This window comes from Micromonospora luteifusca (assembly GCF_016907275.1).
Lineage (GTDB): Bacteria > Actinomycetota > Actinomycetes > Mycobacteriales > Micromonosporaceae > Micromonospora > Micromonospora luteifusca.
The window spans coordinates 1,037,465-1,095,135 of record NZ_JAFBBP010000001.1; the positions used below are offsets into that span (position 1 = coordinate 1,037,465).

At 70.0% G+C, this 57,671-nt stretch carries 43 protein-coding genes (1 of these 43 cut by a window edge); 20 read left to right on the plus strand and 23 right to left on the minus strand.

What is annotated here, in order from left to right:
• Window positions 1-80 precede the first annotated feature (80 nt).
• On the minus strand, window positions 81-659 hold the full coding sequence (locus tag JOD64_RS04300) for a TetR/AcrR family transcriptional regulator (RefSeq protein ID WP_307813233.1): 579 nt from the start codon (window positions 657-659) through the stop codon (window positions 81-83).
• A gap of 178 nt (window positions 660-837) precedes the next feature.
• Here JOD64_RS04300 and JOD64_RS04305 point away from each other — a divergent pair, with 178 nt between their 5' ends.
• Complete coding sequence (locus JOD64_RS04305) at window positions 838-2,037, plus strand: low temperature requirement protein A (protein ID WP_204941010.1); 1,200 nt, start codon at window positions 838-840, stop codon at window positions 2,035-2,037.
• A 28-nt stretch (window positions 2,038-2,065) separates the two neighbouring features.
• Here the strand turns inward: JOD64_RS04305 and JOD64_RS04310 are convergent, their stop codons facing one another.
• The gene (locus JOD64_RS04310; RefSeq protein WP_204941011.1) at window positions 2,066-3,184 is read right to left on the minus strand and encodes a serine hydrolase domain-containing protein; all 1,119 of its coding nucleotides are present in this window, start codon (window positions 3,182-3,184) and stop codon (window positions 2,066-2,068) included.
• A 189-nt stretch (window positions 3,185-3,373) separates the two neighbouring features.
• On the opposite strand from JOD64_RS04310, the gene JOD64_RS04315 reads away from it, so the two are divergent.
• Complete coding sequence (locus JOD64_RS04315) at window positions 3,374-4,030, plus strand: HAD family hydrolase (RefSeq protein ID WP_443673907.1); 657 nt, start codon at window positions 3,374-3,376, stop codon at window positions 4,028-4,030.
• Between the two features lie 115 nt (window positions 4,031-4,145).
• Here the strand turns inward: JOD64_RS04315 and JOD64_RS04320 are convergent, their stop codons facing one another.
• A complete protein-coding gene (locus JOD64_RS04320) occupies window positions 4,146-6,854 on the minus strand; it encodes an MGH1-like glycoside hydrolase domain-containing protein (RefSeq protein ID WP_204941013.1) in 2,709 nt (902 codons plus the stop codon).
• A 42-nt stretch (window positions 6,855-6,896) separates the two neighbouring features.
• Between JOD64_RS04320 and JOD64_RS04325 the strand changes: the two genes are divergently transcribed.
• From JOD64_RS04325 to JOD64_RS04380, 12 genes are all read left to right on the plus strand, one after another.
• The gene (locus JOD64_RS04325) at window positions 6,897-8,840 is read left to right on the plus strand and encodes an amylo-alpha-1,6-glucosidase (RefSeq protein WP_204941014.1); all 1,944 of its coding nucleotides are present in this window, start codon (window positions 6,897-6,899) and stop codon (window positions 8,838-8,840) included.
• A 138-nt stretch (window positions 8,841-8,978) separates the two neighbouring features.
• On the plus strand, window positions 8,979-10,313 hold the full coding sequence (locus JOD64_RS04330) for a glycosyltransferase family 4 protein (RefSeq protein ID WP_204941015.1): 1,335 nt from the start codon (window positions 8,979-8,981) through the stop codon (window positions 10,311-10,313).
• An 82-nt stretch (window positions 10,314-10,395) separates the two neighbouring features.
• Window positions 10,396-12,129 (plus strand): serine/threonine-protein kinase, encoded by a 1,734-nt coding sequence (locus JOD64_RS04335; RefSeq protein WP_204941016.1) that lies wholly within the window; start codon window positions 10,396-10,398, stop codon window positions 12,127-12,129.
• Window positions 12,130-12,248: 119 nt separating this feature from the next.
• A complete protein-coding gene (locus JOD64_RS04340; RefSeq protein ID WP_204941017.1) occupies window positions 12,249-13,994 on the plus strand; it encodes a serine/threonine-protein kinase in 1,746 nt (581 codons plus the stop codon).
• 102 nt (window positions 13,995-14,096) lie between these two features.
• Window positions 14,097-14,906, plus strand: coding sequence for a metal-dependent hydrolase (locus tag JOD64_RS04345; RefSeq protein ID WP_204941018.1), 810 nt, complete (start codon window positions 14,097-14,099; stop codon window positions 14,904-14,906).
• On the plus strand, window positions 14,903-15,811 hold the full coding sequence (locus tag JOD64_RS04350; protein ID WP_204941019.1) for an amidohydrolase family protein: 909 nt from the start codon (window positions 14,903-14,905) through the stop codon (window positions 15,809-15,811). The genes JOD64_RS04345 and JOD64_RS04350 overlap by 4 nt, the downstream gene beginning before the upstream one ends.
• A 231-nt stretch (window positions 15,812-16,042) precedes the next feature.
• Window positions 16,043-17,092: a LacI family DNA-binding transcriptional regulator gene (locus JOD64_RS04355; protein ID WP_239559973.1), complete on the plus strand. Its 1,050-nt coding sequence runs from the start codon at window positions 16,043-16,045 to the stop codon at window positions 17,090-17,092.
• Between the two features lie 85 nt (window positions 17,093-17,177).
• Window positions 17,178-18,482, plus strand: coding sequence for an ABC transporter substrate-binding protein (locus JOD64_RS04360; RefSeq protein ID WP_204941021.1), 1,305 nt, complete (start codon window positions 17,178-17,180; stop codon window positions 18,480-18,482).
• A gap of 67 nt (window positions 18,483-18,549) precedes the next feature.
• Window positions 18,550-19,518, plus strand: coding sequence for a carbohydrate ABC transporter permease (locus JOD64_RS04365; RefSeq protein ID WP_204941022.1), 969 nt, complete (start codon window positions 18,550-18,552; stop codon window positions 19,516-19,518).
• A 1-nt stretch (window position 19,519) separates the two neighbouring features.
• Window positions 19,520-20,392, plus strand: coding sequence for a carbohydrate ABC transporter permease (locus JOD64_RS04370; protein WP_204941023.1), 873 nt, complete (start codon window positions 19,520-19,522; stop codon window positions 20,390-20,392).
• Window positions 20,389-22,620 carry an alpha-xylosidase gene (yicI, locus tag JOD64_RS04375; RefSeq protein ID WP_204941024.1) on the plus strand — a complete coding sequence of 744 codons (2,232 nt, stop codon included), beginning with the start codon at window positions 20,389-20,391 and terminating at the stop codon, window positions 22,618-22,620. The genes JOD64_RS04370 and yicI overlap by 4 nt, the downstream gene beginning before the upstream one ends.
• Window positions 22,617-24,026, plus strand: a complete 1,410-nt coding sequence (locus JOD64_RS04380) for a GH1 family beta-glucosidase (RefSeq protein WP_204941025.1) — start codon at window positions 22,617-22,619, stop codon at window positions 24,024-24,026. Before yicI ends, JOD64_RS04380 begins: the two co-directional genes overlap by 4 nt.
• Window positions 24,027-24,090: 64 nt before the next feature.
• Here JOD64_RS04380 and JOD64_RS04385 read toward each other — a convergent pair whose 3' ends face one another.
• Both JOD64_RS04385 and JOD64_RS04390 read right to left on the minus strand, forming a co-directional pair.
• A complete protein-coding gene (locus tag JOD64_RS04385) occupies window positions 24,091-24,684 on the minus strand; it encodes a nucleotidyltransferase family protein (protein WP_204945887.1) in 594 nt (197 codons plus the stop codon).
• Window positions 24,685-24,856: 172 nt separating this feature from the next.
• Window positions 24,857-26,566, minus strand: coding sequence for a bifunctional 3'-5' exonuclease/DNA polymerase (locus JOD64_RS04390; protein ID WP_204945888.1), 1,710 nt, complete (start codon window positions 26,564-26,566; stop codon window positions 24,857-24,859).
• 120 nt (window positions 26,567-26,686) lie between these two features.
• Between JOD64_RS04390 and JOD64_RS04395 the strand changes: the two genes are divergently transcribed.
• Together JOD64_RS04395 and JOD64_RS04400 are read left to right on the plus strand one after the other, a co-directional pair.
• Window positions 26,687-28,462: an ABC transporter transmembrane domain-containing protein gene (locus JOD64_RS04395; RefSeq protein WP_239559404.1), complete on the plus strand. Its 1,776-nt coding sequence runs from the start codon at window positions 26,687-26,689 to the stop codon at window positions 28,460-28,462.
• A gap of 50 nt (window positions 28,463-28,512) precedes the next feature.
• A complete protein-coding gene (locus tag JOD64_RS04400) occupies window positions 28,513-30,210 on the plus strand; it encodes an ABC transporter ATP-binding protein (RefSeq protein WP_239559975.1) in 1,698 nt (565 codons plus the stop codon).
• Between the two features lie 4 nt (window positions 30,211-30,214).
• On the opposite strand, the gene JOD64_RS04405 is transcribed toward JOD64_RS04400, so the two are convergent.
• From JOD64_RS04405 to JOD64_RS04425, 5 genes are read right to left on the minus strand one after another with little or no spacing between them, the layout of a single operon-like run.
• Window positions 30,215-31,144: a carbohydrate ABC transporter permease gene (locus JOD64_RS04405; RefSeq protein ID WP_204941027.1), complete on the minus strand. Its 930-nt coding sequence runs from the start codon at window positions 31,142-31,144 to the stop codon at window positions 30,215-30,217.
• A complete protein-coding gene (locus tag JOD64_RS04410) occupies window positions 31,144-32,052 on the minus strand; it encodes a carbohydrate ABC transporter permease (RefSeq protein ID WP_204941028.1) in 909 nt (302 codons plus the stop codon). Before JOD64_RS04410 ends, JOD64_RS04405 begins: the two co-directional genes overlap by 1 nt.
• 16 nt (window positions 32,053-32,068) lie before the next feature.
• Window positions 32,069-33,520, minus strand: coding sequence for an N-acetylglucosamine/diacetylchitobiose ABC transporter substrate-binding protein (ngcE, locus tag JOD64_RS04415; RefSeq protein ID WP_204941029.1), 1,452 nt, complete (start codon window positions 33,518-33,520; stop codon window positions 32,069-32,071).
• Between the two features lie 26 nt (window positions 33,521-33,546).
• Window positions 33,547-34,296: a sugar isomerase domain-containing protein gene (locus JOD64_RS04420; protein ID WP_204941030.1), complete on the minus strand. Its 750-nt coding sequence runs from the start codon at window positions 34,294-34,296 to the stop codon at window positions 33,547-33,549.
• Window positions 34,293-35,255, minus strand: coding sequence for a MurR/RpiR family transcriptional regulator (locus JOD64_RS04425; protein WP_204941031.1), 963 nt, complete (start codon window positions 35,253-35,255; stop codon window positions 34,293-34,295). Before JOD64_RS04425 ends, JOD64_RS04420 begins: the two co-directional genes overlap by 4 nt.
• 206 nt (window positions 35,256-35,461) lie before the next feature.
• Here JOD64_RS04425 and JOD64_RS04430 point away from each other — a divergent pair, with 206 nt between their 5' ends.
• A complete protein-coding gene (locus tag JOD64_RS04430) occupies window positions 35,462-36,451 on the plus strand; it encodes an N-acetylglucosamine kinase (protein WP_204941032.1) in 990 nt (329 codons plus the stop codon).
• Window positions 36,452-37,191: 740 nt separating this feature from the next.
• Here JOD64_RS04430 and JOD64_RS04435 read toward each other — a convergent pair.
• The 7 genes from JOD64_RS04435 to JOD64_RS04465 all read right to left on the minus strand — a co-directional run bounded on the left by JOD64_RS04435 (window position 37,192) and on the right by JOD64_RS04465 (window position 43,618).
• Window positions 37,192-38,166, minus strand: coding sequence for a hypothetical protein (locus tag JOD64_RS04435; protein WP_204941033.1), 975 nt, complete (start codon window positions 38,164-38,166; stop codon window positions 37,192-37,194).
• Window positions 38,163-39,146, minus strand: coding sequence for a hypothetical protein (locus tag JOD64_RS04440; protein ID WP_204941034.1), 984 nt, complete (start codon window positions 39,144-39,146; stop codon window positions 38,163-38,165). Before JOD64_RS04440 ends, JOD64_RS04435 begins: the two co-directional genes overlap by 4 nt.
• A 125-nt stretch (window positions 39,147-39,271) precedes the next feature.
• Window positions 39,272-40,285 carry a UDP-N-acetylmuramate dehydrogenase gene (locus JOD64_RS04445; protein ID WP_307813235.1) on the minus strand — a complete coding sequence of 338 codons (1,014 nt, stop codon included), beginning with the start codon at window positions 40,283-40,285 and terminating at the stop codon, window positions 39,272-39,274.
• A gap of 67 nt (window positions 40,286-40,352) precedes the next feature.
• Window positions 40,353-40,733 (minus strand): hypothetical protein, encoded by a 381-nt coding sequence (locus JOD64_RS04450; protein ID WP_204941035.1) that lies wholly within the window; start codon window positions 40,731-40,733, stop codon window positions 40,353-40,355.
• Window positions 40,734-40,916: 183 nt separating this feature from the next.
• Window positions 40,917-41,714, minus strand: coding sequence for a protein phosphatase 2C domain-containing protein (locus JOD64_RS04455; protein WP_204941036.1), 798 nt, complete (start codon window positions 41,712-41,714; stop codon window positions 40,917-40,919).
• 7 nt (window positions 41,715-41,721) lie between these two features.
• A complete protein-coding gene (locus JOD64_RS04460; RefSeq protein WP_204941037.1) occupies window positions 41,722-43,296 on the minus strand; it encodes a CATRA conflict system CASPASE/TPR repeat-associated protein in 1,575 nt (524 codons plus the stop codon).
• Complete coding sequence (locus JOD64_RS04465) at window positions 43,283-43,618, minus strand: hypothetical protein (RefSeq protein WP_204941038.1); 336 nt, start codon at window positions 43,616-43,618, stop codon at window positions 43,283-43,285. Before JOD64_RS04465 ends, JOD64_RS04460 begins: the two co-directional genes overlap by 14 nt.
• A gap of 115 nt (window positions 43,619-43,733) precedes the next feature.
• On the opposite strand from JOD64_RS04465, the gene JOD64_RS04470 reads away from it, so the two are divergent.
• Window positions 43,734-46,070, plus strand: a complete 2,337-nt coding sequence (locus JOD64_RS04470) for a CHAT domain-containing protein (protein ID WP_204941039.1) — start codon at window positions 43,734-43,736, stop codon at window positions 46,068-46,070.
• Window positions 46,071-46,242: 172 nt separating this feature from the next.
• Here JOD64_RS04470 and JOD64_RS04475 read toward each other — a convergent pair whose 3' ends face one another.
• Entirely contained in the window at window positions 46,243-47,634 is a 1,392-nt protein-coding gene (locus JOD64_RS04475) for a hypothetical protein (protein WP_204941040.1), read from the minus strand.
• Window positions 47,635-47,990: 356 nt separating this feature from the next.
• Window positions 47,991-49,340, minus strand: a complete 1,350-nt coding sequence (murD, locus tag JOD64_RS04480; protein WP_204941041.1) for a UDP-N-acetylmuramoyl-L-alanine--D-glutamate ligase — start codon at window positions 49,338-49,340, stop codon at window positions 47,991-47,993.
• Window positions 49,341-49,388: 48 nt separating this feature from the next.
• On the opposite strand from murD, the gene JOD64_RS04485 reads away from it, so the two are divergent.
• Window positions 49,389-50,738: a MurL-like N-terminal domain-containing gene (locus JOD64_RS04485; protein WP_204941042.1), complete on the plus strand. Its 1,350-nt coding sequence runs from the start codon at window positions 49,389-49,391 to the stop codon at window positions 50,736-50,738.
• Between the two features lie 171 nt (window positions 50,739-50,909).
• Here the strand turns inward: JOD64_RS04485 and JOD64_RS34050 are convergent, their stop codons facing one another.
• The 3 genes from JOD64_RS34050 to JOD64_RS04500 form a co-directional block, all read right to left on the minus strand.
• Entirely contained in the window at window positions 50,910-52,874 is a 1,965-nt protein-coding gene (locus tag JOD64_RS34050; protein WP_204945891.1) for a PucR family transcriptional regulator ligand-binding domain-containing protein, read from the minus strand.
• Window positions 52,875-52,953: 79 nt separating this feature from the next.
• Entirely contained in the window at window positions 52,954-54,405 is a 1,452-nt protein-coding gene (gene argG / locus JOD64_RS04495; protein WP_204941043.1) for an argininosuccinate synthase, read from the minus strand.
• Window positions 54,406-54,452: 47 nt separating this feature from the next.
• Window positions 54,453-55,298 (minus strand): TrmH family RNA methyltransferase, encoded by an 846-nt coding sequence (locus JOD64_RS04500; RefSeq protein WP_239559407.1) that lies wholly within the window; start codon window positions 55,296-55,298, stop codon window positions 54,453-54,455.
• 53 nt (window positions 55,299-55,351) lie between these two features.
• Here JOD64_RS04500 and JOD64_RS04505 point away from each other — a divergent pair, with 53 nt between their 5' ends.
• Window positions 55,352-57,241 carry a thiamine pyrophosphate-requiring protein gene (locus tag JOD64_RS04505; protein ID WP_239559408.1) on the plus strand — a complete coding sequence of 630 codons (1,890 nt, stop codon included), beginning with the start codon at window positions 55,352-55,354 and terminating at the stop codon, window positions 57,239-57,241.
• Window positions 57,242-57,360: 119 nt separating this feature from the next.
• Here JOD64_RS04505 and JOD64_RS04510 read toward each other — a convergent pair whose 3' ends face one another.
• Window positions 57,361-57,671: the end of a transglycosylase domain-containing protein gene (locus JOD64_RS04510; protein ID WP_239559409.1), read on the minus strand. It continues 1,894 nt past the right edge of the window; the window shows 311 of its 2,205 coding nt (coding positions 1,895-2,205); the start codon falls outside the window, past its right edge — the gene reads right to left on this strand; the stop codon is at window positions 57,361-57,363.

The window sequence follows — 57,671 nt, forward strand, 5'->3', positions numbered from 1 at the left end:
TCTCCTTCTCGTGCCCACTCTGGGAAAGGCCGAGGAAACAGGATAGGCGCGAGATGGGCCAGCCATTTCTCGGCGCGATGTCACGGCCAGCGCAGCAACCGTTGTGCGATCAACGCCTCCCGCTCCTCCTGCCCCTCGGGTCGGAGTCGGCCGCCCCGGGTGAGCATCACGACGCCGTGCAGCAGGCTCCAGCCCACCTCGGTGAGGGTGTCCGGGTCCCGGCCCTCGGCCAGCGGGGTCAGGGCCGCACGCAGCTCGGCGAAGACCGCCCGGGGCGCGGCCGGCACCCCATCGACGCCGAGGGCCAGGTCGGGGGTCAGCGCGAGCATCGCGTCATAGACCTCCGGATTCGTGTACGCGAAGTCGAGGTACGCGCTCGCGACCGCCGGCCAGGCACCCTCGGGGTTGCCGGCGGCCTCCGCGTGCGCCTCGGCGAGGTCGGCGGCCAGGTCGGCGAAGGCGCACACGGCGACGGCGGCGATAAGCGCCTCCAGATCGGCGAAGTGCCGATAGATGTCGCCCATGTCGATCTGGGTTCGTTCGGCGAGCCGTCGGGTGGTCACACCCGCCCAGCCCTCCGCCTCGGCCAGCTCTCGCGCGACCGCCACGATGAGGTCACGCCGGTCCTGTTCGGTGGCCTTCTCGGAAGGTCCGGGCACGTCCACGAGCGTAGAGGCGTACACCTGCCGTAGCGGTCGGGTGACGGATTGGTGACTGTTGTGGTGGGCCGGCCCCTTCGCTCCACGTGCCACAGCCGCCCCCTGGCTCGTTAGGCGAGGAGATCACCGCGACGGGAGGGCACGTGGTCGTTCGGCGACACCGGCGCGTGGCGAGCCGATGAGGAACACCCCCGACAGACTGTTGCGCAGCGAAGCCACCCGCCAGCGGGCCACCTTTCTGGAGCTCTTCCTCGACCTGGTCTTCGTCTTCGCCCTCACCCGGATCTCGGCGCGGCTGATCGAAGACTTCACCGACGGCCAGCGCGGCGTGTACGCGGGCCTCGGCCAGGCTCTGCTGCTGTTCCTGGCGCTGTGGGCGGTCTGGTCGGTGACGGTCTGGTCGACGAGTTGGCTGGACCCGGACGCCCCGATCGTCCAGACCGTCATCATCATGACGTTGGTCGGTGCCATGACGATGGCCGTCGCCGTGCCACACGGCTTCGGCGCACGCGCCTCCCTCTTCGCCATCACCCTGGTGACCCTCCAGATCGGCCGAGTGATGTTCTTCTACGTCGCCGGGCACGGCCGGCCGGACCCCCAACAGTCGATCCGGATCCTGTTCTGGTTCGGCCTGAGCGCACCGCTCTGGATCGTCGGCGGGCTGGTCAACGACGGCACGGTTCGCGGGGCACTCTGGACCCTCGCCGTGCTGACCGACTACACCGGGCTGTTCCTTGGCTGGCCGACCCCCCGACTCGGCGCGCGACGGCTCGGCGTCCAGATGATCGCGGCCGAGCACCTGGCCGAGCGCTACCAACAGTTCCTCCTCATCGCTCTCGGCGAGGCGATCTTCGTTATCGGCCTCGCCTTCAGCGGCAGCGAGTTCCACACCGACCAGACTGGTGGGTTCGTCCTGGCGCTGGCGAGCACAGTCCTGCTCTGGCGGATCTACTTCCACGTGGCGGGAGGAATGCTGGGCACCGCCGTCGACCGTTCCCGCAACCCGGCCCGACTCGCTACCGACATGGCGTTCGCCCACATGGTCATGATCGCGGGGATCGTGCTCACCGGCGTCGGCTTCGAGCTGTTCATCGCCGAGCCGCTCGGGCACCTCCCGGCGACCTGGCTCATCCCCATCTTCGGCGGCCCGGTGCTCTTCCTCGCCGGACGATCGGCACTCGAATACCAGGTCTTCGGTCGGGTGTCCCGGTCCCGGCTGGCCGGCCTGCTGGCCTTCGGCCTGCTGATCCCGGCAGCACTGCACCTCCAGCCGCTCACCGCCGGCGCGGTCGCCGCCGTGGTGCTGCTCGGCGTCGCCGGGGCGGACGCGCGACGATCCCGCCACCGGTCGCCGGAGACGCCCACGCCCCCGTACTAGGGTCTGTGTCGAAGCCCATGGCTGAGGGTCAGCCGCAGAGGGCCTTGTTCAGGAACGCGTCGACGGCGTCGTCCGGGTCACCGTCGAAGTCGGGCGTGAGCACGATCGTGACCTGGTGGCGCCGGTCTTCGGTCAGGTAGGACCAGGACTGGTACGCCAGGGCATCGCCGTCGTTGCCGTACACACGAACCCCGCACGAGGTGTCCCGCCACCAGGCCAGCCCGAGTCCGTACCTTCCGCCCTCGACACCCGGCGTCATCATTTCCTTGAGTAGGTGATCCGGCAGGAGGCGCCCACCGAGCAGTGCGGCGAAGAACCGGTTGAGGTCACTCGTCGTGGAGATCATCTCGCCGCCTGCGCCCAGCACCGACGGGTTCATCTCCGTGTAGTCGAGAAGGCTCCGCTCGCTGTCCTGCCCTGTCGGCACGTAGCCGTGCGGATGCGGGCCGGCAATTCGCGAAGATGTTCCCGGTACCGAGGTGTCGCGCAGCCGCAACGGTGTGATGACTCGGCGCTTGATCTCCTCCCCGTACGACTGGCCGGTGACCTCCTCGACGATCTGGCCGAGCAGAAGGTAGGCGGTGTTCGAGTACGCGAAAGCCGAACCCGGAGGTTCGAAGACCGGCGGGTTGGCCACCGCCCGCTGAACGAGCTCGGCCGGGCTCCAGGTCCGCCACCGGTTGTTCAGGAACTCCGGCCCCGGCGGCATCGGCAGGGTACGCACATAGTCGTACAGGCCGCTGGTGTGGTTGAGCAGTTGGCGCAGGGTGATGCGGTGACCGTCCGGAACGGCTCCGGGAAGCCATCGGTCGACCGTGTCGTCCAGCCGCAGCCGCCCCTCGTCGACAAGTTGCAGGACGACGGTGGCGACGAACGTCTTCGTGATGCTGCCTATCCGGAACCGGCCCCCCACCGGGGCCGGCCGTGGCTTGCCCAACTCAGCGACACCGCTGGCGCCTCGCCACACGCCATGCTCGTCACGCACCTCCGCCAACGCACCCACCGCGCCGGCGGCCACGACGTCGTCCAGCCGCTTCTGCAGCCCGCCGCGGTCCGCGTCCTTCGATGCGGCGCTGGCTACGGCCGGCACCCCGATCACCGCCAAAGCCGTGGTCACAGTGACCAACGCCCGATGTACTCGCTTCATCCCGACCCCCTGGGAACAGTTCGTCGAGATCGATCCTGAACCAGTAGGCGCGACGGACATATCCGGGAACCCCCGGAACTACCCCCGACAGCAGATCCGGGCGAACCCCTCGTCGCGCGTCTCCTCGACGAAGCACGAACGTCGATTCCGTCTATGATCCAGCGGCGACGCGACCGACGGGGGCACGCAGTGATCAAGGCGATCTTCTTCGATGTCGGTGGGACGATTCTCGACGAGTCCCGCGAGTTCGCGACCTGGGCGGACTGGCTCGGCGTTCCGCGGCACACGTTCTCGGCGGTCTTCGGTGCGGTGATCGCCCGGGGTCTGGACTATCAGGAGACGTTCCGCGTCTTCCGGCCCGATTTCGATCTCGCGGCCGAGTTGGAGCGCCGAGCGGCTGCCGGCAAGCCCGAGTCGTTCGGCGAAGACGACCTCTACCCCGACGCGCGAGCCTGCCTGACCTCCCTGCGGGATCAGGGTCTGTTCGTGGGCCTGGCTGGCAACCAGCCGGCTCATGCTGAAGCGCTTCTCCGCGCCCTCGACCTCCCCGTGGACGCGGTCGGCACCTCGCACGGTTGGGGCGTGGCGAAGCCGGCATCAGCCTTCTTCGAGCGGGTCGTCCGCGAGGGCGGTGGCGATCCGTCCTCGATCCTCTACGTCGGCGATCGGCCCGACAACGACGTACGCCCGGCCCTGCGGGTCGGTATGAAGACGTGTCTGATCCGGCGCGGTCCGTGGGGGCACATCCTCGACCTCCCGGCCGTGGCCGAGCAGTGCCTGTTCCGCATCGACTCGCTGGACGAACTCCCGAGCCTGGTCGCGAAGCACAACGCGGCAAGCGGCTAGGTGCCCTGACGGCCGTGCCGGTCACATGATCGCGCTCGATCCAGGATCGAGTGGCCTCCCGGCGCCAGGGACACCACTACAACGTGGATCGAGCGCATCATGCAAAGGCCGGGCGTCAGCGGCGCAGGGTGAGGATCAGGTCGGCCACCAGGGCGGTCCAGCCGGTCTGGTGCCAGGCACCCAGGCCGGCCCCGTTGTCGCCGTGGAAGTACTCGGGGAACGCGATCAGGTCCCGCCAGTCCGGATGGGTCTGGAACATCTGAGCGGCACCGTAGATCGGCCGTCGGCCCCAGTCGTCCTGAGTGAAGAGTGAGATCAGCCGAGCGGAGAGGTCGTCGGCGATCTCGTCGAGGGTGTGCTTCACCCCGGAGCGGGTCGGATATTCCACCTGAAGGTCGTCGCCAAAGAACGCCGCGTAGTCCCGCAGCGCACTGATCAGCAGGAAGTTCGTCGGCATCCAGATCGGACCCCGCCAGTTCGAGTTGCCGCCGAACAGGCCGCTGGTCGACTCGGCCGGCTCGTAGCCGACGGAGAACTCCTGCCCGCCGAGGGTGACGGAGAACGGCTTGTCGAGGTGGGCGCGGGACAGTGTCCGCAGGCCGAAGTCGGAGAGGAACTCGTCGGAGTCCAACATCCGGGCGAGCAGTCGGACCACCTGGTCCGGGCCGACCATGGACAGCAGCCGCTGCTGCCGGCCGTCCGGGCCCAGCCGGCGGGTGCCGATCACCTGGGCGTACTCCGGGCGGTTGGTGAGGAACCAGCGCAACCGCGCGCCCAACTCCGGTAGGCGGTGCAGGGTCTTCGCGGTGAGCCGGGTCGTCGCGGCCAACGGCAGCAGACCGACGACGGAACGGACCTTCAGCGGCACCTTCGTGCCGTCGGCGAGGCGCAGCACGTCGTAGAAGAAGGCATCCTCGTCGTCCCACAACCCCTGCTCGTACGCGGCGGCGGCGATGTAGGCGAAGTGCTCGAAGAACTTCGTGGCGGTGTCCACCCAGGTCCGGTCGTGCTCGGCCAGCACGATCGCCATGTCCAGCATGTTCAGCGCGTACATGGCCATCCAGCCGGTGCCGTCGGACTGCTCCAGCACACCGGCCACCGGCAGCGCCGCCGAGCGGTCGAACGGCCCGACGTTGTCCAGCCCGAGGAAACCGCCCTCGAAGACGTTGTTGCCGCCGGTGTCCTTACGGTTGACCCACCAGGTGAAGTTGAGCAGCAACTTGTGCATCACCCGGGCCAGGAACTCGTAGTCCCGGCCGCCGTCGATCTCGAACACCTTCAGCGCCGCCCATGCGTGCACCGGCGGGTTCACGTCGCCGAACGCCCACTCGTACGCCGGGATCTGCCCGTTGGGGTGCAGGTACCACTCGCGCAGCAGGAGCAGTAGCTGCTCCTTGGCGAAGCCGGGGTCGACCCGGGCGATGCTGACGCAGTGGAAGGCCAGGTCCCAGGCCGCGTACCAGGGGTACTCCCAGGGGTCGGGCATGGAGATGACGTCGAAGCTGGTCATGTGCCACCAGGCGCTGTTGCGCCCGTGCCGGCGCCCGGCCGGCGGTGGTGTCGAGCCCGGGTCGCCTTCGAGCCAGCGCTTGACGTCGAAGTGGTAGAACTGCTTGCCCCACATCAACCCGGCGATGGCCTGCCGGGCCACCAGCGCCTCGTCCTGGGAGGCGGCCGGCGGGATCACCCCGGCGAAGAACCGGTTCGCCTCGGCCCGCCGCGCCCAGACCACCGCCTCGAAGCCGTCGCTGAGGTCCGCCGGGGGCGGCGGCGCGGCGGCCGGCGGTGCCGCGGTACGGGTCAGCCGCAGCCGGATCTGGCGCTGCCCACCGGCCGGCACGTCGAGCACGTAGTGCAGGGCGCCCTTGGTGCCCTCCCGCGCCGGGTTGACCGTGGCCGCGCCGTTGACCACGTGGTCGTTGATGCCGTCCTTCGGGTACGGCGAGCGGCCGGGCAGGCCCCAGAGCCGCTCGGCGTTGGTGTCGTTGTCACAGAGCAGCGGCACCGGCCCGCCGTCGCCCTCCAGCAGCAGTTGGCCGAGCACCCGGTGCTCGCCGACGAGCCGGGTGCCCTGGCCGGTCAGCCGGGGGATCCGGTCGCCGCCGGGCAGGCCCCAGGCCCAGGTGTTGCGGAACCACAGGGTGGGCAGCACGTGCAGGGTCTCCGCCCGGTCGGCCCGGTTGGTGACGGTCACCACGATGCAGAGATCGGTGGGGGACGCCTTGGCGTAGTCGACGGTCACCGCCCAGTACCGGTCGTCGTCGAAGATCCCGGTGTCCACCAGCTCGTACTCGGTGTCGTCGCGGCCGCGCAGCGCGTTCACCGCGACGAGTTCGTCGTACGGGAAGGCTGCCTGCGGGTAGTGGTAGCGCCAGCGCATCCAGGAGTGGGTGGGCGTGGAGTCCTCGTACCACCAGTACTCCTTGACGTCCTCCCCGTGGTTGCCGCTGTCTCCCCCGAGCCCGAACATCCGCTCCTTGAGGATCGGGTCCCTGCCGTTCCACAGCGCAAGAGCGAAGGCGAACGTCTGTCGTTCGTCGCAGACGCCGGCCATCCCGTCTTCATTCCACCGGTAGGCTCTGGACCGCGCGTGGTCATGCGGAAAGTAGTCCCAGGCCGTACCGTGCTCGCTGTAGTCCTCCCGTACCGTCCCCCACGCCCGTTCGGACAGATAGGGACCCCATGCGCGCCAGTCCTGCTCCCCCGAGTCGGCCTGGGCGAGCCGGAGCCGCTCAGCGTCGGGTGGCGAGGCGTCGGAGGACGATCGGTCAGTGATCACGTGCACATCTTCGACGCCGCCGCGGTACTTGACCACAGCGGCCATTCTCGTCGTGGCGTGTTACACCCCGCCGCCGGTGGAGGAAAGTTGATTGACATTCACTTCGGCCCGCAGGTCTGCGGCGATCTGACCAGCGCGGCCAGCCGGGAGTGGTTGGTCCCCGACGGTCTCGGCGGATATGCGATGGGCACCGCCGCCGGGCTGCGGACGCGTCGCTACCACGGTCTGCTGGTGGTCCCCGGTGAAACCCCGGCGTCCCGTCAAGTGGGACTGGTCAGTCTGGACCCGGCGGTCACCCTGCCGTCCGGCGCGCGGGTGCGGCTCGGCGCGCACGAGTGGTCCTCGGGCGACGTGGACCCGCGCGGCTTCGAGCTGTTGGAACGCTTCGACCTGGTCGACGGGCTGCCCCGGTGGCGGTGGCGGATCGGCGCGGTGGTGATCGAGCGGGAGTTGGCCATGCTGCCCGGCCGCTCCTGCGTGGCAGTGGTGCACCGGCTGGTCGCCGGCGGGCCCGTCCGACTGGAGTTGTCGGCCGCCTGCACCTGGCGCGACGCGCACGGCGAACGGCGGGCCGACGGCCCGACCCCGCAGGTCGAGTCGGTGGCCGACGGTGCGGTGGTCGAGGGCGCGTACCGGCTGGCCGGCCCGGGCTGGACGCCCGAGGGGCAGTGGTGGCTGGGCGTGCACCACCGGGAGGAGGCCAACCGGGGTCTGCAGCCGGACGAGGACCTCTGGTACGCGGGACGCTTCGCCGGCGAGCTGGAACGCCCCGGCGACACGGTGTCGGTGCGGGCCTGGGCCGGTCAGCTCGACCTGGAACCCGGGCCGGCGGAGGGCATCGTGGCGACGGCCCGGCGACGCAACCGGCAGGTGGTGGCGACGGCGAAGCCCGCCGACGACGTGGAGGCCACCCTGGCGCTGGCCGCCGACGCGTTCGTGGTGCGCACCAACGACACGGCGGCGGACGTGGTCGCCGGCTACCCGTGGTTCGGGGCCTGGTCCCGGGACACGATGATCTCCTACGAGGGGTTGTTCCTCTGCACCGGTCGCGCCGACCTGGGAAGGGCGCTGCTGCGGTCGTACGCGGCGACGCTGTCCGAGGGGATGCTGGCCAACACGGCCGACACCGGTCGGGTGGAGTACAACACCGTCGACGGCACGCTGTGGTTCCTGCACGCGGTGAGCCGGCACGTCACCGTCACCGGTGACACCGACCTCGGCGACGAGTTGCTGCCCGCGCTGCGTGCCGTGATCGACGCCCATGTGGCCGGCACGCGGTACGGGATCGCCGTCGACCCGGCCGACGGGCTGCTCACCCAGGGCGCCCCGGGCACCGCGCTGACCTGGATGGACGCCCGGGTGTACGGCGTGCCGGTCACCCCTCGTACCGGCAAGCCGGTCGAGGTCAACGCGTTGTGGATCAACGGGTTGGCCGGGCTCGCCGAGTTGGCCGAGCTGGCCGGGCAGGACGCGGACGAGCTGTGGCGACGGCACCGGCAGGCAACCGCCTCGTTCCGGGAGCGCTTCCCGGCCCCGACCGGCTGGCTGCACGACGTGCTGGACGCGCCTGCGCCGGCGTACCCGCTGGGTGGGGCCGCCCTGCACGACGACGACGCGCTGCGCCCCAACCAACTGCTGGCCTGGTCGCTGCCGTTCGCACCCCTGGAGCCGGACGAGACGACGCTTCGCCGCATCGCGGGTGGGCTGCTCACCCCGCTCGGGCCGCGCAGCCTCGCCCCGGACGCGCCGGAGTTCGTGGGCCGGCACCGGGGTGGCCCGGCCGACCGGGACGGGGGCTACCACCAGGGCACGGTCTGGCCGTGGCTGCTCGGCCCGTACGTCGATGCCGCCCACAGGGGAAAGATGTCAGTCGATGACGTGTTCGTCGGCATTGAGGCCCATCTGACCGAATATGGGCTAGGATCGGTAAGCGAGACGGCCGACGGTGTCGCGCCGCACGCCGCCACCGGCTGCCCATTCCAGGCGTGGTCGGTAGCGGAGCTGCTGCGGGTACGCCGAAAGGGCCAGTAGCGCTTTACACGACCGCAACGGTGGTGTCGCCGCTGGTTATCTCGATCCCGGCAGGATTGGCCCCGATCCAGACGCGACGGCGACATCGACTTCCGGTGTCGGTCGGCGCGCGCCCGGGGACAACTCAAAGGGGGCCGCATGTCACCCGATGCCCACGTGATCGACATCCACCCCGCCCGACAACTGCGGGTGCTGATGCTCTCCTGGGAGTACCCGCCGGTGCTCGTCGGCGGTCTCGGCCGACACGTGCACGCCCTCTCCGTCGCCCTCGCCGCCGCCGGCCACGAAGTCACCGTCGTCACCCGCCACAGCGACGGCGCACCCCACGAGGAATACGCCGACGGCGTCCGCATCCTGCGCGCCCCCGAAGACCCCGTCACCTTCCCCCTCGCCACCAACTCCCTGCTCGCCTGGACCATGGCCTTCAACCACACCCTCACCCGCACCGCGCTGCGCGCCACCCAGGCCGACACCTACGACGTCATCCACGCCCACGACTGGCTCGTCGCCCACACCGCCATCACCCTGGCCGAGCACCTGGACCTGCCCCTGGTCACCACCATGCACGCCACCGAGGCGGGGCGGCACCAGGGCTGGCTGCCCGAGGAGATGAACCGCACCATCCACGGCGTCGAGCACTGGCTCAGCGGCTCCTCCGTTCGGGTGATCACCTGCTCCGGCTACATGCGCGACCAGGTGACCGCCCTGTTCGACGTACCGGCCGCCCAGGTCGACGTGGTGCCCAACGGGGTCGACGGCCGGGCCTGGCGGGCCCGGCCGCGGGCGGTCGCGTCGGCCCGAGCACGGTTCGCCGGGGACGGCCCGTTGGTCGGGTACGCCGGGCGGCTGGTCTACGAGAAGGGCGTCCAGCACCTGGTGCACGCGGTTCCCCGGCTGCGCGACCGGCACCCCGGGCTCCGCGTGGTGATCGCCGGCGACGGCCCGTACCGCCCCGAGTTGGAGGCCCAGGCCCGACGGCTGGCACTCGGCTCGACCGTTCGGTTCACCGGCTTCCTCGACTCCACCCAACTGCCGGCGATGCTCGGCGCCACCGACGCGACAGTGGTGCCCAGCCTCTACGAGCCGTTCGGCATGGTGGCGCTGGAGGCGGCGGCCGCCGGAGCGCCACTGGCGGTGGCCCGCACCGGCGGCCTCGCCGAGATCGTCGAGCCCGGCGTGACCGGGGTGACGTTCCCGCACAGCGACCCGGACGCCCTCGCCGGCGCGGTCGGTCAACTGCTCGGCGACGAGGTCTTCGCCCGACGGGTGGCCCGCCGGGCCCGCACCATGGTCGGCGAGCAGTACGGGTGGGCCACCATCGCGGCCCGCACCGCCGCCAGTTACACCGCCGCCCGTCGGGAGCACGGCCCGCTGCAGGCCCGGCGCGCCGCCGCCCAACTGGCCGGTGGACGCACCCAGATCGCCATCCCGGAGGGGAATCTGCTGGCCGCCGCCGACCACGCCGCCTGCTGACCGAGTCGGACGACCGATAGGTGACTTCCGATCCGCTGGTTAGGGTGTAGCCCGGACAGCGGCTGAGGAGGAGCGTGCCTAGGTGCTGATCGCCGGTCGGTACCGGCTGCTCGACCTGGTGGGTCGCGGGGGCATGGGTCGGGTGTGGCGGGCCCGCGACGAGATGCTGCACCGCGAGGTCGCGGTGAAGGAGATCGTCCCGCCGAGTTGGCTGGCCGATCCGGAACGGGCCGAGCTGCGCGCACGCACCCTGCGGGAGGCGCGCGCCGCGGCCCGGCTCAACCATCCCGCCGTGGTGCGGCTCTACGACGTCATTCCGGTCGACGGCAGCCCGTGGATCGTGATGGAGTACGTGCCGTCCCGCACCCTGCAGGACCTAGTGGACGCCGAAGGGCCGCTGCAACCGGCCCACGCGGCCCGGATCGGCCTGGCCGTGCTCGACGCGCTACAGGCCGCGCACACCGCCGGGGTGCTGCACCGCGACATCAAACCGCAGAACGTGCTCGTGGCGCACGACGGGCGGGTGATGCTCACCGACTTCGGGCTCGCCACCTTCGACGGCGGCGACGGCGCGACAACCCGGCCCGGCATGGTCCTCGGCTCCCCGCAGTACGTCGCCCCCGAGCGGGCCGCCGAGGGGGTCTCCACGGTGACCGCCGACCTGTGGTCGCTCGGGGCAACCCTGCACGCCGCCGTGGAGGGCCGTTCCCCGTACGCCCGCAGCACCGCGATGGCCACCCTGAGCGCACTGGCCGCCGGGCCACCGGATCCGGCCCCGCACGCTGGGTCGCTCGCGCCGGTGCTCGCCGGGCTGCTGCGCCGCGACCCGCGCGACCGCCTCGATCACGATACGGCCCGCCGGTTGCTCACGACGGCCGCGACCGGCCGCACCGATCCGCCATCGACGACCGACCACCTCGACCCGCCGCCGGCGACCGGCCAGCTTGACCCGGCGGCGGCCGACGGGCCCACTGTGGCCGACGACCTCGCCAATCAGGACATCACCATCCCGCTGCCCGAGCCCGGACAGGCCGCCGACCCGGCCGGACCGGCTCCGGCGCTCCCCCGGCCGGGCGCGCCGCGCTCGGCCCGGCGGGTGGCGCTGGTCGCCGTGGCGCTACTGGTGGCCGCCGCGGCCGGGGTGGGCACCGCGCTGGCCGTCACCGCCGACAGGCCCACCGGCACCGCCGACAATCCCACCGGCACCGCCACCCGGCCCACCGCGCCGCCGCCGTACGGCGGTGGTCAGGATGGCCCCTTCGGTCCCGGCCCCGACCGCCACCGTCCGCCACGGGGCGGGCCCGGAATGCCCCCGCCACCGTTTCCCTGCGTCCGCCCGGACGTCGTCGGTGCGCCGGTGTCGGCTGGCACGCCGCCTCCCAACGAGGAACTCCGCCTACCGTCCGGCTGGGTCTGGCATGCCGACACCGCCGGCTTCCGGGTCACCGTGCCGGCGACCTGGCGATACTCCCGCGACGGCCGGGCGGCCTGCTTCCAGGACCCGGCGACCGGTCGAGCCTTCAGCGTCGCCGAGGGCGGCGCGGCCGATCCCCTGGTCCGGCTGCGGACCGCCCGTGACGCGGCAGCCGGGGCCGGGGCTTTGCCTGGGTACGACGAGATCCTCCTCTCCGCGAGCAACCGCGGGGCGGAATGGGAGTGCCGCTGGAGGGCACCGGACGGACCCTGGCTGCACGCCCGGCAACTCGTCGTCGGGACCGACCGTTGGACGCTGGGCTGGATCACCGACGACGCGGACTGGGCCTCGGCCGACGCCGACTGGGCCAAAGTGCGAGAGAGTTTCCGAGCACCCCACTGACCTGCACCGTATGGCCATGATCCAAGCCACCGTCCGGCGTGGATCGAGGCCGCTCAGTGGATGAGAATGCCGGACTCCGTGGCTATCGTGTAACTCGGGGTGACCGAGGGGGAGCGACCGTGCATCAGTTGCTGATCGCGGGTCGGTACCGGCTGCTCGACCTGGTCGGCACCGGCGGGATGGGCCGGGTGTGGCTTGCCCGTGACGAGATGCTGCACCGCGACGTCGCGGTGAAGGAGGTCGTGCCGCCGTCCTGGCTGGCCGAGGCCGAGCGCGAGGAGTTGCGGCTGCGGACGCTGCGCGAGGCACGCACCGCTGCCCGCCTCAACCACCCCAACGTGGTCCGCATCTACGACGTCGTGCACGACCGGGAAAACCCCTGGATCGTGATGGAGTACGTGCCGTCCCGGTCGGTGCAACAGATCATCAGCGCCGAGGGACCACTGAGCCCGCAACGCACTGCCCGAATCGGGCTGGCGGTGCTCGCCGCTCTGCGGGCCGCGCACAGGGCCGGGGTGTTGCACCGCGATGTGAAACCGCACAACGTGCTGGTGGCCGACGACGGGCGGGTGGTGCTCACCGACTTCGGGCTGGCCACCTTCGACGGCGGCGAAGGTGCGATGACCGGGCCGGGCATGGTCCTCGGCTCCCCGCAGTTCGTCGCGCCCGAACGGGCCCGCGAAGGGGTGTCCGATCCGCGTACCGACTTGTGGTCACTTGGCGCGACGCTCTTCGCGGCGGTCGAGGGCCAGTCACCGTACGCCCGATCGAGCGCGATGGCGACGCTCAGCGCACTGGCAACCGAACCACCGGACCCAATGCTCCGCGCCGGTCCGTTGCGTCCCGCGCTCACCGGCCTGCTAGAGCGCGAGCCCTGGCGGCGGTTGACCGCCATCGAGGTGGAACCGCTGCTGCGACGTGCCGCGGCGGACCACGACCAGACCATCGGTCCAGCCCCGTCCTCGGCAGTGGCCGCAGTCCGCAACGCGAGCCGTGCCGTCATGCCCGACCCGGTCGACCCGGCGTACCCAGTCGACCCGGCGCACCCGATCGACCCGGCAGGTCCGGCGCACCCGATCGACCCGGCAGGTCCGGCGCACCCGATCGACCCGGCGGGCCCGGTCGACCCGGCGCATCCGGTGGGTCCGGCGACGCCGGCCCTACGGCCGGCGAGCCGCTTGCGCAGACGGCGGCAGCGCCTCGTCGCCCTGGTCGCGACGGCCACCGCCCTGCTCGCCGCCATGGGCGTCACCTGGGCACTGGTCGACCGGAACAATGAGCGGACACCACCGTCCGGTGCCGGCGGCGGCGGCGCGCCGACCTCCAGGCCGGCCGCGTTCGCCTGCGCGAAGCCACCACCACCGCCACCGACGTCCACTCCGGTGGCGTCGGTGCCGCGACCGGCCGACGCGCGATACCGGCTGCGTGACGGCTGGACCTGGCACGACGACCCGGCCGGGTTTCGGATCGCCGCACCAGTGGGTTGGACGCGCTGGACCGAAGGAGCGGTGACCTGCTTCCGGGAGCCCGACGGTGCCCGGGTGCTCAGTGTCGAGGCAGGGCCGGCCCGGCCCGACCCGGTGGCGTACTGGCAGGCCGAGGAGGTGCGACTCACCATCGGCGACCCGCTACTGACGAACTATCGCAAGGTGGACATCTCCGCGATGGACATCTTCGAGGGCGGCGCGGTCTGGGAGTGCGGTTGGGAGAACGCCGCCGGCGAACAGGTACACAGTTTTCGGCTGCTCGCCAACACCTCGGCCCGGCGTTCCTACATCGTCTCGTGGTTGACAAAAGAGTTCGACTGGCAGGTCAACGCCGCATACTTGCCGATGATCCGGCAGAGCTTCACCCCTGCCATGTGACGGTGTCCGATGTGGACCGACCGGGTGATGCCCCTGCGGCGCAGACGCTGACTACAGTGGCGTAGTTTTGGCGCTCAAGATCCCTGGGGAGGGTGAGCCGAGATGATGGGACCGCAACACGCGCTGTCTGGCGCGGCGGTGTGGCTGGCTGGCTCCTGGGCACTGGAGCAGTTCGCCGACTACCACCAGTCGCCGCTCGCGTTGGCGGTGGGCACTGCGGTGTGCGCCGGTGGCGCGCTCTTTCCCGACCTCGACATGTCGGGCAAGGTGACCAAGAACCAGGGTGGGGCCACCGTGGCCCGCACCTTCGGGGTCTTCTCGCTCTTTGCCGCCGAGGTGATGGAGAAGGTCTCCCTCGGGGTCTACTACGCCACGAAGCTCAGCAAGGACCCGCGCCGCAACAACGGGCACCGGACGCTGACCCACACGCTGCCGTTCACCCTGCTGGTCGGCTGGGGCACCACCGCGCTCTGCGCCGCGTACGGCAAGTGGGCGGTCATCACCATCCTGTTCTTCATGTTCGGCCTGGCGTTGCGCGGGCTGTTCGACGAGTGGGCCGAGCGGGCCGGGTGGGTGATCATTACTCTCGCGTCGGCTGGGGCGGCCTGGTTCACCTTCGCCAACCTGCCGGGCGGACGCGGCTATCCGCTGATCGGCACCGCGCTGGGCGTGGGCTGCTTCGTGCACATCCTGGGCGACATGATCACCCGAGCTGGCGTGCCGATCCTCTGGCCGATCCCGATCAAACGGCGCATGTGGATGATGATCGGTCTGCCGAACAGCATCGCCCTGCGCGTCGGCAGCAAGGCCGAAGTGGTCGGGATGCGCATCGCACTGACCGTCGTCTCGGCGCTCGCCACCGTCGGCCTGATCGCGCCCTCGGTGCTGAGCCGATTCGACATCGATATATGACCGATCCGGGGCCGGTGATCCCGCCGGCCGCGGACGAACGGGTGCCGGAGTTCTACCGCACCCTGGGGCTACCCGGCCTCGCCGACGTACACGTGCACTTCCTACCGCCGCGACTGCTGCGTCGGGTGTGGGCCTACTTCGACGCCGCCGGGCCGCTGGTCGGCACCGAATGGCCGATCCTCTACCGGTGGAGCGACGCCGACCGGGTCGCACACCTGCGCCGGCTCGGGGTGCGGGCGTTCAGCGCATTGGCGTACGCGCACCGGCCAGGCATGGCGGCGGAACTCAACCGCTGGACACTGGAATTCGCCCACGACACCCCCGGTTGCCTGGCCTCGGCCACGTTCTTCCCCGAGCCGGGCGCCCCCGGGTACGTCGAGGCGGCGCTCGCGGGTGGCGCCAAACTGTTCAAGGTGCACGTGCAGGTCGGAGGCTTCGCCCCGACCGACCCGACGTTGGACCAGGTCTGGGGAATGCTGGCCGATGCGGGCGTGCCGGTGGTGGTGCACGCCGGACACGCACCGGTGGGTACCGCGCACACCGGACCCGGTCCGTTCGCCGCCCTGCTCGCCCGCCACCCCCGACTGCCCGCGGTGGTGGCGCACCTCGGCGCCCCGGACTACCGCGCCTTCCTGGACCTGGCAGAGGCGTACGAGCACGTCCGCCTGGACACCACGATGGCATTCACGCCGTTCTTCGACCAGTTCGTTCCCTTCCCCACCGACGAGTTGCCCCGGCTGCGCGAGTTGGGACTGGCCGGCAAGGTGTTGCTGGGCAGCGACTTCCCGAACATCCCGTACCCGTACGCCGACCAACTGACCGGGTTGGCCCGACTGGACCTGGGCGACGACTGGCTGCGCGCGGTCTGCTGGGACAGCGCCGCCGCCCTGTTCGACCTGCCCTGACCCCCTCCGGCAGACGGCACCACCCCGCCCCGAGGCCCGCCTCCGCCCCGGTCGGGCGGCCGGGGCGGGGGGGACGAGGGCCGCGCGGCGGGCCGGGCATCTTTTCGACATCACCTATTGACGTCGCCGTAACAGGTGGCCTAGCGTCTGTCGAACCGCTTCGTCGAAGCGTTTCGACGATCATGCGGGAGCGATCCCATGCCAGGCCAGAGGAGGTGCGCGGTGGCCACCATGCACGACGTCGCCCGCCTCGCCCGGGTCTCGGTCAGCACCGTTTCGTACGTGCTCACCGGCACCCGGCCAATCTCGCAGGCCACCCGGGACAAGGTGCTCGCCGCGATGGCGGAGCTCGACTACCAGCCCAACGCGATGGCCCGGGGGCTGGCCAGCCGGCGCAGTCGGATCCTCGGCCTGCTGATGCCGATGGACGAGCGCGGCCTCGGCGCCACCGAAACCGCCTTCGTGACCGGTGCCGCCGCGGCGGCCAGCGCCGCTGGTTATCACCTGGTGCTCTCGCCGGTCGGCGGCGGCGACCTCGACGACCTGCGTCGGCTGGCCAGCCAGCGGATGCTCGACGGCGTCGTGCTGATGGAGGTTCAGCTGGCCGACGAACGGGTCACCGTTCTCCAGGAGGCTGGCGTGCCGCTGGTGTTGATCGGCCGCACCGGCGACACCAGCACGCTCTCGTACGTCGACATCGACTTCGACCAGACCGTCCGGGACGCTGTCGCGCACCTCGTCGGTCTCGGGCACCGGAGGATCGTCTACGTCAACCACTCGGCTGCCACCTTGGCCAGCGGTTACGGGCCCGCGCTGCGTACCCGTGATGCCTTTGTCGCGGCGATGACCGGGCACGGTCTCGACCCGGTGATGATCCCGGCCGAGGACAGCGCCGCCGGCGGGCGGGCGGCCCTGGCCGCCGCGTTCGCGCAGGCCCCGGAGCTGACCGCCGTGCTGGCCATGAACGAGACCGCGATCTTCGGCATCCTCGGCGAACTGAGCGGCCGTGGGTTGTCGGTGCCCGACGACGTCTCTGTCGTCTCGATGGTCACCTCGACGCAGGTGGCGGAGCTGGCGACCCCGGCGCTGACCGCGATGACGTCACCCGGTTCGGCCCTCGGTCGGATCGCGATCGAGGCGCTGCTGCGCCACCTGGATGGCCCGGGCGACCACCGTCACCAGCAACTGCTGCCGTGCGCGTTGGAGATCCGGGGATCGACCGCCGCACCACGGCGGCCGGCATTGGTCACCTCTCGCCCATCGTCGATCGACGGGGGCTGACCAGCGACAACGGCCCGCCGCCGCGCGGCAACGCGACGACGGGCCCAGTGCAGTACCGGCTAGATACTCAACGAGGAGGATAGCAATGCAGCGATTCCGCCGGCTCGTCGCCGCGCTCGCCCTGGCGGCGACCGCGACGACCACCGTGGCCGCCTGCGGTGGTGGTGACAACGGGGACGACAGCGGGGCCAAGACCCTGAAGCTCTGGCACTACGAGAGTGAAACCAGCGCCATGGGGGTCGGCTGGAACCGGGCGATCGAGATCTTCAAGACCGAGCACCCGGGCGTCGAGGTGCGCTTCGAGCGCAAGGCGTTCGAGCAGATCCAGCAGAACGCCGGCATGATCATCAACTCGTCCGAAGGCCCGGACATCATGGAGTACAACAAGGGCAACGCGACCGCCGGTCTGCTCTCCTCCCAGGGCCTGCTCTCCGACCTGAGCGCCGAGGCCGACAAGCGCGGCTGGGCCGGCAAGCTCAGCCCCAGCCTGCAGACCACCGCCCGTTACAGCGACAAGGGCGTGATGGGCTCGGGCAAGTGGTTCGGTGTGCCGAACTACGGCGAGTACGTGACGGTCTATTACAACAAGGACCTCTTCGAGCGCAACGGCGTCAAGGTTCCGACCACGATGGCCGACATGACCGCCGCGATGGACACCTTCGTCGGCAAGGGCATCACCCCGCTGGGCATGGCCGGCGCCGAGTACCCGGCCGGCCAGCTCTTCTACCAGCTGGCCCTGTCCAAGGCGGACCGGCAGTTCGTCGACAACTACCAGCTCTACAAGAACCCGGTGGACTTCAAGGCCGACCCGCTGAAGTACGGCGCGGCGACCTTCGCCGACTGGGTGAAGAAGGGCTACGTCGCCAAGGACTCGGCCAGCCTCAAGGCCGAGGACATGGGTACCGCGTTCATCGGCGGCAAGGTTCCGATGATCGTCTCGGGTAGCTGGTGGTACGGCCGGTTCAAGACCGAGATGAAGGCCAACTGGGACACCTTCCTCTTCCCCGGCAACACCCTGCAGGCCGGCTCCTCCGGCAACCTCTGGGTGGTTCCGGAGAACAGCAAGGCCAAGAGCCTGGCGTACGACTTCATCGACATCACCCTGCGTCCGGAGATCCAGGACCTGATCGGCAACAACGGTGGTGTTCCGGTCGCCGCTGACGCGTCGAAGATCAGCGACCCGAAGGACCGCAAGCTGATCGAGGACTTCAACACGGTCAGCAAGTCCGACGGGCTCGCCTTCTACCCGGACTGGCCGGTCCCCGGCTACTACGACGTGCTGGTGGGTGGATTCCAGGGCCTGATCAACGGCTCCAAGTCGCCCGACCAGGTCCTCGACTCGATCGCCAAGCCGTACGCGGATGGCGTCAAGGAGATCACCGGCAAGTGACACGGCGAGCGGCGGGCGCGGCCGGCACGACCGGCGCGTCCGCCCGCCCCGCCGGGAAGGATCTTCCATGGCAGTCTCCGAGACGGTCGCCGCGGTTCAGCCTGCGGCGACTCCGACCCAGCCCAAACCCGGCCGCAAACGTCGCGGCCGCAACGCGGCGTACTGGCTCTACCTGCTCCCCGGAGCGGTGCTCTTCATCCTGGTCATCGGCGCACCGCTGGTCGGCACCCTCTACCTGTCGCTGACCAAGTGGTCCGGCATCGGCGACCCTCGCTGGGTCGGCCTGGACAACTACCAGCAGTTGCTGCACGACGACGTGTTCTGGGCGTCGTTCCGCAACACCGTCTGGATGCTCGTCGCGATGGTGGTGGTGCCCACCCTGCTCGGGCTGCTGCTCGCCGCGGTGCTCTTCGACGTCATCGGCCGCCGGTTCAAGCCCCGCACCGCCGCCGCGCTGCGGGCCGCGTTCTACCTTCCGCAGGTGCTGCCCGTCGTGGTGGCCGGCATCGTCTGGGGCTGGATCCTGCGCCCCGACGGCGCCTTCAACAGCCTGCTCGACGCGGTCGGTCTCGGCGCGCTACGCCACGACTGGCTCGGCGATCCGGACACTGCTCTGCCGGCCGTGATGGCGGTGATGATCTGGGTGCAGATCGGCTACCCGGTGGTCGTCTTCATGGCGGCGTTGCAGCGGGTCGACCCCGAGTTGTACGAGGCGGCCGAGGTCGACGGCGCGAACTGGGTCCACCGGTTCCGGGCGATCACACTCCCGCAGATCCGGCCGGAAACCTTCGTGGTGGCCCTGACCTGCACCATCGCCGCGCTGAAGGTGTTCGGGCCGATCTTCGCCCTGACCCGGGGCGGCCCGGAGAACGCCACCAACGTGCCGAGTTACTTCGCTTACTACACGTTCTTCAAGAAGCTGCAGGTCGGCTACGGCTCCGCGATCTCCACGGTGCTGACCCTGATCATCGTTGTGGTGGCCGTGCTCTTCATCTGGATGCAGGCTCGCAGCGAGCGCCGGGACCGGGGGTTCTGAGATGGCCGTCATCACTCCGGCGCCGGTCCGGGGGCCGGTACGCGATCGGCACCACCGCGGCGTCAGCCGCTGGATCGTGCTCGCCCTGGTCGTCCTCGGCGCGCTGGTCATGCTGGTGCCGTTCGCGTTCATGCTGCTCAACGCGTTCAAGTCGCCCGGCGACTACTCGTCGGCCGGCCCGCTGAGCTGGCCGACGGAGTTCTACACCAAGGGTCTGCGGACGTACTGGACCGAGGTGAACTTCCCGCTCAAGCTCTGGAACTCGACGCTCATCGCCGGCTCCGTGGCCGTGCTCGGCGTGGCCGTGTCGCTGCTCAACGCGTACGCCCTGGGCATCGGCCGGGTCCGCGGCCGGCTCTGGATCGTCGGTCTCTTCCTGCTGGCCAACATGCTGCCGCAGGAGGCGCTGATCTACCCGCTGTACTACGTGGCCAAGGCGATCGGTCTCTACAACACCCAACTCTCGGTGATCATCATCTTCACCGTGATCCAGAGCGCGTTCGGCACCTACCTGCTCGCCTCGGTGATGGGCACGTTCCCGCGCTCGCTGCTCGAGGCCGCGGCGCTGGACGGGGCCGGCAAGTGGACGGTGCTGTGGCGGGTGGTCTTCCCGAACCTGCGGCCCACCCTCGCGGTGCTGCTCATCTTCTTCTTCATCTGGACCTGGAACGAGTTCCTGATCCCGCTGGTCATGCTGATCGACAACCAGACGCAGACCATCCCGGTCGCGTTGGCGTCGCTGCAGGGCGACCGGCTGATGGACGCTCCGACCACCAACGCCGGCGCGCTGATCAGTCTGGTGCCGGCCATCCTCTTCTTCCTCATCTTCCAGCGCACCCTGGCGCGCGGCATCACGGCAGGAGCCGAGAAGTGAAGTTCACCGACGGGTACTGGCAGCTGCGCCCCGGCGTCAGCGTCCTGCGCCCCGGCATCGTGGAATCGGTCGAGCCGGACGATCGCGGCTTCACCGTCTTCGCCCCGACCGGTCAGATCACCGGACGCGGCGACACCCTCAACCGTCCCCTCGTCACCGTCCGGTTCTTCTCCCCCGCCCCCGGCGTCATCGGGGTCACCGTCGCCCACCACACCGGCGGGCTGCCCCGCGAGCCGCACTTCGGGCTGAACACCGACGAGACGCACCCGGTCACCGTCGACGTCACCGGGATCAGCGCGACGCTGACCACCGGTGAGCTGACCGCGCGCGTCGCGCTCGTCGACGGGTGGCGGGTCGACTTCCTGCACGGCGACCGGCTGGTCACCGCGTCCACCGAGCGCAGCATCGGCGTCGTCACCGACGCCGAGGGCCGCCCGCACGTGCACGAGCGGCTCGCGCTGGGTGTCGGTGAGACGGTGTACGGGTTGGGCGAGCGCTTCGGCCCGTTCGTCAAGAACGGGCAGACGGTCGACATCTGGAACGCCGACGGTGGCACCGCCAGCGAGCAGGCGTACAAGAACGTGCCGTTCTACCTCAGCAGCGCCGGCTACGGGGTGTTCGTGGACCACCCGGAGCACGTGTCGTTCGAGGTCGGCTCCGAGGTCGTCACGCAGACCCAGTTCAGCGTCGAGGGGCAGTCGCTCACCTACTACGTCATCGACGGGCCCAACCCGAAGGACGTACTGCGCCGCTACACCGCGCTCACCGGCCGGCCGGCCCGGATCCCCGCCTGGTCGTACGGGTTGTGGCTGTCCACCTCGTTCACCACCTCGTACGACGAGAAGACGGTGACCGAGTTCGTCGACGGGATGGCCGAGCGCGGGCTGCCGCTGTCGGTGTTCCACTTCGACTGTTTCTGGATGCGCCAGTTCCACTGGGTCGACTTCGTCTGGGACCCGGCGACCTTCCCCGACCCGGAGGGAATGCTGCGCCGACTGCACGAGCGTGACCTGAAGGTGTGCGTCTGGATCAACCCGTACATCGCGCAGCGCTCGTACCTGTTCGAGGAGGGCCGCGAGGCCGGCTACCTGGTCCGCAACCCGGACGGGTCGGTCTGGCAGTGGGACAAGTGGCAGGCCGGCATGGCGCTCGTCGACTTCACCAACCCGGATGCGGTCCGCTGGTTCACCGGCAAGCTCAAGGCGCTGCTCGACATGGGCGTCGACTGCTTCAAGACCGACTTCGGTGAGCGCATCCCGACCGACGTGGTGTGGCACGACGGCTCGGACCCGCAGCGGATGCACAACTACTACTCCTACCTCTACAACAAGGCCGTCTTCGAGTTGCTGGAGGCGGAGCGCGGGAAGGGCGAGGCGGTGCTGTTCGCCCGCTCCGCGACCGCCGGTGGGCAGCAGTTCCCGGTGCACTGGGGCGGGGACTGCGAGTCGACGTTCGTCGCGATGGCCGAGTCGCTGCGCGGCGGGTTGTCGTTGGCCGCGTCCGGCTTCGGCTACTGGAGCCACGACATCGGCGGCTTCGAGGGCACCCCCGACTCGGCCGTGTTCAAGCGGTGGGTCGCCTTCGGGTTGCTCTCGTCGCACTCGCGGCTGCACGGTTCCGGCTCGTACCGGGTGCCGTGGGCATTCGACGACGAGGCCGTCGACGTGCTGCGGCACTTCACCCAGCTCAAGCTCCGCCTGATGCCGTACCTCGCGGCCGCCGCGCAGGAGGCACACCGCGACGGTACGCCGGTGATGCGGCCGATGATCCTGGAGTTTCCGGACGACCCGGCCACGGCGTACCTGGACCGGCAGTACATGCTCGGCCCCGACGTGCTGGTCGCTCCGGTGCTCAGCGCCGACGGCGACGTCACCTACTACGTGCCCGCCGGCACCTGGACGCACCTGGTCACCGGCGCGCAGGTCACCGGCCCGGCGTGGGTCAGCGAGAAGCACGGGTTCGACAGCCTGCCGGTGCTGGCCCGGCCCGGCGCGGTCATCCCGTTCGGCTCCCGCAACGACCGACCGGACTACGAGTGGGCCGACGATGTGCGGCTGCGGCTGTACGCACCGACCGAGGGGCAGCGGACCCGGGTACGGGTACCGTCACCCGGGGACGGCCCGGGCGCCGAGTTCGACGTGCGCTACGAGGATGGGACTGCCAGTGCCGAATTGGTCGCTGGCACCTCGACGGGCCACATCTGCGAGATCCAGGGGATTGAACGATGACGCAACACCACTTCCCGGAAGGCTTCGTCTGGGGGTCGGCGACGGCGGCGTACCAGATCGAGGGCGCGGTCACCGAGGATGGGCGAGGACCGTCCATCTGGGACACCTACAGCCACACGCCCGGTCGGACGCTGAACGGCGACACCGGCGACGTGGCGGCAGACCACTACCACCGGTGGGCTGACGACCTCGGGCACATCAGCGACCTCGGGCTCAGCGCGTACCGGTTCTCCATCGCCTGGCCGCGGGTGCAGCCGGGTGGCTCGGGCCGGTTCAACCAGGCGGGCATCGACTTCTACTCGCGGCTGGTGGACGGTCTGTTGGAGCGGGGCGTCCGCCCGGTGGCGACCATGTACCACTGGGACCTGCCGCAGGAGTTGGAGGACGCCGGCGGCTGGGCGGTGCGGGAGACCGCGCTGCGTTTCCAGGAGTACGCGGCGGGCATCGTCGGTGCGCTGGGCGACCGGGTGCACACCTGGACGACGCTCAACGAGCCGTGGTGCTCGGCGTACCTGGGTTACGCCTCCGGTGTGCACGCGCCGGGCCGGACGGAGCCGGCGGCGGCGCTGGCCGCGGTGCACCACCTCAACCTCGCGCACGGGTTGGCCGGCCGCGTGGTCCGGGAGTTGGCCCCGGCGGCCGAGCTGTCGGTGACGCTGAACCTGCACGTCATCCGGGGGGCGTCGGACTCGGCCGAGGACCAGGACGCGGTACGGCGGATCGACGCGTTGGCCAACCGGGCGTTCCTCGGCCCGATGCTCGACGGGGCGTACCCGGCCGACCTGCTGGCCGACACCGCATCCGTCACCGACTGGTCGTTCGTTCGCGAGGGCGACGAGAAGCTGATCGCGGTGCCGCTCGACGTGCTCGGGGTCAACTACTACTCAAGCACCCTGGTCCGGGCCTGGGACGGGGTGTCGGTGCGCTCCGATGCCGACGGGCACGGCGCTTCGGCCTCGACCCCGTGGGTCGCCGCCGACAACGTCGACTTCCTGCCGCAGCCCGGCCCGTACACGGCGATGGGTTGGAACATCGACCCGCCGGCCCTGACCGAGCTGCTGCTGCGCCTGCGGCACGAGTACCCGAACCAGCCGATGATGATCACCGAGAACGGCGCCGCGTTCGACGACGTCGTGTCGGCCGACGGCCAGATCCACGACGACCGGCGGATCGACTACCTGCGCCGGCACATCGGCGCGATGGCCGACGCCCGCGCGCAGGGCGCGGACGTGCGCGGTTACTTCGTCTGGTCGCTGCTGGACAACTTCGAGTGGGGCTACGGCTACGACCGCCGCTTCGGCATCATCCGGGTCGACTACGACACCCAGGTACGCACCTGGAAGGACAGCGCCCACTGGTACCAGCGGCTCGCCGCCACCGGGCAGCTGGACGAGGCACCGGAGTAAAACCACCCACCCCAGCGGCAGCGCCGCCCTGCCTCGCAGCAGGGCGGCGCGGACGCGGGTGGGTTTAGACACCTACACGCTGCGGCGGGACGGTCAGGCCATAGAGCGCCATCAACTCGGGGGTGTCGACCCGGCTGCCGTCGGCTACCGAGTCGCAGGCGATGTCGACGATCTGGTCCTTGTGCGCCAGCAGGTACGGCCGGGCGCCCACGTCGGCGCTGGCCAGCGTGGCGATCCCGGGCCAGTGCCGACGGCCGAAGAGCATCGGGTAGCCGCGCAGCCCGTCGTAGGTGGCACAGACCAGCACGTCCGGATACGGCAACGCGGCCACCCGGCGGACCGCTGCGGCGGTCAGGCCCGGCATGTCGACGGGAACCACCACCACCGCCTCGACTCCCTCGTCGTCCATTGCGGCCAGACCGGCCCGGATCGACGAGCCGACCCCGGTGCCCCACGCCTTGTTGATCACTACGGTGGCCTTGCCCAGGTCGGCGGTTTCCCGGACCTGGTCAGCGGCGGCACCCAGCACGACCACGATCTGCTCGCAGCCCGCCGTGGTCATCGTGTCGATCATCTGGTTGACCAGGGGCTTCTCGCCCTGGTGCAGCAGCGCCTCGGGACCACCGATCCGTCGTCCCCCGCCCGCGGCGATGATCATTCCTGCGATCCGGTTCAGCTGCGCCCCCTCAACCATGGGAGCGACCGCGACCGATCCGCCCCCTCCTACGGACACTGCAACGAGGACGGCCGGCCGAGAGTAGCGGGGCGAAAAGGAGAAATAGCACAACCGTTACACGCCCCGGCACCTCCCGGTACGGACACAATGCCCGTCAGGCGGCGTCGGCGTAGCAGTCGACGATGGACAGGTCCAGCGGGAACCGGACCGGCGTCGCACCGAACAGCAGCGCGGAGGCCCGCTCACCGGAGCGGGTGACAGCCTCGGCGACCGCGGCAGCCTGATCGGCGGGAGCGTGCACGATCACCTCATCGTGCTGGAAGAACACCAGCTCCGCGTCGGTGCCGGCCAACTCCGTACGCAACGTCGCCAGCAACGTGGAGGCCCACTCGGCGGCGGTCGCCTGGATGACGAAGTTACGCGTGAAGCGCCCCCGGGACCGCGCGGCCCGGGCCCGGGGACTGTGCGGGTCGGCCGCCCCGTCCGGATCGGACGGCGCGTCGTCGGGATCACCGAACCCGAGCGAACCGGGTGGACACGTCCGCCCCAGCCACGACCGCACCAACCCGCCCGCCTCACCGGTGCGCGCCGCCGCCTCGACGTAACCGAACGCCGTCGGGTAACTGCGCTTCAGCACGGCCAACGCGGGCACCGCGGCGCCACCGGTCTGCCCGTACATCGCGCCGAGCAGGGCCACCTTGGCCTTGGCCCGGTCACCGCCGAACGAGTCGCGGGCCAGTGCGGCGTAGAGGTCGCCGGCCCCACCCGCCGCCGCCAGTCGGGCGTCACCGGAGACAGCGGCGAGCACCCGGGGCTCCAACTGGCCGGCGTCGGCGACCACCAACCGCCAGCCCGGATCGGCCATCACCGCACGCCGGATCACCTTCGGGATCTGCAGCGCGCCACCACCCCGGGTGGCCCAGCGGCCGGAGACCACCCCGCCCGGCACGTACTCCGGTTGGAACCGGCCACCCTGCACCCACTGCTCGCGCCACGACCAGCTGTGCGCCGTCCAGATCCGGTAGAGCTCCTTGTATTCCAGCACGAGCGGCACCGCCGGATGGTCCACCCCGCGCAGCACCCAGGCCCGGGTGTTGGGTAGCTCCACCCCGACCCGGGCGAACGCCTTCAACAGCTCGGCCGGGGAGTCGGCGTGCAAACGACGTACGCCGAACGCGTCCGCGATCTGGGCTGCCAGGTCGGCCAGTCGGCGGGGCGGCCCACCGACCGGGGACGCCTCACCGAGCAGCTCGGTGAGGATCTCGTCGTGCACGTCGGCGCGCCAGGGCAGCCCGGCGGCGCCCATCTCCACAGCGACCAGCGCGCCGGCCGACTCGGCGGCCACCAGCAACCGGAACCGGCCCGGGTGCTCGGTGGCAGCGATGCGGGCGAGTTGGTCGGCGTACACCTGGGTCAGGGCGTCGATGCCCGGCCCCGGCGGGCCGGGCAGCGTGTCGAAGAGCGCGCCCTGGCCGTGCCCGGGAGGCGCTGCGGCGCGCGGCGGTGGGTCGGGTGGCACCGCCACGCCGGTCAACCGGGCCCAGGCGGCGGCCAGTGACCGGGGCTCGCCCCAGCGGCCGGCGTGCCCGAGCAGCAGCGCCTCGGTCAACTCCACGTCGTGGCACCGGTCGACCCGGACGCCGGCGCGCAGCAGCCCCGGGTAGACGGATGCGGCGGTCGACCAGACCCAGCGTGGGTGCTCGGCGGCCTCCCGCGCGGCGACGGCGGCGACCAGGTCGGCGACGATCTCCGTCGCGCCGGCCGGTCGGCCGGCGGCGTCCAGCGGGCACAGCACTCCCCCACCCCGCTCATCAGCCACCACCGCCACCAGCACGAACGCGATTCTGCCCCTCCCCTCTGACAGGAAGTGAGACGCTCCCCAGGTTTGCCGGGTCGGTGGGCTGTCGGAGCGGACCGGTAGCGTGACGTGGTGCCTCCGCAGATCCCGCATCCCGATCCTGGCACTCCGGACACCCGCGGTCCGATGCGATATCTCTGGTGGTTGATCCGCTGCCAGCCTTGGCGGGTGCTGCGCGGCAGCCTGCTCGGAACGACCTGGATGATCGGGCTGTCGGCACGGCCCTACCTGATCGCCCGTGCGGTCGACGACGGGCTTCGTGCACGTGACGCCCGGGCCCTGGCGCTCTGGGTGGCGGCGATCATCGTCGCCGGAGTGGCCCTGTCATACGTCGGCACCATGCGGCACCGCACGATGACCTTCATCCGGGAAGACGCCAAGGCCCGCACGGCGGAGGTCCTGCTGCGCCAACTGTCCCGGATCGGCGCCGCGCTACCGCGCCGGGTCGCCTCGGGCGAGGTGGCCACCGTCGGCGGTTCCGACATCAACTGGACGGCGGAGGTGCTGACGCTGAGCGGGCCGGGCGTTGGCGCCGTCATCGCATACGGCGTCATCGCCGTGGTGCTCTGGTCGATCTCCCCGCTGCTCGCGCTCTGCGTGCTGATGGGAGTGCCAGTGGTCGGGCTGGTCGTCCTGCCCCTGCTACGCCGCCTCGAACGCGCCGAGTCGGTCTACCGCCAGCAGCAGGGCGAGCTCACCGCCCGATCCGGCGACATCGTGGCCGGGCTGCGCGTGCTCGCCGGGGTGGGCGGCCGGGACCTCTTCGCCCGACGGTACGCGGCCAGATCCCAGGACCTGCGCGCCGAGGGCTACCGGGTGGGCGCGGTCAACAGCTGGATCGACGCGGTGACCGTCGCGGTCCCCGGGTTGTTCCTGGCGGCGGTGGTCTGGCTGACGGCGCGGATGGCGGTGACCGGTGACGTCACGATCGGTGAGTTGGTCGCCGTCTACGGCTACGTGGCGACCCTGATCGTGCCGGTCTGGTTCCTGCTCGAAGGCAGTTACCAACTGATCCGGGGTCGGGTCGCCGCCCGGCGGATCGCCGACCTGCTCAACGTGAGCCCCGACGATGTCGGCGGCCCGGGCCGTCGGTGGCCGAGGGCTGTGCCCGACGCCCGCCGCCCGGGGGCTGTGGCCGCGCCGGCCGGCCCGGCCGACCTGCACGACCCGGTGACCGGGCTGACCGTGCGCGCCGGTCGGCTGACCGGGGTGGCGGCAGACGACCCGGCAGCGGGCGTGGCCCTGGCCGACCGGCTCGGGCGGTACGTCGTCAGCGAGACCACCTGGGGCGGTGTGCCGCTGACCGGGGTCGCCCTGGACGAGGTCCGCTCCCGGATCGTCGTCGCCGACCACGACTCGTACCTCTTCGCCGGGACCCTGCGGGACATTCTGCGACCGCCCGGTGCCGACGCCGGAGGCGACGATGACGCCGACGCCGGAGGCGACGATGACGACCCGATTCGCGCGGCGCTGCGGGTCGCCTCGGCCGAAGACGTCGTCGACGCCCTGCCGGCCGGGCTGGACACCCCGATCGACGCCCGAGCCCGGACACTGTCCGGCGGTCAGCGCCAACGGGTCCGCCTGGCCCGGGCGCTCCGCACCGAGCCGGAGGTGCTGATCCTCATCGACCCGACATCGGCGGTGGACGCGCACACCGAGGCTCGGATCGCCGAGCGGCTGCACGCCGCGCGGGCCGGGCGAACCACCGTGGTGATCGCCACGTCGCCCCTGCTGCTCGGCCGAGCCGACCTGGTCGCGCACCTGAGCGCCGGCCGGATCACCGCCACCGGCAGCCACGTCGGCCTGCTCGACCACGACGCCGACTACCGGCACCTGGTGGCCCGAGGCAGCGAGGATCCGGACATCGAGCAGCCCGCCGACATTGAGGAGGCGTACCGGTGACCCGGCTGCCCGTGGCCGAGCGCCGCACCGTACGCCGGGCGTTGCGGGACATGATCAGCCGGCACCGTCGCGCGGTCGGGATCGTACTGGCGCTGCACAGCGCCGCGGCGGTCGTCGGGCTGGCCCCACCGTGGCTGCTGGGCACCATCGTCGACCGGGTCACCGAGGGCGCGGGCGTGGCCTCGGTGGACCGGCTGGCGCTGGCCATCGCCGGCTGCGTCCTGGTCAGCGCGTTGCTCTCCCGGTACGCCCAGTACGCCGGCCACCGCTTCGGTGAGCGGGCCGTCGCCGAACTGCGCGAGGAGTTCGTCTCCCGGACCCTCGGCCTGCCGGTCTCGGTCGTCGAACGCGCCGGCGCCGGGGACCTGGCCACCCGCAGTTCGGTCGACGTGGCGATGGTGGGCACCACCGTCCGGGACGTGGTGCCCACCATCGTCATCGCCGTGGTGCAGTTGACGTTGCTCTTCGGGGCGGTCTTCCTCCTGCACCCGCTGCTCGGGCTGGCAGCGCTGGCCGGGCTCCCGTCGATCGTGGCGGTCACCCGCTGGTATCTGCGGCGGGCCAGTCCCGCGTACCTCACCGAGGGCGCGGCGTCGGCCGAGTTGACGGAGACACTGACCACCACCGCCGAGGGCGCCCGCACGGTGGAGGCGCTGCGGCTGACCGGCGACCGGATCCGGCATGGCACCAGCCGGATCACCCGGGTGTGGCAGGCCCGACGAGCGACCCTGGCGCTGCGTACGGTGTTCTTCTCGGTCGTCGAGGCCAGTTACCCGCTGCCGGTCGCCCTGGTCCTGCTCGTCGGCGGCTACCTGCTCTCCAGGGACATCGTCTCGCTCGGCGCGGTGGTCGCCGCCGCGCTCTACCTGCAACAGGCGATCGAGCCGATGGACCGGCTGCTGCAGTGGACGGAGCAGGCGCAGCGCGGCTTCGCGTCGTACGCCCGCGTGCTCGGCGTCGGCATGGTCCCGCCGGAGCCGCCCGGCCGGACGGCAACGTCACAGGGAGAGCGACTCGTCGTCCGTGGGGCGCGGTTCTCCTACGCCGGGGGCCCGGACGTGCTGCACGGCATCGACCTGGAGGTGCAGCCCGGTGAGCGACTGGCCGTCGTCGGTCCGTCGGGTGCCGGCAAGTCCACCCTGGCCCGGCTGCTGGCCGGGATCGACGCGCCACGTCAGGGCGTCGTCAGCATCGGCGGTTGCCCGGTCACCGACCTCGACCCCGCCGAGCGACGCCGCCGGATCGCGCTGGTCACTCAGGAACACCATGTCTTCATCGGCTCGGTGCGCGACAACCTTTCCTTCGCCGCGCCCGACGCCTCCGACGAGCAGATGCGCTCCGCACTGATCAGCGTGGGTGCCGACTGGTTCGCGGGGCTGCCCGACGACCTGGACACCCAACTCGGCGACGGGGCCCGGCAGCTCGGCGCGGCCGAGGCACAGCAGCTCGCGCTGGCCCGGCTGGTGCTCGCCGACCCGCACACGCTGATCCTGGACGAGGCGACGGCAGCCCTCGACCCGACCACCGCCCGTCGTACCGAGCGGGCGCTGGCCGCCGTGCTGGTCGGGCGGACCGTCATCGCGATCGCGCACCGGCTCAACACCGCACACGACGCCGACCGGGTCGCGGTGCTGGCGGACGGCCGGATCACCGAGATCGGCAGCCACGACGACCTCGTGGCTGCCGACGGGGCGTACGCGGCACTCTGGCACTCCTGGCACAGTCAGGCCGACGAGCGCCCGAGGTGACCGGCTACTTGACGGCGCCGGAGGTGAGGCCGGCCTGGATCTGGCGTTGGAAGACCGCGTACACGATGATCATCGGAAGGATGGCGATGGTCAGCGCGGCGAACAACCCGGACCAGTCCGCCTCGTAGCCGGCGTTGACCGAGATGTCGGCGATGCCCTGGGTGAGCACCCACTTGTCCTTGGCGTTGGAGAGCAGCACCAACGGAAGCTGGTACTGCGCCCACTGACCGATGATGTTGAAGATCGCCACGCTGATCAGGCCCGGCTTCGCCATCGGCATCATGACCTGGAAGAACAGCCGGGTGTGCCCACAGCCGTCGATCATCCCCGCCTCGGCCACCGACGACGGCAGCGTCTTGAAGAACGCGGCCAGGAAGAACACCGTGAACGGCAACGAGTACGCGCTGTAGACCAGCACCACGCCGGTGTGCGTGTCCAGCAGGCCCAGGTTCTTCACCACGAAGAAGAGCGGCACCAGGGCCAGGAAGACCGGGAAGGCCAAGCCCGAGACGAAGAGGAAGTAGACCGCCCGGTTGCCCCAGAACTTGTACCGGGCCAGCACGTACGCGGCCATCGAGCCGAGCAGCATGGTGAGGAACGTGCTGCACGACACCACAATCACGCTGTTCAGGAAGTACCGGCCGATGTGCGCCTTGGTCCAGGCCCGCCCGAAATTCTCCCAGCGCAGCTCCGCCGGGAGCGTCCACGGGCTGCTGAAGATCTCGCTGGTGTTCTTGAACGCGGCGAGAAAGGTCCAGATGATCGGCACGATCACGATCACCGCCCAGACGGCGAGCGCGACGTGCCCCAGGCCGGCGAAGAGCCGTACCTCCGAGCGGGGGTCCTTGCTCCCCCGCCCACCGGCGGCGTTCGGGTCGCCGGTCTTGGGCGGTAGCGCCGCCGGTGTCGGCGGCAGCGTCGACTGCGGGTTCATCAGTACTCCACGCTTTCCCGCTTGGTGAGCCGCAGCGTCAGCGCCGCGAACGTGAGGGTGAGGAAGAACAGCGCCACGCCCATCGCCGAGGCGTAACCGTACTTCGAGTAGACGAACGCGTTGCGGTAGATCTCCATCGCCAGGACGGTGGTGGCGCCGTCCGGGCCACCACCGTCCACCGAGAGCACCGCGACGATGGCGAACGCGTCGAACGCCGCGATGCCGAGGTACACCCAGGCCACCTGGAGGGTGTCCCACAGCAGCGGCAGGGTGACCCGGAAGAACAGGGTGACTCTGGAGGCGCCGTCCATCTCGGCGGCCTCGTAGATCTCGCCCGGGATGGAGGCCATCCCGGCCGAGAAGAGCACCACGTAGAAGCCGACGGCCTGCCAGACGAGGACCGCGATGATCGACCACAGAGCCAGGTTCGGCTTGACCAGGAAGAGGACCGGCTCCAGGCCGAACTCCATCAGCACGCCGTTGATCAGGCCGGACTCGTTCGGTCGGTACACCATCTGGAACAGCACCGCGATGATGGCCACCGCGAGGACCTGGGGGAAGAAGAACACCACCCGGTAGAACTTCGCCCCCCAGACCCCCTGGCGTTGCCCGCCGCTGCTCTTGCCGCCCACGTTCAGCAGGAAGGCGAAGAACAGGGCGATGGCAACGGTGATCAGCGGCAGGGCAAGCAGCAGTACGCCGTGGTGCTGGACCGCCTTCCAGAAGGCCCCGTCGTCAAGCAGCCTCCGGTAGTTGTCGAACCCCACCCACTGCGGGGCGGACAGCCCTCGCCAGTTGGTCATCGAGATCCAGAACGCCTGCGCGTACGGCCAGATCACGAAAGTCACGTACAGCGCGACCGGGGCGAACAGGAACCCGATCACGAATGGGTACTTGCCGTGCCGCATGATCCCTACGCTCCGATCAGCGCTTGAACTTGGTGACGGAGCTGTCCTTCTTGATCGCGTCGGCGCGCTTCTGGATCCGCTCCACGAAAGCGTCCGCGTTGATCCGGCCGAACATCAGCTCGTTGGTGGCGGTCCGCGCCTCCGTGTCGAGTTCCTTGTACCAGTTGTCGAAGAGCATGTTGAACACGTCCTTGCCGGCCGCCTTCAGCGCAGCCTGCGCGCTGGCGACACCCGGCGGGAACTGGAAGCCCTCGCTGCCGGCCGGCACCACCGTGGCCGCACCGACGGTCTCGGTGAAGCCCCGGGCGCCCGCCTTGGAGAGCATCTGGCGCATGTACTCCATACCGCCACGCGGGTTCTTGCTCTTGGACGAGACGAAGTATCCCTCGCCACCGGCCGCCCGGATAGCGGCCGCCGGCAGCTTGTCCGACGCGGTGAGACCGGGCACCGGCATGAGCTGGTACGTGAAGCCCTCCGGCGTGTCCTTCTTCTGCTCGTTCTCCAGCCAGTCGCCGGACGGGTAGAAGGCGAGCTTGCCCTGGTTCTGCCGCAGCTGCACGTCGGTGTGCTTGAGCCCCTCGAAGCTCTTGTCCGAGTACTTCGCGCCGATCTCGGCCCATGCCTCCGCAGCCTGCTTGACAGCGTCCTGCTTCCAGGCACCGTCCTCCAGGTTGTCGATGTTCTTCAGGACATCGGTGCCGCCGATCTTCGCGGCCTGCGTGAGGATCACGTTCCACTGGTAGTAGGCCGCGTTCGACCCGGCATAGCCGTACGGCGTGATGCCCTTGGCCTTGATCTGCTCGCACAGCGCCTTGAACTGCTCCCAGCTGGTGGGCGCCGTCCAACCGTTGTCCTTGAAGAGCTTGCCGGAGTACCAGATGCCGTAGACCGTCGAGACGTAGTACAGGACGAACGGCTTGCGCCCCCCGTCGGCGGTGTTGAACATGCCCTGCTCGACAACACCCGGGATGACGGTGTCGCGGACCTTCTTGCTCGGGTCGTCGACCGACGGGGCGTCCCACAGCTCGGTGAGGTCCTGCAGCTGGCCGTCGTTGACCAGCGCACCGAAGTCGAGGAACTTCTCGCCCGAGTTGTTGACGAACTCCGGCGGGTTACCGCCGGCGAACCGCGGCTGGAGCACCGTGGAGACCGCCTGGGTCGCCTGGTGCTTGACCTCGGACTTGGGGAACGCCGTCTTGTACAGCGGCTCGTGCACGTCGGTGGCGTACTTCTCGCCGTAACCGCCGTTGAAGATGATCACCTCGATCGCGGCGTCCTCCTTGACGCCCAGCGGGTTCTTCGCGCTCTTGGTGCCGCCGGCAACCTGCTCGGTCTCCTTGTCGCTGCCGCTGGTGGCGCAGGCGCTCAGCAGGCCGATGGCCGGAGTGGCGAGCATGCCCACGGCCGCGGCGCGGCGCAGCACCGTGCGACGGTCGAGTGCGGCCGGCTGTTCGGGGGTAATCGACATCGTCGTCTCTCCTTGTGGAATTCGGGTCAGGCAGTGCGCCGGAGACGCCCGGCGTACCGCGACTCGAGGGCGATGTTGTGCTCGTCCCCGCCGGGGACGTTGGCGGAGAGGTAGATAGGGGGTACCTCCCCGGCCTGGTGGAACCGTCGTACGACCTCCGCGGTCAGCAGCTGCGCCAGCAGCGCCGTCGTGACCGAGGAAACCGCACAGACCGCGCCGCCGCCCTCGAGCGGCAGCAGTGCATCGCCGTACGGCGCGCCATTGTCCAGCACGACGTCGGCGAGGTCGGCGAGCCGATGCCCGGACGGGTGCCGTGGAGCGACCCGTGCGGTGTGCTCGACCGAGGTGACCGCGATCAACGGGTGACCGCGCTCGGTGACCAGCGCCGCCAGCTCGACCACCGAGCCGTTGATGCCGGATTGGGACGCCACCACGAACACGTCGCGCGGCTGAGGTGCCGCGAGCGCGTAGATCTGGTGGGCGATGGAGGGGTCGCGTTCCAGCTTCGGGTCGGCGAGCACGTCACGCGGGGCGTCACCGTGCACGACCAGGTCCCGCACCGAGAGCCGGTTGGTGGGAACCAGCCCGCCGGCCCGGGCAACCAGCTCGGCGGCGAACGCCTCGGAGTGCCCGGCGCCGAACGCCTGGAGCACGCCGCCGTCGCGCAGGCTGTCGGCGATGAGATCAGCGGCCCGGGTGATCCCGTCGGCCTCCGAGTCGAGCAGTCGGTCGAGCAGCGGGCGGACCGCGTCCGCGTACCCCTGAGCGCTGATCATGACAGGACTCCCTTCGCTGCCTTGTGCCCGTCGACGGCCTGCGCGGTACGCCGGAAGGCCGCGTGCGCACGGTCGTGCGTGCGTTGGGCGACGGCGATGTAGAGCAGGTCGAGCACCACCAGTTGGGGGTGCCGGGCGGAGAGCGCGTCCGGTCGGAAGGTCGTCGCCTGGCTGGCCGTGAGCAGCACGATGTCGGCCAGCTCGGCCAACGGCGACCGGGGGAAGCCGGTGAGCGCGAGCGTGGTGGCGCCCCGGCTGCCCGCCTCGGCGAGCATCTCGATCGTCTCCCGGGTCTGCCCGGTGTGCGAGATGCCGAGCGCCACGTCCCCGCTGCGCAGCAACGCGGCGCTGGCCAGCCCCTCGTGCACGTCGTTCCACGCCCACGCGGCCACGCCGATGCGGTGCAGGCTGAACTGCATCTCCTCGCCGACCAGGGCGCTGCCGCTGGCACCGAAGATGTTCACTCTGTTGGCGCCGGCGATCGCCACGGCGGCCCGCTCCACCTCGGTGAGATCGAGGAGGGTGGCGGTGTCGTGCATGGCACGGGTGTCGGCGGCCATGATCTGGTCGAGCACCCGGGCGAGCGGGTCGCTCGGCTGGATCTCGCGTCCGATGTCGATGGTCCAGCCGGCCGAGCGGGCCCGACCGGTCTCGGAGGCGATGCCCAGCCGCAGGTCGGCGTACCCCTCGAAGCCCATCGCCCGGCAGAAGCGGGTGATGGTCGCCGGCGAGGTGCCGCTGCGCTCGGCCAACTCGACGATGGTGGATCGGGCAGCCGCCTCCGGGTCGCTCAGCACGTGCTCGGCGACCCGGCGCAGGGCTCCGGTCAATTCGCCGAGCCCGTTGCGGACGCGGGCCAGGACGCCGTCGGAGGTCGATCCGAGAGCGTTCCGCCGGTCGATCGCGTCGGCGTCGACCACCGCGGTCCCCGCGGCGGTGTCCACCTCGTGATCAACCATGGGTCGCCTCACCTTTCCGAAAAGACTGTTAACTGTTAGTGGTAAAAGTTCTTACTGAACGCCCCTCTGTGTCAAGACTGTGGGCGAAGTTTTCAAACTGTTACCTGGCGCACAGCCCTCCGCGACCGCCGGAACTTGCCCCGCAAGACGTCGCCGACCAGCATGAACAGGCCCGAACGCCGTACCACGCAAGGAGGCCCGTGCCGATGTCCGACACCGTCGTGGTCGGTCTCGATGTCGGCGGCACGTCCACCCGGGCGACCGCCCTGACCCTCACCGGGCAACGCCTCGGCACCGGCCGTGCCGGCGGCGGCAACCCCACCAGTCACGGCGCCGAACGCGCCGCCGCCGAACTGCTGACCGCGCTACGCGAGGCGCTCACCGACCTCGACCCGGCACGCGTCGTCGCCGGCACCATCGGGCTGGCCGGGGCGGGTCGACTGCTCGCCGACCCCGCCGGGCGGGCCGCCTTCGACCGGGCCTGGCACGACGCCGGCCTACGTTGCCCGTACGCGGTACACGGCGACGCCCTGGTCGCCTACGCCTCCGGCAGCGCCGCCCCAGACGGAACCATCCTCATCGCCGGCACCGGGGCGATCACCGCGCAGGTCCACGACCTGCGACTCGACCGGATCGCCGACGGTCACGGCTGGCTCCTCGGCGACACCGGCTCCGGCTTCTGGCTCGGTCGCGAAGCGGTACGCCGACTGCTCGCCGACCTGGACATCGGCCGCACACCCGGCGCGCTGGCCACGGCGGTGCTCACCGAACTGGTCGGCAGCGCCCAGATCGCCGCCCGCCCGCGGGCCACCGTCGACGCCACAATCCAGGCCGTGACCCGACAAGCACCGGTCGAGCTGGCCCGACTGGCCCCGCTGGTCGTGACCGCCGCCAGCCAGGGCGAACCCGTCGCCGTCGCGCTGATCGCCGAAGCCGCGACCCAGCTGGCCGCAAGCGTGAGCCGAATCCGCCCCGCCGAGGCGGTGACACCCGTCGTACTCGGCGGAGGACTGCTCACCGCGGACACCCCACTGGCCACCGCCGTCCGCACCGAGATCGCCCGGCACTGGCCGAACGCGCCGCTGCGTACCGCCGGTGACGGCGCCGCCGCCGCAGCCTGGCTCGCCGCCCGCGACCTGCCCGAGGTCACCGACCCGGCCGCCCTGCACGCCCGCCTGTTCCCCACCACCCCCTGACCCCCGCACACCCGCCGCCGCCCCCGCCCCGCCGAGCCCGGGCCGGGGCACGCCTTGATCGCGCTCGATCGTGGATGTAGTCCCCACCTCGCGCCTGGAGGGCACTACATCATGGATCGAGCACGATCATGGCGGGCCCCGGCCCGGGCTCGGCGGGCGGTGGTCCTGGTGACCGGGAGCGCGAACAGCGCTTGTGCAGCATCCGCGTGGACTCGTCGCCCTGGACCAACACCCGCGACAACAGGGCATGGTTTCAGTGGCCGAAGAAATCAAAGATCACATCACTGACCATTTTCGGACTCACTATCGCCCTACATCAACCCCGAGAGGAGCCGAAGGCCGTCGACCCCTCGCGGCCTCCGCCATCGACCTCGACAAAGTCCCGAGAACGCGGTCACGAAGAACACGCTGATGGCGGCGAGGAGGCGTGAACACCAGGATCAGCTGTTGAGGAAGAAGCGGCAACTGTGCAGGCTCGACCCCTCCAGGCTGTCGGGGCACGTGTGCAGAGCAGCAGACACCCGCCTCATGAGGCGCTGGGCCTCCCCTGCCCGGCCGCCAGCATGTTGCTCATTATCGGACAGGATTATCGTCGAGCCTCGCCCGTCTGCCGGACGGACCGGACGGCGGCCACTCGCCTGGAGGTCGCGCTGGATCAGGTGATCGAGCACCTTGTTGCCGGCCGCCATGAACGATGGCCAACGGGCGTCATCGCGCCGCTGCCGGGCCGGCCGCGTTGGTCAGCTCTCGTTGTAGGCCACTGCCTGGTACAGCGCCTGCATCGCCCGGATCGCCGACCGGACCTCCTGAAGGATCAGAAAGGTCTCCGTCGGCTCGACCCACGAATTGGACGCGTTGTCGAAACCCACCGTCTCCACCTCGCAGCCATATCGGAGACCCAGAAGTCGGACCGCGTCACAGTGCTGAAACGGGACGAAGACGTCGGTCGTGACGAGCAGTAGCCGCCTGCCGACCCGCGTCTCCTGTACGAACTCCGCCCAACCGGTCAGAGTGTCCGCGGTGTTCGCACGCTGACCCGGTCGCATAGACGGCGCGGCCAGCGCGTGCATCGGTGGACGCAGGTCGGGGTAGGAACGCACCAACCAGGGTTGGCCGGTCTCGGTCTCACCGGACCGCTGGTCGGCCCCGGCCGCCGCGCCGAAGGCATGGCGCAACGCCTCGTCGACCGCGTCGAACTCGGTCACACATTCGCCCAACCCCAACTCGCGTACGATTCCGCCCTGACCATCGAGTACGCGGAGACTGCCGAGACCCGCGACGGAGCTTGCACTGACACCCTCGCGGAGGATCGTGGCGGCCAGGTGCGCGCGGGCCATCATCGTGCGGACACCGCCGCCGAGCACCAGAACATGGTCATATTGCCGCCTCAGCGGCGTCGAGCGCCCCGCCAACCCCAGCGATCTGGCCGCGGATCGGATCTGCGCGTCGACGGTCGGCTCGAAATACTCCCCCACCGCCTGGCTGCGCTCCAGGAGCCCACCCCGGTAGTCCCAACGCTTGGCTGAGATCTGCTCGAGGGCGGCCAGCCGCTGAGCGAGTGGACCGCCTGGCAACGGCGCATAGCCGAACTCCCGCAGCAGGGCGGCCATTGCCGACGAATCAACCCAGGCCGTAATGTCGTCGATCAGCCGGGCGGGTCTGTCACCGCCCAGAACCGTGCCGGGCAACGGTACGGCCGGGAAGACGGCGGTCACGCCAGAATGCTTCCGGCCAGCGCATGGTGCAGCCGTCGCATCGACAGAATCCCGGATCGAATCTCCTGCAGGTACCGGTCGGGGCCGGTGGCCTCGGCCGCCATCGGGATCGTGACCTTCCCAGGGTCGAAACCGATGGTGTCGATCCCACACCCATACCGCATCGCGAGCATGCGGATCGCGTCACTGTGTTGGAACGGCACATAGATCGAGGAGGTGATGACGAGGATCCGGTCGGTCGACCGGAGGCTGAAGCGGCGTGCCCAGAACTCGTACGTGTCCGGGGTGTTTGCGCGGCGCGACTCGGGCTCGCTGGACGGCGCCGCCAAGACGTGCACCTCGGGGCCGTCGACAGCCCGATACGTTCGGGCCTGCCAGGACTGGTGCGTGACTGCACCGTCAGAAGATTCCGAACGCGCGGGATCATCGAGGCCAAACCCGACGCGAACGCCGACGTCCATCGCGTCCACTTCGAAGCGACTGCTGGCGAGCCCAGAAAGGATGGTTTCCGTCTCGGTGAGCGGGCGGAAGCTGCCGAGCGCCGCCACCTTCGGAACGACGACGATGTTGTCGCGGACCAGCTGGGCCGCGTACTCGGTGCGCTGCAGGCATGCGCGGCCGAGGCCCCCCAGGACGAGCAGATGGTCGTAGGTGGAGTGCGGGGGCCGATCGGGGTGAACGAGGCGCAGTGCGGTCGCCGCGGCGAGGATGAGGTCGACTCGATCCGGCAGGAAGCTCGGCGCCTTCACCTGGTCGCGTTCAACCTTGCCGTGCTTGCGAAAGTCCCAGTGCTCGTCCGAGAAGGCATCCAGCCAGGCCAGAAGGTCGCCAACGCTGGCCGGCGGTAACGAAGCGCCGTACTCGCTGACGAGCGCGCGCATTGGCTCCGAGGAGATCCACGTGTGGATTTCCTCGGCCACCGCCTGAGGTTGGAAATCCGGCTCGCAACTCGGAAGGGCGACAGCATCGAAGCTGACCATGCTTCTCCTTCGCCGGGACTCGTGACGAGTGGATAGGAGGAGTCGCTACGCCCCGTCCCCCGACTCTAGACGACAGTGCCGTTGGCGAGCCAAGGGCGATGCTGCTCGGGATGCCGTTTCGCGCCTCAGAACGAGCAGTTCACGAGATCGCACTCGGGGCCGAGCCGGATACCGAAGCGAGCTTCGACGCCCTCCCGGATGTGCGCCGCGAACTTCATGACCTCGGAGGTCGTGGCACCACCCCGGTTGGTCACGGCAAGCGCGTGACGACTGGACAACGCCACCGACCCGTTCCCCCACTCGTGACCGTATCCACGGGGGAAATCGGAATGCTCGATCAACCATGCCGCCGGCAACTTCGTGCCCTTGGCATCGGGGTATCGGGGGCACTCCCGGGCACGGTCCGGCACTGTGGCGAGGACCGGGTTGATGAAGAACGACCCGACGCTCCAGGTGTCGTGATCCTGAGGGTCGAGGACCATGCCCCTGCCGCGGCGGAGAGCCAGAACCGCTTCGCGTACGTCGGCCGGAGCGGCGGTTCCGCCGACCTCGATCCCCAGTTTCGCGGCAAGCTCCGCGTACCTGATCGGTCTCGACTGGTCGCTGCGGCGCAGGCGGTACGTCACGTCCAGCACGACCCAGCGGTCGCTGTGCTTGAAGACGGACTGCCGGTGGCTACCGAACCCGCAGCGTTCAGCGGCCCACCGCTCCTGGGCGCCGGTCTGCCGGTCATAGACGGTCAGCGACTCGAGAACGTCTGCGGTCTCCGTGCCGAAGGCGCCGACGTTCTGCACCGGCGTGCCCCCAACCAGCCCGGGGATACCTGACAGTGCCTCCAGCCCCGCCAGCCCTTCGTCGAGGGTGGCCTTGACGAGGTGGTCCCACTCCACTCCCGCCGCCGCGGTAACGAGCTCGCGGTTGATGTCGAACTCCGAGGTGGCCATCCTGATGACCGTGCCGTCCCAGCCGACCTCGCCAACCACCAGATTCGATCCACCTCCCATCACCAGCAGGGATTCGCCGGCGGCGGTCGTCCGACGCAGAAGTTCGACCGCCTCCGGGGTGGTCTCCGGGACGAGTAGGCGGCCGATCGGACCGCCAACCCGCATCGTGGTGAGATCAGCAAACGTGGTTGTCACGGTGCCAGCCTACTGATCGCCGGAGGGCGCGTTGGCGACGATCGCGGCGGTCAGGGGAGGACGCCGGTCAAGATCCAGGCAGTGGTCGGATCCGTCGCACAGCCAGTTGCACCGCGCGCTCACAGATCGTGCGCTGGTCGTCGGCCGAGGTCCGCCGCAGCCGCAGGCCCGTCAGGATGTTCACCGGCCACGACCCGACATCGTGGGGCTGCCTTCCGTTGACCTCCAGAAACAGCTCCACGTCATGCTCGTCCGATGTCCGCTCAAGGTACTCCTGCACCACGGCGAGGAGAGCATTCGCGAGCGCGAGTGCGGCCACATGCCCGTCGCTGACGTCGATGCTGTTCCCGGCGGCCGACAAGATCCGATCCTGCAACGTCTTGGCGTCCATGGCCGCAGCTCGATACAGGTCGTCGGAGGACATCGGGCTGTCGGTTTCCTCGATCACAGCTGGCACATCCCGTCGGACCAGGGAGCCGGCGCGCAATGCCACGACGTCCGGTCATGAATGATCGTGCGGCAACGGTACGGGTGCGGGTTGGCGCGTGTGGTGATGGCCATCCCGCCAGGTCAGAACGGCAGTATTGAACCGGCTCGCGCCCGTCAATGCAATAACACCGTCGGAATTCCGTCACACAACAGGACCGGCGTCCAGGGCGCCCGTTCGACTCGCCGAGCGAAGTACCGCAAGTGTGGCGTCGTCGTGCCGCTTGACCCGACGCCGCCCCGGTCGAGCCAGCAACCCCGAGCAGTTCATTTCATACTCTCGAACCAGATCGATAGCCGCTCGCGGCCCGGAACGCTCGATCAACCCGAATACTTCAGTCCAGCTGATCCCGAAAAACTCAGTGAGCCGCGAAACCCCGTCGGTGCAGAGCAGCAATCGGCGCAGCCCGTCAAGAGCCACGCTGCCCGTCACCGCCTCGGCCGCAGCGGCCGGATCAGTCGAGGCGACCCAGAAACCACCCGGTTGGTTGCGCAGTCGAGCCACTGTGTGTCGGTCGTAGGCTGGCAGGCTCTCCGTGCGGTCATCGTGGACGACGGTGACACCGGAACTGTCCTCGTACACCACCGACGAGTCGCACAGCACCAGGTAGTCCATCTGACTGCCCCGCTCGCGCGCGATCGCGACGGTGGACGACGGGCTGTTCGGGTTCGTCAGGTCACACCGACCCTCGTGGCAACCGCGCAGCTGCCCGATCGCTTCCGCGAGGATGCCGCCCAGAGGTGCTGCCGGCTGCAGCGTCAACGCCTCCACCAGGCAGTTACCCAACTCCTGAACCAACCACACCGGATCATGCACACAACCCGTCTCCAGGCCGGGTAGTTGGGTGACACCGTCGAGGACGATTGCCAACCCGGCTGACACGATGACGTGATCCTCGTTGGGCCGGTCCGGGCCGGGCTCGGTGGCGAACGCGAAATCCATGTTGCCCTCAACCGATGGTCGACCGGGCAGGCAGCCGCTCAACGGCGGCAACCCCCGGGGCGGGTCTTGACTGCCACAGACGGATCTGCGCCAAGGCCGCCGACGCCACCACCACCGCACCGGTGACGGCCAGGACAGCCGACCACGCCGGGGGTGCCGACACGTCCCAGACCCGCCACCAGACGATGCTGCTCACCAGCCAACCGAGGGCAGCCCCCAGGACCGACCCACCCGCCATGATCCATCGGCGTCGGGGTGCCGCGGCACGCCGATGCGGCCAGTGCAACACGGCTGCGGGAAGCAGTAGCGCCACGATCCCCAGCGCACAGATCGCCGGCGCCACCAGCGGCCCGGCGAGCGGAACCTGGTACTGAAGGCTCTGGATGGCGGCCAGTCCCATCAGCAGGCTGCCCAGGATCGACGCCTGGATGAGCGTCAACACCTCCTGCCTGCGACGATGTCGCTCACCCACCACGGCGGCCGCGAGACGATTGAGCTGGTCGGCCTTGCGCCACGTCGAGTCGATATAGGTCAGCTCGACACGGAGCTGATCAGTCAGCCAGACCGCACGCCCGCGGTCCTGGTCCAACGTTCCACCGGGCCGGTGGTGCACATCGCGGCCGAGTGCCGCTTCCATGTTGTCCCGGATCCCCCGCACCGTCTCGATCATCTTGCTGGCATCGGCCGTGGCCGCGATCAGCCCGCTTCCCTCGGCCTGGACGGTGGACAACTCCAGCGCCGCGGCCCGCAGCTGCCGATCGGACGGCTCAGTCGCACGCAGTAGGTCGGCGAGGGTTTCGCAAGCCCGGTCGGTCCTCTCGATCGCGGCACGTAACCCCGGCATGGCTGCCTCGAGCACCTTCTCCTGATGCCGGAGTTCGGCCGCGCACAACACGTACCTGGTGAGCGGAGGCAGAACCTGGCCGTCGTCCACCCACGTCAACCTGTCCAATGCTTTCTCGTCGGCAACGTCAGCCAGGACGAGATATTGGCGCTGAGCGTACCCATCACCGGCCGGCAGGTCCCACATCAGCAGCCTGTCGGCGATACGGCTCCAGGACGTCGCCCAACCCGGCTTGGCCGGTACGGGCAGTTGCCGATGTATCCGCCGTGCCCAGCTCGCCTCCCCCACCCGCCCGCCGAGCCAGTTGATGCGACGTTGGTCAGACAGCCCAAGGTAGACCGTCGTCGTGCTGAGTTCCACGCCGGACGTCGCCGGAACCGCGGACCGCCATCGGTCGCTCAACTCCTGCCAGCCGACACCGTCGTCGTTGGGTGCGAGCAACACGCTCACGCCGACGATGTCGCCGCGCCGGAATGCCAGGGCCTCGTAGTACGCATCCGGAACCACCCGTTGCCGTGCGGCCAGCACTCGCAGATTCTGTGTCGCGGGACCGGGGCCTTCGGGCAGGTCCCTCTGGTGCGGTGCGATGGGTTCGGTCAGGTCGAGGCGGGCCAGCCCACTCCACAGCTCCGACAGCGCATCGGCCGTCGAGGTCGAGGTCGACGGACCCGACGACCCCGTAGCCGGACCGACCGAAAACAACGTGTGGACGATCAGGGCGGGTCTACGCGGAGTCATCGACACGCCGCTCCTGGCGGGGTATATGTCCGATGTTGTGCAACAACTGGACCGCCTTTTCTCGTATCGGCTGCGAAGCGGGCTTGTCGTTCCGATCCGGGAGCGTATTGCGCAGGCCCAGGACCGTGCGCTGATATCTCTCCAGCAGGTTGAACAGCTCATTTCTGCCCAGGGTCCAGTCCTCGTCACCGGTGCCGCGTGACTGATCCATCAGCGTGAGAGCACGTTCGACCCGTCTCCAGTCGGAGTCGTCGAACTCGCTGTCGATGATCTTCTCTACCAGGTACGCCAGGTCATTCCGATCCGCCTCATCCATGGTCACCCACTTCATCAGAATCGCGGCTCCAGTCAATGGGGACCGTGTATCGGCATCCTGACTACCGGCTGCCCCGATCGCACGATTGACGGCTGATCGACGGCGGCCGAATACTCGGCCGATGTCCTCTGATGGCGCGCTGTCCCCTGCGGTTCGTCGGATACTCGCGCGCGACGATCTGATGATGCTCGCTCGTGACGCCGAGGCCGCGGTCGACATCGTGCGGGAAGGCATGCCGACCGAACACGTGTTCAGGCAGGAGACGGAACTCTTCTCCGAGGCACTGAAGATGTACTGCGACACCGCCCGAAGCGCGGCCACCGAACGAGTCTCGTCGTCGACATGGCTGGACGCACAGGACGGTGCCGGTGTCATCGTCGGGCTCTGCGCTCTACTCAAGGTTGACCTTCAACCCCCGGACCACGCCAACGTCGCCACCTTCTACGAGCAGGCGCTTGCGAGGTTGGAGACGGATCGCGAGACCTTGGCCGGCGTAGATCTCGACAAGGACCTGTACAGAGGACGGACGATCCGGTACCGGGCGGCCCGTGATCGCCGGATCCGCGGTAACCGTCTGGCCGCGATGGCCCTGGCTGAGCGGGATGACAACGAATTCGTCGGCACCGGCGCCGACATCTTCCGCGCCCAATTCCATTACGAGTTGGCAGCCGGGTACCTGCTCAACGGCGAGGCAGCGAAGGTCCGGCCCCTACTGCGTGAGTCGGAGCTCCACGGGTACTGGAAGGCGGTCGCGCCCAGTAAGTTCGTCAGCCGTCACCGCATCGACTACGCCTTCGCCCTCGGCGCCTGGGCGGAAGGTGATCGCGACGGTGCGACCAAGCGGCTCGCCGAAGCTCAGCGGTATCTCCACAGGACCGGAGGGCGCGCCGCCCAGTACGACATCGAAGATCTGCTGCTGTCGTTGGCGCGTGCGGACCTGCTCATCGACGAGGGCCCCCTCCCGCTGGCGGCCGTCAACCGGGCCATCGACCACTTGGGCAGCGCACTCCGCTCCATCGAAGGGATCCGTGACCGGTGGCGGGTGATCTCCCGTTCCGGCAGCCCGCTCGCGGCGGCGATCCGACGCATCTACGGCGACATCGCCCGCGCCGCCGCGGCGCTACCAGGCCGTCAGGCCGCCGAACTCGGCCTACGGGTGAGCCTTTCGGCGAAGCAGTCCGGATTCGCCGCCCGGATGCGCGCCGATCGGTTCGACGTCGAGAGCAACTGGAGGACGTGGCGGACGGGTCGGCGACTGCGCACGCTACTGGACCAGGTGGTCGAGGTGGAGTCGGGACAGCAACTCGGTGGGGCGAACGCGGAAAGCGCGAAGCTCCTCGCGGATCTGCGGCTCCGCATCGAACATGCGGTTTCACCGCTCCTCGCGGACGCTGTCGTGCCAGTACCGGCGAACGTCGCGCGGGTGATCGACTCGGTGGGCGACCGCTACGCGCTCGACTTCGTCGGCCTTCCGGACACCGTCACCGCCGAGATCTCATGGTTCCGGACGCTCATCGGGCCTACCGGCACGGTCAACTTCTGTCAGCTCACGGTGGGCGAGGCTCTCTCGGCGTTCATCACGGCGATCAGCCCTCCGACGGTCAAGCTGGCCGATGTCCTAGCCGGCGGTGTCGACTGGCAGGAACTCGGCGAGCAACTCATACCGCCGCAGCTGCGCGACGCGCTGAAACTCGCCGAGGAACCCGTGCCGCTGGTGATCTCGGCGCACTCCGCGCTCAGCCTGATGCCCTGGGCGGCCCTCCGGATCGACGGGCAGACGCGCCTGGTGGAGCGAGCCGTTCTCACCCAGACGCCGGTGCTGACCTTCCTGTCAGGTCCGACCACCGCTCCCGCCACCGGTCCGGCGCTGATCCAGTTGGTCTCGAAGACCGGTGGGGGCAGCCACGGGGTCGGTACCGAACGCGAACGGGAAGCCTGGGGTATTTCGGCGCGAAAAGATGGATGGGTGCCGCTCAGCGAGTGCGCCCTCGAGCAGGACGCCTGCCCTGTGGACGTGCCCGGCACGCTCGCCGCCGCGCTGTCGCAGCGGACCGGGCACTGGCGCTTCGCACACATTGCCTCGCACGGCGAGGGCGTCGGTCTCGGCCAGACATTGCTGCTGCCCGACGCCCCCATCAGTGCTGGCAGGGCACTCATGCTGCGCTGGCCGCAGTCGTTGCTCATCGCGTCGTGCCAGGTCGGCCGGCTGGTGAACGTCGAACACGCCGAGCCGCTGAACTTCGTGATGGCGGCGCTCGCCGGCGGGGCGGAGCAGGTCGTAGCTTGTATCGACAACGTCGGGGACTTCTCCGCCGGCAAGACCGCGGCCGCAATCGTGCACAAGAGTCGGGCGGACGGCACGCGACTCGACGTCGCCCTCCGCGAGGTCCAACTGGAGTGGGTGAAAGGTCGTTGGCCCGACCTTTCCTGGATATTGTTCGCCGCCTACGCGCGCTGACCCGCTGTCGGGGGCGACGATGTCGCCTGTTCGTGGGTCGTCCAGCCGGGGACGTCCTGGCCCAAAACGCCGTGAATGGGCGCGGGTGGCAGCAGCGGCATCGTCCGCTGCTGCCACCCGCCCGAGCGGCACGCCCCTCCCCTCCTCGTCGATCAGAGGCTGGACGTCGTCGTCACTGGTTCTTCAAGGCCCGCTCTGCCCGCTCGCGGCGGTCGCCTTCGTCGGCATAACGGTCGAGGACGAACCACCGCTGCCGCCATTCCCGATAGCCGCCCGACACGCCGCGCTCGTCGCGGCAGGCCGCGACGCCGCGAAGAAACGCGGGCATCGTCACGCTGCCGATCGCGTTCGCATTCCCATGGATCTTTCCCGCGCGGTCCTTCTCGGCGAGCCAGGCCGAAATCGCCTCGACCGCATCGTCGTCAAGTGGGTTGCACTCCAGGAGGTTGGCGAAATCGAGGGTGCTGGGCAGATCGAGGCCGGGGAGTACGATCGCGGCGTTGAGCCGAAGCTGGGCGACTGACCGCCGATGGTCGGCGACCAGTGGAATGGGCCGGCCGTTGTCGTCCAGGACAGGCTTCTCGATCGCCTGGTAGGCCTTGACGAAGCGTCGGACCGTCGCCTCGCGCATCTCCTCCCAGCTCTCGTAATCAGAGCCCGGTTCCAGGTCGAGCTCCTGCATCTCGTAGGTCAGCGGTAGCAGGTGCAGGGCTGCCCGGGCGGTCATGATGCCTGGGTTCCGGAAGGCCGTACGGAGTGCCAGCCGGTCCCGACCCACCCGCTTGACCAGCCCGTAGGCGCGCTCGATCTCGGCGGCCTTGTCGAGCGCCTGCTCGCCGATGATGACGGCGATGGACAATTGCTGGTACAGAATCTCGACCCAGTATTCTTCGTCGTCCACGGTCCACTGTCGCTCGTGCTCTTTCTTGTCCAGTTCGTCCAGCCAACGGCCGATGAACCGCTCCGCCGTGCGGCAAGCGGTGCCGGTCTCGGCGAGCACCAACTGGAGAAAGATCTCCTCGAGGCCCAGCAACTCCAGTTCGCGACCGGGCGCACGGCCATGGTTTTCGACATAGTGGTCGCGCCGCTCTCGCGCCTCCTTGTGCTGCAGGAACGCTTCGTTGTAACCCTGCGGCGTATCCCGCTTGGACGAGACCAGCGCCTCGGCACGGATCGCTCCCAGAGACCGAGGCGCAAAATGCGGCCACGGCAGGATGCGAGCGACTTCGGCCAATCGCCCGACGAGGCCACCAGCGCGATAGTTGATTTCGACGCCCACGTCGTCGCGCCGCGCCCAGCGGAGAATCTGCCAGCTCGCCTCGTAGATCATCCATCCGATCAGCCACAGGCGTTCGCGCAGCTCATCCGGCGGTTCGACAGAGTTTTCGATCGACTCGGACGAACGGTGCTTGGCATACCACTCGCGGTACTCCGCGACCTCCCGCTCAATTTCCTCGACAAGCGTTTCGTCGGCGGCTCGGCGTCCGGCCTCGGGGTCATCCCTGCCGTCGGATTCGGCACGCAGGGCAAGACAGATCATTTCCAATTCCTCAACGGTCCACATGATCGGGACAGCTTCCCTTCGCTGCGATTGATCAAGAATGAACTGTGATGCTTGTCGAGGAGAGGTTAGATATGGGCCACGAGTGACCACAATCAACCTTTCAGTTCGATGGACGCAACTGAGATGGCGGACGACCACGTCGTTTTTGGAAACTCGGAGGTATTCCAGGCGTACGCCAGCAACGGACGTGTCAGATATCGGCAAGCGTCAACTACTGAAACCTGACTGCGGGCCAACGCCGTCAGTGATACAGGCTCCCTGCGGGCCACAGGACCGCACCAGATTGGCCCGGGGCAAAGCGGGTCATAGCACGGCGAACCATGAACGAGCCGTGGCTGACCGCCGACGAGGGGCGGTCAGCGAGTCGCCGTCTCCTCGATCGCCTCGAGGAACGCCTCCGAGCGATGCTCGAAGTTGCGGTACCGGCCGTAGCTGGGCGCGGCCGGCGACAACAGCACGACGCCGTTGGCCGGCGTGAGCTTACGAGCCTGACGGACCGCGGCAGTAAGGTCCTCGACGATCTCGCAACGCACGCTCGCCAGCCCGGCAAGCGTCTGGATGATCCGCGGGCCACTGTCCGGAATACCGATGACCGTGATGTCCCGCTCGGCCAGGTGGTCGCGCAGCGGGGTGTAGTCCACCCCCCGGTCGTTGCCGCCCACGATGACCGTCAACGGCCGCCCGTCGTACGCGTCGATCGCGTGCATCGCCGCGTACGGGCTGGTGGCGAGGGTGTCGTCGACGAACGTGAGGCCGGACGGGTCGAGAATCTCGGTGAGTCGGTGCGCCAGCCCCTGGAATTCGGCGACCGCCACGGCCAGGGTGTCCTTACGGGCGACGACGTCGACGTCGAGCGCGTCGAGCACGGCCAGCGCCACGCACAGGTTGCTCTCGTTGTGCCGGCCGACCAGCGGCAGCACCGCGCGCGGAAAGAGCGGGTGGTCCCCCAGGTGGAACCAGGGCGTCCCGTCCGGCCCGACAGCGACGTGGGTGGTGTCGGGCAGACCTGCCCGTACCACCGGGCGGTCACCCAACTCCGCGATGAGCCGCGGGTCGGTGCCGTTGACCACCACGGTCGCCGGATCGTGTGCGATCAGGTTGAGCTTGTCCCGGTAGTACTCCCGCTCACCGCCATGCGCGTCCAGGTGTTCGGGGAAGAGCGCGGTGACCACCGCGACATGCGGCGAGTCGGTGAGGTCACTGCACTGGTAACTCGACAGTTCCAGCACGTAGAGCGCCGCCTCGGGCAGCTCCAGCGTCGGTACGCCGATGTTGCCGCCGAACAGGTTCGGTCGCTCGACGGCGTTCAGCAGGTGGCTGGTCAGACTCGACGTGGTGCTCTTGCCCTTGCTGCCGGTGACGCCGACGGTGCGGGCCGCGTGATCGGCCATCCAGAGCGCGGTGCCCTGCGTGACGGGGATACCGCGTCTGCGCAGCTCGACCATCCAGGGGTGCGTCTGCGGCACCCCCGGGGAGCGGATCACCACGTCCGCCGCGACCAGCCGAGCGAGCCCGTCGTCGCCGGTCACCAGCGGCGCGGCCTGGGCGACCGGCCCTTCCCACGGCAGCGACAGGAAGTTCGTCCGGTCGTCCACGGCGACCAGGCTGGCCGGGCCGTGCGCGGCGACGGCGGTGACAGCGGCCACGCCCTCACGGCCCGTACCCCAGACGGCCACAGAGCGTCCGCGCAGGTCAGCCAGGCGCACCTATGATCTCCTTGCTCGCAACCGGACAGGCTCGGACTAGTATGACCTGTGCCTAACGGACAACTGCGGCGGATGGACGCCTTCACCTTCCCGTCCTACTCGATCGACTTCGCCACCGGCGAGGTGTTGTTCGACTACGCCCTGACCGGCCCCGCCGGTGAGCAACGGTTCACCGAGGCGATCACCCTTCCGCTGCCGGCGGAGCCGCCCTCGGATGAGACGGTGGCGACCCTGGGCCGGGTGTTGGAGGTGCTGCACCTCGTCGCCGGGGTCAGCTACTACAAGGCCGCCGCACCGCCCCGACTCGTGCTGCCGGCGCCGCTGGGAGCGGCCACCGTCGACTACGTCACGGCCGTCTACACCAAGGGCCTCGCCGAGTACGCGTACCGCAACCAGCTGCCGCACGTGCTGGAGCTGCGCCCGGAGGTGCCGGTGGGTTCGCCCGAGCCGCCACGCGTGTACGACGACGCCGACCGTCGTCCGCTCTCGGCGGTCGGTGGGGGCAAGGACTCGATCGTCAGCCTGGAGGCGCTGCGCCGAGCCGAGCTGGACCCGGTGCCGTTCTCGGTCAACCCGAACCACGTGATCGTCGCGGTCAACGAGGCGTCCGGGCTGACCCCGCTGGCCGCCCGACGGCGGCTCGACCCGGTGCTGTTCGATCTGAACGCGGCCGGCGCGCTCAACGGGCACATCCCGGTCACCGCCATCAACTCACTGATCGCCGTGGCCACCGCGGTGCTGCACGGGCTGGGTCCGGTGGTGATGTCCAACGAACGCTCCGCCTCCGACCCCAATCTGGTCTGGAACGGTCACGAGATCAACCACCAGTGGTCCAAGGGCGTCGAGGCGGAAGGGCTGCTGCGGGCGGCGCTGGCCGAGCACGCGGGCCTGACCGAACCGTACTTCTCGCTTCTGCGCTCGCTGTCCGAGCTGCACATCGCCCGGCTGTTCGCCGAGATCACCCGGTACGACGACGTGGTGACCAGCTGCAACGCCGCGTTCAAGCTGCACGACGCGAGCGAGCGCTGGTGCCGCGACTGCCCGAAGTGCCGGTTCGTCTTCCTGGCCATGGCGCCGTTCATGCCTCGGGAGCGGGTCACCCACATCTTCGGCGGCGACCTGCTCGCCGACCCGGAGCAGATCCCCGGCTATCACGAGCTGCTGGGCGTGGACGGGCACAAGCCGTTCGAGTGCGTGGGCGAGGTCGAGGAGTCGGTGGTGGCCCTTGGCCTGCTCGCCGAGCAGGACCAGTGGCGTGACGCCCCGGTGATCCGAGCCCTGGTCGACGCCGTCCCGGAAACAGCCTGGTCCGCCGTGGCCAACTCCGACGTCTTCACCCCCGGTGGCCCCAACCACATCCCCCCCACCTACGCCAAAGCCCTAACCCCCCTCACCTAACAACCCCCTCCCATCCCCTCCCCTCCTCCCTCCCACCCCCTGCTATCCCCTGTTGATCATGAGGTTATTGCCACCCGGGCCGGCGTGTCGGGGCAATAACCTCATGATCAACGAAGGCGGCAGCGGGGGGCAGCGGGCGCGGGGTGGGGGGGGTGGGGGTGGGGGTGGGGTTTAGGGGGTGCGGACTGCTTCTAGGGCTAGCAGGGCTACGTGTAGGGACAGGGACGCCTCTACCGAGTCGAGGTCTACGTCGAGGATGCGGGCGATGCGGGCCAGGCGTTCGTAGAACGCGGGCCGGGACAGGTGGGCGGCGGCAGCGCCAGCGGTCTTGTTGCGCCCCTGCTCCAGGTACGCACGCAGGGTGTCAAGTAGCTGCTCCCGCGGGTGCCGGGCGTCGTACTCCAGCAGGGCACCGAGTTCGCGCTCCACGAACGTCTGCAACCGGGGCTCGTCGCGTAGCAGGTGCAGCAGTCCGGCCAGGCCGACGTGCGGCAGCCGGAAGATCGGCAGGTCCCGTCGGTCCCGGCGGGCCGCCTCGGCGATCTGCCGCGCCTCGACCAGCGACCGTCGCGCCTCCCGCAGGTTGCTCACGCCAGAGCCGGCGGCGACGATGACCCCACCCGGAGCACCGCCGGCGCCCCGGGACGGGTCAGCACCGCCCACCGACCGGGCGGCCCCCACGCCGAACGCCGACCGGGACCCATCCGCCCCGAACGCCGACCGGGACCCATCCGCGCCGAACGCCGACCGGGACCCATCGGCACCGAACGCCGACCGAGACGCCTCCGCCCCGAACGCCGACCGGGACCCATCGGCACCGAACGCCGACCGAGACGCCTCCGCCCCGAACCCCGACCGGTACGCCTCCGGGCCGGAAACCGCCCCCGAGGTTTCGGCGCCCGACGTTGCCCGGCCCGTGCCGGCGTCGAGGCGTACCCGACGGAGTGCGCCGGCGAACGCGGACAGCGCGCGGTCCTCGGCGGCCGGGTCGGTCAGGGCCAGCAGCACGCCCACCGAGTTGTCATCGACCGCGCTGGTCAGCCCGGTCAGTTTCGCCTCCCGCAGCGCCTGGCCGACTGCCTCGGACAGGTCCCGCAGCCGGGCCTGTCCCGCGTCCGGGCCGCTCTCGCCGACCGGGTCCTCGCCCCGGTGTCGGACCATCACGCCGACCAGGTGCCGGCGGTCGAGCACCACGCCGAGCGCCTTGGCTCGCAGCGCGACTTCGTCCACCGGCCGGGAATGGTCGAGGAGTGCGGTGAGCAGGGTGCGATGGATCTGCCGTTCCAGCCCTTCGGCGTCGCGACGGAGCAGTCGACCCAGCGCGAGGGCGGACGCGGCCCGCTCGATCAGGATGGTGAGCCGGGTGGGCGGGCCGGCGATCGGCTCGGTGGCCTGGGCACTGGGCACGTCCCCGCTGGCCGGCCAGCGCAGCAGCAGCCGACCCCAGTCCTGTCCCCGCGCGCCGACGGCGGTCACCAGCCAGCCGCTGTCCGGGTCGTACGCGGTGCGCCCGACCGGCCGGATCCGCCGGGAGTGCTGCTCCCAGCCGTCGAGCAGCATTTCGGCGCTCTCCCCCGCCGGGTCGTACCCCAGCACCTGCCGGGACAGGTTTTCCAGCACCACCGGGCAACCGGACAGCTCGGCGGTCTGCCGGATCACCTCGGCGGCGTCGGCGCCCTCGACGGACAGATCGTTGAAGCGCTGGTGGATCTCCTCGGTGGCACGCAGCTCGGTGAGCTGCGCGTCGATGATCAGCGCGTGCACCGCCTCGGTGATCGGAACGAACGGGGTGGCTCGGCGCAGCTCCACCAGGGGCAGCCCGCGCCGCTCGGCGGCGGCGACCATCACCCGGGGCACGCCGCTGACGTAGCGGCGGCCCAGCTCGACTACGAGCCCGGAGACGCCGACGTCGGCCAGGTCCCCGATGAAGGCGCGCAGCCCCGCGTCGTCCCCGGGCAGGCCGATGCCGGTGGTGAGCACCAGTTCGCCACCGCCGAGCAGGGTGGCGATGTCCGGCACCTCGGCGACGTGCACCCAGCGGACCGGCCGGTCCAGCCCGGCGTCCCCGGCGACCACGCGCGGCGCGCCGTGGCGGACCGGGTCCAGGGCGAGGACCTCACGGACGGTAGGGAACACGGCCGACACGCTACCCTCCGTGACGCCGGATCTCGACATTCGCCGGGCGGAGTCACGGAGGGTCGGCGCGGGGGTTCGTTCAGTCGACGCCGAACTCCATCGCGGCACGGTCGAGCGCCTCGTCCTCGGGGGAGGCGACGCCTCGGGAGGCGATGGCTTCCGCGCCGCCCTCGGGCATGGCACCGATCAGCCCGGTGGAGGCGGCCTGCGCGGCGCCGACCATCCGCTGGGGGCTGGCCCCACCGACCATGCCGAGGTTGGCGTACTGCTCCAACTTCGCCCGTGAATCGGCGATGTCGAGGTTGCGCATGGTGAGCTGGCCGATCCGGTCCGACGGGCCGAACGCCGAGTCTTCGGTACGTTCCATCGACAGCTTGTCGGGGTGGTAGCTGAACGCCGGGCCGGTGGTGTCCAGGATCGAGTAGTCCTCGCCCCGGCGCAGCCGCAGCGTCACCTCGCCGGTGACCGCCGTGCCGACCCAACGCTGCAACGACTCGCGCAGCATCAGCGCCTGCGGGTCCAGCCAGCGCCCCTCGTACATCAGCCGACCGAGGCGGCGGCCCTCGCTGTGGTAGTTGGCCAGGGTGTCCTCGTTGTGGATGGCGTTGACCAGCCGCTCGTACGCGGCGTGCAGCAGCGCCATCCCGGGTGCCTCGTAGATGCCCCGGCTCTTGGCCTCGATGATCCGGTTCTCGATCTGGTCGGACATGCCGAGGCCGTGCCGGCCGCCGATGGCGTTGGCCTCCAGCACCAGGTCGACGGGGCTGCCGAACTCCTTGCCGTTGATCGTGACCGGACGACCCTGGTCGAAACCGATCGTGACGTCCTCGGCCGGGATCTCCACCGACGGGTCCCAGAACCGGACTCCCATGATCGGGTTGACCGTCTCGATGCCGGTGTCGAGGTGCTCAAGGGTCTTCGCCTCGTGCGTGGCACCCCAGATGTTGGCGTCGGTGGAGTATGCCTTCTCGGTGCTGTCCCGGTAGGGCAGACCGCGTTCGAGCAGCCACTCCGACATCTCCTTGCGCCCACCCAGTTCGGTGACGAAGTCGGTGTCGAGCCACGGCTTGTAGATGCGCAGCATCGGGTTGGCCAGCAGGCCGTACCGGTAGAACCGCTCGATGTCGTTGCCCTTGAAGGTGGAGCCGTCGCCCCAGATCTGGACGTCGTCGGAGATCATCGCCCGCACCAGCAGGGTCCCGGTGACGGCCCGGCCGAGTGGGGTGGTGTTGAAGTACGCCCGCCCGCCCGAGCGGATGTGGAAGGCCCCGCAGGTCAACGCGGCCAGGCCCTCCTCGACCAGGGCGGCTCGGCAGTCGACCAGGCGGGCCAGCTCGGCGCCGTAGCTGAGCGCGCGACCGGGCACCGAGGCGATGTCGAGCTCGTCGTACTGGCCGATGTCGGCGGTGTAGGCGCAGGGAACGGCGCCTTTGTCGCGCATCCACGCGACCGCGACCGAGGTGTCGAGGCCGCCGGAGAAGGCGATGCCGACACGTTCGCCGGTGGGCAGGGAGGTGAGAACCTTGGACACAAGGAAGATTATGCAACAGGACGCATGGCCATGCAAGTAAGAGTGATCTACTCGCCCCCGAACGGGGGATCGTCGCGCCCCAGCTCCCAGAACGCCACCGCCGCGGCGGCGGCCACGTTCAGCGAGTCCACCCCACGCCGCATCGGAAGCCGCACCCGCACGTCACTGGCGCTCTGCGCCGCGCCGGTCAACCCGGGCCCCTCGGCACCGAACAGCAACGCCGCGCGGGCCCGCTGGGCCGAGGAGAGCCGCTGGATCGGCAACGCGTCCGCCGCCGGGGTCAGCGCCAGCACCGTGAAGCCGGCCTCCCGCACCTGCTCCAGCCCGTCCGGCCAGCGGCTGAACTTGGCGTACGGCACCGCGAAGACCTCGCCCATGCTGACCCGCACACTCCGCCGGTAGAGCGGGTCGGCGCAGGTCGGCGACAGCAGCACCCCGTCGATGCCGAGTGCGGCGGCCCCCCGGAACACCGCGCCAAGATTGGTGTGGTTGTTGACGTCCTCCAGGATCACCACCCGGCGCGCGGCGGCGAGCACCTCGGCCGCCGTCGGCAGCGGCCGGCGGTGAAACGACGCCAGCACCCCCCGGTGTACGTGGAACCCGGTCGCCCGTTGCAGCACGTCCTGCGTCGCCGCGTAGACCGGCGCGTCGCCGGTGTCCAGGTCGGCGAGCTGGTCGATCCGCTTGGCGTCGACCAGGTACGACCGGGCCGGGTAGCCGGCGCGTAGCGCCCGGCGCAGCACCAGCTCGCCCTCGGCGATGAACAGGCCGTGCGGAGGCTCCCAGCGGGTGCGCAGCTCGACGTCGGTGAGCGCGCGGTAGTCGGCGATCCGGTCGTCGTCAGGGTCGGTGATCTGGTGGACGGGCACCCGACGATTCTGCCGGACGAGCAACCTCGTCCACCGACGCCCGCCTGGCGGGGCGTTTTGTCCGAGGAAGAAGGGGAATGACCGGACCCGTACCGGACCTGACGGAGAGGACCAGCCAGGTGAGCACGGACCACACCGCACCGGGCGAAGCGGGAGCTCTCCCCCGGCACCCGACCGTCGCGGACCACATCGTGTCGCGGCTGTTCAGCTGGGGTGTACATCGCTACTTCGGCTACCCCGGAGACGGCATCAACGGCCTCACCTCCGCGCTGCAACGCACCAACAAACGGGCGCAGTTCATCCAGGTACGCCACGAGGAGACCGCCGGCTTCGCCGCGTCGGCACACGTCAAGTACGGCGGCGGGCCGCTGGGCTGCGCCCTGGTGACCAGCGGCCCGGGCGCCATCCACCTGCTCAACGGCCTGTACGACGCCAAACTCGACCACCAACCGGTGATCGCCCTGGTCGGGCACACCGCGACCACCGCCGAGGGCGGCGGCTACTACCAGGAGGTCGACCTGCTCGCCCTCTACAAGGACGTGGCCGCGGCCTTCCTCGCTCAACTCGACCACCCGGCGCAGGTCCGCCATCTGGTCGACCGGGCGTGCCGCACCGCGTTGGCCCGGCGTACCGTCACCGCCCTGATCCTCCCCCTGGACCTGCAGGACGAGCCGGCCATTCCGGACCCGCCGCACGCGCACGGCTACTACCAGACCAGCAACGTCCCGAGCAGTACGCCCACGGTGCCCCCGGAGGCGGACGTGCGCCGGGCCGCCGAGGTGCTCGGCGGCGGGCAGCGGGTGGCGATGCTGGTCGGGCAGGGGGCGCTGGGCGCGACGGACGAGGTCCGCGAGATCGCCCATCGGCTCGGCGCCGGGGTGGCCACGGCACTGCTCGGCTTCACCGCCGTCGACCACCGCGAACCATGGGTCACCGGCGCGATCGGGTTGCTCGGCACCCGGCCCAGCTGGCAGTTGATGACCGGCTGCGACCGGCTGCTGATCGTGGGCAGCAACATGCCGTACTCGGAGTTCTACCCGCCGCCTGGGCAGGCCCGCGCGGTGCAGATCGACCTGGACGGCACCCAACTCGGCCTGCGGTACCCGACCGAGGTGAACCTCACCGGCGACGCCCGCCCCACGCTGCGGGCGCTGCTCCGCGAGCTGGGCCCCGGCCCCGGACCGACCGCCTGGCGGGCGGAGATCGCCGAGGCCAACTCGGCGTGGCGGCGAGTGCAACGCGACCTGGCCGAGCAGACGGCCGACCCGGTCAACCCACAACTGCTCTTCCACACCCTCAATGAGCGGCTGCCCGACGACGTGATGCTCGCCGTCGACTGCGGCACCACCACCGCCTGGTACGCCCGCCACATCCAGGTCCGCCCCGGGATGCAAGCCAGCCTGTCCGGCACCCTGCTGTCCATGGGCGGCGCCATGCCGTACGCGCTCAGTGCCAAGTTCGCCCACCCGGACCGCCCGCTCGTCGCGTTGATCGGCGACGGCGCCATGCAGATGAACGGCGTCAACGAGCTGATCACCGTGGCCAAGTACTGGCGCAGTTGGACGGACCCACGATTCGTGGTGTTGGTGCTCAACAACCGGGATCTGGCGTTCGTCAGCTGGGAACAACGCTCCACAGAGGGGACGCCGATGTTCCCGGACAGCCAGCAGTTGCCGGACATCGCCTACCACCAGTGGGCACAGGTGCTCGGGCTGCACGGTGAGCTGATCGACTCACCGGAGCAGGTGCCGGAGGTCTGGGACCGGGCACTCGCCGCCGACCGACCGGTGGTCATCAACGCCCTGGTCGACCCGGCCGAGCTGATGTTGCCGCCACACTTCACCGCCGAGCAGGCCCGCAAGACCGCGGCGGCGGTGCTGCGCGGCGACACCGACTGGGCCGGCATCATCCGCCGCGGCCTCCCAGCCACCCTGGCAAGCTACCGCCCCCGCCGTCGCGAGCGCTGACCCTCCCCCACCCCACCACCCCCGCGATCCTGCACTTTCCTGCCTCAACAAAAGGTGTGCAGTGGGGCAAGTCGACGACCGAAAGTGCAAGATCGCGGGAGTACCGGGTGCGAAGGGAGTTAGCCCCGGCGGTTGTTCAGCCAGCGTTGCAGGAAGTCGCCGGGGTTGTCGTCGGTGGGCTGCTGCCGGCGGTCCGGAACCGCCGGGCGGTCCACGGGGCGGTGCGGGTCGCCGGCCAACTCGTGGCTGGGTGCGGCGAACGCCTTCTCCGGCTGGCCCTTGACGGCGGTGGCGATGACCCGGGCGACCGCGTCGATCACCTTGGTCTGCACCGCGGAGCCCACCTCGTCGGCCGGGTCGTCCGGATTGGCGGCGATGCCGGCCACCGCGACCTGCGGGGTGAAGCCGACGAACGTCTCGGTGGAGTTCT

Bases quoted from the DNA above. Each gene is read 5' to 3' on its own strand.
- JOD64_RS04420 (WP_204941030.1), bottom strand. From the start codon at position 34,296: ATGATCAGCGCTCAGGGGTACGCGGACGCGGTCCGCCCGCTGCTCGAC.
- JOD64_RS04470 (WP_204941039.1), top strand. From the start codon at position 43,734: ATGTCCTCTGATGGCGCGCTGTCCCCTGCGGTTCGTCGGATACTCGCG.
- JOD64_RS04355 (WP_239559973.1), top strand. From the start codon at position 16,043: ATGCACGACGTCGCCCGCCTCGCCCGGGTCTCGGTCAGCACCGTTTCG.
- JOD64_RS04350 (WP_204941019.1), top strand. From the start codon at position 14,903: ATGACCGATCCGGGGCCGGTGATCCCGCCGGCCGCGGACGAACGGGTG.
- JOD64_RS04370 (WP_204941023.1), top strand. From the start codon at position 19,520: ATGGCCGTCATCACTCCGGCGCCGGTCCGGGGGCCGGTACGCGATCGG.
- JOD64_RS04320 (WP_204941013.1), bottom strand. From the start codon at position 6,854: ATGGCCGCTGTGGTCAAGTACCGCGGCGGCGTCGAAGATGTGCACGTG.
- JOD64_RS04505 (WP_239559408.1), top strand. From the start codon at position 55,352: ATGACCGGACCCGTACCGGACCTGACGGAGAGGACCAGCCAGGTGAGC.
- ngcE (WP_204941029.1), bottom strand. From the start codon at position 33,520: ATGTCGATTACCCCCGAACAGCCGGCCGCACTCGACCGTCGCACGGTG.
- JOD64_RS04430 (WP_204941032.1), top strand. From the start codon at position 35,462: ATGTCCGACACCGTCGTGGTCGGTCTCGATGTCGGCGGCACGTCCACC.
- JOD64_RS04365 (WP_204941022.1), top strand. From the start codon at position 18,550: ATGGCAGTCTCCGAGACGGTCGCCGCGGTTCAGCCTGCGGCGACTCCG.
- JOD64_RS04360 (WP_204941021.1), top strand. From the start codon at position 17,178: ATGCAGCGATTCCGCCGGCTCGTCGCCGCGCTCGCCCTGGCGGCGACC.
- JOD64_RS04475 (WP_204941040.1), bottom strand. From the start codon at position 47,634: ATGTGGACCGTTGAGGAATTGGAAATGATCTGTCTTGCCCTGCGTGCC.
- JOD64_RS04345 (WP_204941018.1), top strand. From the start codon at position 14,097: ATGATGGGACCGCAACACGCGCTGTCTGGCGCGGCGGTGTGGCTGGCT.
- JOD64_RS04460 (WP_204941037.1), bottom strand. From the start codon at position 43,296: ATGACTCCGCGTAGACCCGCCCTGATCGTCCACACGTTGTTTTCGGTC.
- JOD64_RS04405 (WP_204941027.1), bottom strand. From the start codon at position 31,144: ATGAACCCGCAGTCGACGCTGCCGCCGACACCGGCGGCGCTACCGCCC.
- JOD64_RS04410 (WP_204941028.1), bottom strand. From the start codon at position 32,052: ATGCGGCACGGCAAGTACCCATTCGTGATCGGGTTCCTGTTCGCCCCG.
- JOD64_RS04305 (WP_204941010.1), top strand. From the start codon at position 838: ATGAGGAACACCCCCGACAGACTGTTGCGCAGCGAAGCCACCCGCCAG.
- JOD64_RS04310 (WP_204941011.1), bottom strand. From the start codon at position 3,184: ATGAAGCGAGTACATCGGGCGTTGGTCACTGTGACCACGGCTTTGGCG.
- JOD64_RS04330 (WP_204941015.1), top strand. From the start codon at position 8,979: ATGTCACCCGATGCCCACGTGATCGACATCCACCCCGCCCGACAACTG.
- JOD64_RS04395 (WP_239559404.1), top strand. From the start codon at position 26,687: ATGCGATATCTCTGGTGGTTGATCCGCTGCCAGCCTTGGCGGGTGCTG.
- JOD64_RS04400 (WP_239559975.1), top strand. From the start codon at position 28,513: ATGATCAGCCGGCACCGTCGCGCGGTCGGGATCGTACTGGCGCTGCAC.
- JOD64_RS04455 (WP_204941036.1), bottom strand. From the start codon at position 41,714: ATGGATTTCGCGTTCGCCACCGAGCCCGGCCCGGACCGGCCCAACGAG.
- JOD64_RS04425 (WP_204941031.1), bottom strand. From the start codon at position 35,255: ATGGTTGATCACGAGGTGGACACCGCCGCGGGGACCGCGGTGGTCGAC.
- JOD64_RS04380 (WP_204941025.1), top strand. From the start codon at position 22,617: ATGACGCAACACCACTTCCCGGAAGGCTTCGTCTGGGGGTCGGCGACG.
- JOD64_RS04440 (WP_204941034.1), bottom strand. From the start codon at position 39,146: ATGGTCAGCTTCGATGCTGTCGCCCTTCCGAGTTGCGAGCCGGATTTC.
- JOD64_RS04385 (WP_204945887.1), bottom strand. From the start codon at position 24,684: ATGATCATCGCCGCGGGCGGGGGACGACGGATCGGTGGTCCCGAGGCG.